This window comes from Streptomyces sp. NPDC088097, from assembly GCF_044741845.1.
Lineage (GTDB): Bacteria > Actinomycetota > Actinomycetes > Streptomycetales > Streptomycetaceae > Streptomyces.
In genome coordinates this window covers 612,387-666,837 of record NZ_JBIUTJ010000003.1, presented here as the reverse complement: position 1 = coordinate 666,837, position 54,451 = coordinate 612,387, and the positions used below count along the sequence as shown (strand labels likewise).

The 54,451-nt window shown below is 71.4% G+C and carries 61 protein-coding genes and 1 pseudogene (2 of these 62 only partly in view); 13 read left to right on the top strand and 49 right to left on the bottom strand.

Features of this window, described 5'->3' with window-relative positions:
- From ACIOD1_RS13235 to ACIOD1_RS13225, 3 genes are all read right to left on the bottom strand, one after another.
- Positions 1-77: the 5' portion of an FAD-dependent monooxygenase gene (locus ACIOD1_RS13235; RefSeq protein ID WP_401902166.1), read on the bottom strand. 1,558 nt of this gene lie to the left of the window's left edge; only the first 77 of its 1,635 coding nucleotides appear in the window; the start codon lies at positions 75-77; its stop codon lies beyond the left edge, outside the window.
- A 51-nt stretch (positions 78-128) separates the two neighbouring features.
- A complete protein-coding gene (locus ACIOD1_RS13230; protein WP_401902164.1) occupies positions 129-2,846 on the bottom strand; it encodes a SpoIIE family protein phosphatase in 2,718 nt (905 codons plus the stop codon).
- A 148-nt stretch (positions 2,847-2,994) separates the two neighbouring features.
- Entirely contained in the window at positions 2,995-4,815 is a 1,821-nt protein-coding gene (locus ACIOD1_RS13225; RefSeq protein WP_365623744.1) for a VanW family protein, read from the bottom strand.
- 452 nt (positions 4,816-5,267) lie between these two features.
- Here ACIOD1_RS13225 and ACIOD1_RS13220 point away from each other — a divergent pair, with 452 nt between their 5' ends.
- The 3 genes from ACIOD1_RS13220 (at position 5,268) to ACIOD1_RS13210 (ending at position 9,305) form a co-directional block, all read left to right on the top strand.
- The gene (locus ACIOD1_RS13220; RefSeq protein WP_365623833.1) at positions 5,268-6,758 is read left to right on the top strand and encodes an FUSC family protein; all 1,491 of its coding nucleotides are present in this window, start codon (positions 5,268-5,270) and stop codon (positions 6,756-6,758) included.
- Positions 6,759-7,041: 283 nt separating this feature from the next.
- The gene (locus tag ACIOD1_RS13215; RefSeq protein WP_365623742.1) at positions 7,042-8,181 is read left to right on the top strand and encodes a nitric oxide synthase oxygenase; all 1,140 of its coding nucleotides are present in this window, start codon (positions 7,042-7,044) and stop codon (positions 8,179-8,181) included.
- Positions 8,182-8,237: 56 nt separating this feature from the next.
- Positions 8,238-9,305 (top strand): lactonase family protein, encoded by a 1,068-nt coding sequence (locus ACIOD1_RS13210; RefSeq protein ID WP_365623740.1) that lies wholly within the window; start codon positions 8,238-8,240, stop codon positions 9,303-9,305.
- Positions 9,306-9,376: 71 nt separating this feature from the next.
- Here the strand turns inward: ACIOD1_RS13210 and ACIOD1_RS13205 are convergent, their stop codons facing one another.
- The gene (locus ACIOD1_RS13205) at positions 9,377-10,297 is read right to left on the bottom strand and encodes a hypothetical protein (RefSeq protein WP_365623738.1); all 921 of its coding nucleotides are present in this window, start codon (positions 10,295-10,297) and stop codon (positions 9,377-9,379) included.
- Between the two features lie 234 nt (positions 10,298-10,531).
- On the opposite strand from ACIOD1_RS13205, the gene ACIOD1_RS13200 reads away from it, so the two are divergent.
- Positions 10,532-11,209 carry a uracil-DNA glycosylase gene (locus ACIOD1_RS13200; protein ID WP_401902161.1) on the top strand — a complete coding sequence of 226 codons (678 nt, stop codon included), beginning with the start codon at positions 10,532-10,534 and terminating at the stop codon, positions 11,207-11,209.
- 33 nt (positions 11,210-11,242) lie between these two features.
- Here ACIOD1_RS13200 and ACIOD1_RS13195 read toward each other — a convergent pair whose 3' ends face one another.
- Positions 11,243-12,331: an exo-alpha-sialidase gene (locus tag ACIOD1_RS13195; protein WP_365623734.1), complete on the bottom strand. Its 1,089-nt coding sequence runs from the start codon at positions 12,329-12,331 to the stop codon at positions 11,243-11,245.
- 203 nt (positions 12,332-12,534) lie between these two features.
- Between ACIOD1_RS13195 and ACIOD1_RS13190 the strand changes: the two genes are divergently transcribed.
- On the top strand, positions 12,535-13,635 hold the full coding sequence (locus tag ACIOD1_RS13190; RefSeq protein ID WP_365623730.1) for an NADH:flavin oxidoreductase/NADH oxidase: 1,101 nt from the start codon (positions 12,535-12,537) through the stop codon (positions 13,633-13,635).
- Positions 13,636-13,761: 126 nt separating this feature from the next.
- Positions 13,762-14,130: an ArsR/SmtB family transcription factor gene (locus ACIOD1_RS13185; protein ID WP_401902158.1), complete on the top strand. Its 369-nt coding sequence runs from the start codon at positions 13,762-13,764 to the stop codon at positions 14,128-14,130.
- Positions 14,131-14,148: 18 nt separating this feature from the next.
- On the opposite strand, the gene ACIOD1_RS13180 is transcribed toward ACIOD1_RS13185, so the two are convergent.
- From ACIOD1_RS13180 to ACIOD1_RS13170, 3 genes are all read right to left on the bottom strand, one after another.
- On the bottom strand, positions 14,149-15,642 hold the full coding sequence (locus ACIOD1_RS13180; protein WP_401902156.1) for a serine/threonine-protein kinase: 1,494 nt from the start codon (positions 15,640-15,642) through the stop codon (positions 14,149-14,151).
- A 187-nt stretch (positions 15,643-15,829) separates the two neighbouring features.
- Positions 15,830-17,185: an FAD-dependent oxidoreductase gene (locus ACIOD1_RS13175; RefSeq protein ID WP_401902153.1), complete on the bottom strand. Its 1,356-nt coding sequence runs from the start codon at positions 17,183-17,185 to the stop codon at positions 15,830-15,832.
- 53 nt (positions 17,186-17,238) lie between these two features.
- On the bottom strand, positions 17,239-17,895 hold the full coding sequence (locus ACIOD1_RS13170) for a DUF305 domain-containing protein (RefSeq protein ID WP_401902151.1): 657 nt from the start codon (positions 17,893-17,895) through the stop codon (positions 17,239-17,241).
- A 75-nt stretch (positions 17,896-17,970) separates the two neighbouring features.
- Here ACIOD1_RS13170 and ACIOD1_RS13165 point away from each other — a divergent pair, with 75 nt between their 5' ends.
- Entirely contained in the window at positions 17,971-19,458 is a 1,488-nt protein-coding gene (locus tag ACIOD1_RS13165; RefSeq protein ID WP_401902150.1) for an LVIVD repeat-containing protein, read from the top strand.
- 3 nt (positions 19,459-19,461) lie between these two features.
- Here ACIOD1_RS13165 and ACIOD1_RS13160 read toward each other — a convergent pair whose 3' ends face one another.
- From ACIOD1_RS13160 to ACIOD1_RS13150, 3 genes are all read right to left on the bottom strand, one after another.
- On the bottom strand, positions 19,462-20,109 hold the full coding sequence (locus ACIOD1_RS13160; RefSeq protein ID WP_365623718.1) for a helix-turn-helix domain-containing protein: 648 nt from the start codon (positions 20,107-20,109) through the stop codon (positions 19,462-19,464).
- Between the two features lie 174 nt (positions 20,110-20,283).
- Positions 20,284-21,225: a M56 family metallopeptidase gene (locus ACIOD1_RS13155; RefSeq protein WP_365623716.1), complete on the bottom strand. Its 942-nt coding sequence runs from the start codon at positions 21,223-21,225 to the stop codon at positions 20,284-20,286.
- Between the two features lie 111 nt (positions 21,226-21,336).
- On the bottom strand, positions 21,337-21,930 hold the full coding sequence (locus tag ACIOD1_RS13150) for a DUF5134 domain-containing protein (RefSeq protein ID WP_365623714.1): 594 nt from the start codon (positions 21,928-21,930) through the stop codon (positions 21,337-21,339).
- 145 nt (positions 21,931-22,075) lie between these two features.
- On the opposite strand from ACIOD1_RS13150, the gene ACIOD1_RS13145 reads away from it, so the two are divergent.
- Positions 22,076-22,615 (top strand): GNAT family N-acetyltransferase, encoded by a 540-nt coding sequence (locus tag ACIOD1_RS13145; protein ID WP_365623712.1) that lies wholly within the window; start codon positions 22,076-22,078, stop codon positions 22,613-22,615.
- Positions 22,616-22,643: 28 nt separating this feature from the next.
- On the opposite strand, the gene ACIOD1_RS13140 is transcribed toward ACIOD1_RS13145, so the two are convergent.
- Positions 22,644-23,336 carry a glycerophosphodiester phosphodiesterase family protein gene (locus ACIOD1_RS13140; RefSeq protein WP_365623710.1) on the bottom strand — a complete coding sequence of 231 codons (693 nt, stop codon included), beginning with the start codon at positions 23,334-23,336 and terminating at the stop codon, positions 22,644-22,646.
- Between the two features lie 179 nt (positions 23,337-23,515).
- Complete coding sequence (locus ACIOD1_RS13135) at positions 23,516-24,208, bottom strand: PadR family transcriptional regulator (RefSeq protein ID WP_401902145.1); 693 nt, start codon at positions 24,206-24,208, stop codon at positions 23,516-23,518.
- 50 nt (positions 24,209-24,258) lie between these two features.
- On the opposite strand from ACIOD1_RS13135, the pseudogene ACIOD1_RS13130 reads away from it, so the two are divergent.
- Positions 24,259-24,462: pseudogene (locus ACIOD1_RS13130) on the top strand (LLM class flavin-dependent oxidoreductase); the annotation flags it as partial.
- Between the two features lie 61 nt (positions 24,463-24,523).
- On the opposite strand, the gene ACIOD1_RS13125 reads toward ACIOD1_RS13130, so the two are convergent.
- Positions 24,524-24,724, bottom strand: a complete 201-nt coding sequence (locus ACIOD1_RS13125) for a hypothetical protein (protein ID WP_401902360.1) — start codon at positions 24,722-24,724, stop codon at positions 24,524-24,526.
- 166 nt (positions 24,725-24,890) lie between these two features.
- Here ACIOD1_RS13125 and ACIOD1_RS13120 point away from each other — a divergent pair, with 166 nt between their 5' ends.
- Entirely contained in the window at positions 24,891-25,127 is a 237-nt protein-coding gene (locus tag ACIOD1_RS13120; RefSeq protein ID WP_401902144.1) for a helix-turn-helix transcriptional regulator, read from the top strand.
- 198 nt (positions 25,128-25,325) lie between these two features.
- On the opposite strand, the gene ACIOD1_RS13115 is transcribed toward ACIOD1_RS13120, so the two are convergent.
- The 3 genes from ACIOD1_RS13115 to ACIOD1_RS13105 all read right to left on the bottom strand — a co-directional run bounded on the left by ACIOD1_RS13115 (position 25,326) and on the right by ACIOD1_RS13105 (position 26,446).
- A complete protein-coding gene (locus ACIOD1_RS13115; protein WP_401902142.1) occupies positions 25,326-25,451 on the bottom strand; it encodes a hypothetical protein in 126 nt (41 codons plus the stop codon).
- Between the two features lie 21 nt (positions 25,452-25,472).
- Entirely contained in the window at positions 25,473-26,000 is a 528-nt protein-coding gene (locus ACIOD1_RS13110) for a hypothetical protein (protein ID WP_401902139.1), read from the bottom strand.
- Positions 26,001-26,212: 212 nt separating this feature from the next.
- Positions 26,213-26,446 (bottom strand): hypothetical protein, encoded by a 234-nt coding sequence (locus tag ACIOD1_RS13105; protein ID WP_401902137.1) that lies wholly within the window; start codon positions 26,444-26,446, stop codon positions 26,213-26,215.
- A 117-nt stretch (positions 26,447-26,563) separates the two neighbouring features.
- Here ACIOD1_RS13105 and ACIOD1_RS13100 point away from each other — a divergent pair, with 117 nt between their 5' ends.
- Both ACIOD1_RS13100 and ACIOD1_RS13095 read left to right on the top strand, forming a co-directional pair.
- Positions 26,564-27,676 carry a helix-turn-helix domain-containing protein gene (locus tag ACIOD1_RS13100; protein WP_401902135.1) on the top strand — a complete coding sequence of 371 codons (1,113 nt, stop codon included), beginning with the start codon at positions 26,564-26,566 and terminating at the stop codon, positions 27,674-27,676.
- 13 nt (positions 27,677-27,689) lie between these two features.
- Complete coding sequence (locus ACIOD1_RS13095) at positions 27,690-28,268, top strand: HD family hydrolase (protein WP_401902133.1); 579 nt, start codon at positions 27,690-27,692, stop codon at positions 28,266-28,268.
- A gap of 64 nt (positions 28,269-28,332) precedes the next feature.
- Here the strand turns inward: ACIOD1_RS13095 and ACIOD1_RS13090 are convergent, their stop codons facing one another.
- From ACIOD1_RS13090 to ACIOD1_RS12985, 22 genes are all read right to left on the bottom strand, one after another.
- Entirely contained in the window at positions 28,333-30,453 is a 2,121-nt protein-coding gene (locus ACIOD1_RS13090) for a hypothetical protein (RefSeq protein ID WP_401902130.1), read from the bottom strand.
- A gap of 653 nt (positions 30,454-31,106) precedes the next feature.
- Complete coding sequence (locus ACIOD1_RS13085) at positions 31,107-31,454, bottom strand: hypothetical protein (RefSeq protein WP_362868307.1); 348 nt, start codon at positions 31,452-31,454, stop codon at positions 31,107-31,109.
- Positions 31,455-31,467: 13 nt separating this feature from the next.
- Positions 31,468-31,722, bottom strand: a complete 255-nt coding sequence (locus tag ACIOD1_RS13080; protein WP_401902128.1) for a holin — start codon at positions 31,720-31,722, stop codon at positions 31,468-31,470.
- Positions 31,723-31,741: 19 nt separating this feature from the next.
- Complete coding sequence (locus tag ACIOD1_RS13075; protein ID WP_401902126.1) at positions 31,742-32,047, bottom strand: hypothetical protein; 306 nt, start codon at positions 32,045-32,047, stop codon at positions 31,742-31,744.
- A complete protein-coding gene (locus ACIOD1_RS13070) occupies positions 32,047-32,901 on the bottom strand; it encodes a hypothetical protein (protein WP_401902123.1) in 855 nt (284 codons plus the stop codon). Before ACIOD1_RS13070 ends, ACIOD1_RS13075 begins: the two co-directional genes overlap by 1 nt.
- Positions 32,901-33,176, bottom strand: coding sequence for a hypothetical protein (locus ACIOD1_RS13065; RefSeq protein ID WP_401902121.1), 276 nt, complete (start codon positions 33,174-33,176; stop codon positions 32,901-32,903). The genes ACIOD1_RS13070 and ACIOD1_RS13065 overlap by 1 nt, the downstream gene beginning before the upstream one ends.
- 409 nt (positions 33,177-33,585) lie before the next feature.
- Complete coding sequence (locus ACIOD1_RS13060) at positions 33,586-34,065, bottom strand: hypothetical protein (RefSeq protein WP_401902118.1); 480 nt, start codon at positions 34,063-34,065, stop codon at positions 33,586-33,588.
- 12 nt (positions 34,066-34,077) lie between these two features.
- Positions 34,078-36,744, bottom strand: a complete 2,667-nt coding sequence (locus tag ACIOD1_RS13055; protein ID WP_401902115.1) for a hypothetical protein — start codon at positions 36,742-36,744, stop codon at positions 34,078-34,080.
- A 14-nt stretch (positions 36,745-36,758) separates the two neighbouring features.
- Positions 36,759-40,001 (bottom strand): hypothetical protein, encoded by a 3,243-nt coding sequence (locus tag ACIOD1_RS13050; protein ID WP_401902113.1) that lies wholly within the window; start codon positions 39,999-40,001, stop codon positions 36,759-36,761.
- Between the two features lie 146 nt (positions 40,002-40,147).
- Complete coding sequence (locus ACIOD1_RS13045; RefSeq protein WP_401902111.1) at positions 40,148-40,654, bottom strand: hypothetical protein; 507 nt, start codon at positions 40,652-40,654, stop codon at positions 40,148-40,150.
- Entirely contained in the window at positions 40,600-41,058 is a 459-nt protein-coding gene (locus ACIOD1_RS13040; protein WP_401902109.1) for a phage tail tube protein, read from the bottom strand. Before ACIOD1_RS13040 ends, ACIOD1_RS13045 begins: the two co-directional genes overlap by 55 nt.
- Positions 41,059-41,131: 73 nt before the next feature.
- Positions 41,132-41,551 (bottom strand): minor capsid protein, encoded by a 420-nt coding sequence (locus ACIOD1_RS13035; protein WP_401902108.1) that lies wholly within the window; start codon positions 41,549-41,551, stop codon positions 41,132-41,134.
- Positions 41,544-41,897, bottom strand: a complete 354-nt coding sequence (locus tag ACIOD1_RS13030) for a minor capsid protein (RefSeq protein WP_401902107.1) — start codon at positions 41,895-41,897, stop codon at positions 41,544-41,546. Before ACIOD1_RS13030 ends, ACIOD1_RS13035 begins: the two co-directional genes overlap by 8 nt.
- Positions 41,894-42,175: a hypothetical protein gene (locus ACIOD1_RS13025; protein WP_401902104.1), complete on the bottom strand. Its 282-nt coding sequence runs from the start codon at positions 42,173-42,175 to the stop codon at positions 41,894-41,896. Before ACIOD1_RS13025 ends, ACIOD1_RS13030 begins: the two co-directional genes overlap by 4 nt.
- Before the next feature lie 26 nt (positions 42,176-42,201).
- The gene (locus ACIOD1_RS13020; protein WP_401902101.1) at positions 42,202-42,627 is read right to left on the bottom strand and encodes a hypothetical protein; all 426 of its coding nucleotides are present in this window, start codon (positions 42,625-42,627) and stop codon (positions 42,202-42,204) included.
- 14 nt (positions 42,628-42,641) lie between these two features.
- Positions 42,642-43,148, bottom strand: a complete 507-nt coding sequence (locus tag ACIOD1_RS13015) for a hypothetical protein (RefSeq protein WP_401902099.1) — start codon at positions 43,146-43,148, stop codon at positions 42,642-42,644.
- A 9-nt stretch (positions 43,149-43,157) separates the two neighbouring features.
- The gene (locus tag ACIOD1_RS13010; protein WP_401902096.1) at positions 43,158-43,499 is read right to left on the bottom strand and encodes a hypothetical protein; all 342 of its coding nucleotides are present in this window, start codon (positions 43,497-43,499) and stop codon (positions 43,158-43,160) included.
- Positions 43,499-44,089 carry a hypothetical protein gene (locus tag ACIOD1_RS13005; RefSeq protein ID WP_401902094.1) on the bottom strand — a complete coding sequence of 197 codons (591 nt, stop codon included), beginning with the start codon at positions 44,087-44,089 and terminating at the stop codon, positions 43,499-43,501. The genes ACIOD1_RS13010 and ACIOD1_RS13005 overlap by 1 nt, the downstream gene beginning before the upstream one ends.
- A complete protein-coding gene (locus tag ACIOD1_RS13000) occupies positions 44,082-44,426 on the bottom strand; it encodes a hypothetical protein (protein WP_401902091.1) in 345 nt (114 codons plus the stop codon). Before ACIOD1_RS13000 ends, ACIOD1_RS13005 begins: the two co-directional genes overlap by 8 nt.
- Entirely contained in the window at positions 44,380-44,877 is a 498-nt protein-coding gene (locus tag ACIOD1_RS12995) for an endonuclease VII domain-containing protein (protein WP_401902089.1), read from the bottom strand. Before ACIOD1_RS12995 ends, ACIOD1_RS13000 begins: the two co-directional genes overlap by 47 nt.
- A gap of 294 nt (positions 44,878-45,171) precedes the next feature.
- Positions 45,172-46,236 carry a major capsid protein gene (locus tag ACIOD1_RS12990; protein ID WP_401902086.1) on the bottom strand — a complete coding sequence of 355 codons (1,065 nt, stop codon included), beginning with the start codon at positions 46,234-46,236 and terminating at the stop codon, positions 45,172-45,174.
- Positions 46,237-46,251: 15 nt separating this feature from the next.
- Complete coding sequence (locus tag ACIOD1_RS12985) at positions 46,252-46,983, bottom strand: hypothetical protein (protein WP_401902083.1); 732 nt, start codon at positions 46,981-46,983, stop codon at positions 46,252-46,254.
- A gap of 93 nt (positions 46,984-47,076) precedes the next feature.
- Between ACIOD1_RS12985 and ACIOD1_RS12980 the strand changes: the two genes are divergently transcribed.
- Complete coding sequence (locus tag ACIOD1_RS12980) at positions 47,077-47,319, top strand: hypothetical protein (protein WP_401902081.1); 243 nt, start codon at positions 47,077-47,079, stop codon at positions 47,317-47,319.
- On the opposite strand, the gene ACIOD1_RS12975 is transcribed toward ACIOD1_RS12980, so the two are convergent.
- The 10 genes from ACIOD1_RS12975 to ACIOD1_RS12930 form a co-directional block, all read right to left on the bottom strand.
- Positions 47,316-48,464, bottom strand: coding sequence for a phage minor capsid protein (locus ACIOD1_RS12975; protein ID WP_401902078.1), 1,149 nt, complete (start codon positions 48,462-48,464; stop codon positions 47,316-47,318). The genes ACIOD1_RS12980 and ACIOD1_RS12975 overlap by 4 nt on opposite strands.
- Before the next feature lie 18 nt (positions 48,465-48,482).
- The gene (locus ACIOD1_RS12970) at positions 48,483-49,997 is read right to left on the bottom strand and encodes a capsid protein (protein ID WP_401902076.1); all 1,515 of its coding nucleotides are present in this window, start codon (positions 49,995-49,997) and stop codon (positions 48,483-48,485) included.
- Positions 49,984-50,202 (bottom strand): hypothetical protein, encoded by a 219-nt coding sequence (locus tag ACIOD1_RS12965; protein ID WP_401902073.1) that lies wholly within the window; start codon positions 50,200-50,202, stop codon positions 49,984-49,986. Before ACIOD1_RS12965 ends, ACIOD1_RS12970 begins: the two co-directional genes overlap by 14 nt.
- Positions 50,202-51,494 carry a PBSX family phage terminase large subunit gene (locus tag ACIOD1_RS12960; protein ID WP_401902070.1) on the bottom strand — a complete coding sequence of 431 codons (1,293 nt, stop codon included), beginning with the start codon at positions 51,492-51,494 and terminating at the stop codon, positions 50,202-50,204. Before ACIOD1_RS12960 ends, ACIOD1_RS12965 begins: the two co-directional genes overlap by 1 nt.
- 21 nt (positions 51,495-51,515) lie before the next feature.
- Complete coding sequence (locus ACIOD1_RS12955; protein ID WP_401902067.1) at positions 51,516-52,010, bottom strand: helix-turn-helix domain-containing protein; 495 nt, start codon at positions 52,008-52,010, stop codon at positions 51,516-51,518.
- 496 nt (positions 52,011-52,506) lie between these two features.
- Positions 52,507-52,974: a hypothetical protein gene (locus tag ACIOD1_RS12950; protein ID WP_401902065.1), complete on the bottom strand. Its 468-nt coding sequence runs from the start codon at positions 52,972-52,974 to the stop codon at positions 52,507-52,509.
- A 202-nt stretch (positions 52,975-53,176) separates the two neighbouring features.
- Positions 53,177-53,395: a hypothetical protein gene (locus tag ACIOD1_RS12945; protein WP_401902062.1), complete on the bottom strand. Its 219-nt coding sequence runs from the start codon at positions 53,393-53,395 to the stop codon at positions 53,177-53,179.
- An 8-nt stretch (positions 53,396-53,403) separates the two neighbouring features.
- Positions 53,404-53,526, bottom strand: coding sequence for a hypothetical protein (locus ACIOD1_RS12940; RefSeq protein WP_401902060.1), 123 nt, complete (start codon positions 53,524-53,526; stop codon positions 53,404-53,406).
- Positions 53,527-53,601: 75 nt separating this feature from the next.
- Positions 53,602-54,195, bottom strand: a complete 594-nt coding sequence (locus tag ACIOD1_RS12935; protein ID WP_401902057.1) for a hypothetical protein — start codon at positions 54,193-54,195, stop codon at positions 53,602-53,604.
- A protein-coding gene (locus ACIOD1_RS12930) for a hypothetical protein (protein ID WP_401902054.1) crosses the window boundary here: on the bottom strand, positions 54,192-54,451 show its 3' portion. The gene runs 241 nt beyond the window's last position; only the last 260 of its 501 coding nucleotides appear in the window; the start codon falls outside the window, past its right edge — the gene reads right to left on this strand; the stop codon is at positions 54,192-54,194. Before ACIOD1_RS12930 ends, ACIOD1_RS12935 begins: the two co-directional genes overlap by 4 nt.

The window sequence follows — 54,451 nt, the reverse complement described above, 5'->3', positions numbered from 1 at the left end:
CGCAGCTCGCCCGCGGCCGTCAGCCCCACCGGGCCGGCGCCGACGACCAGAACGTCCACGTCCACGTTTGCGTCCATGCCCCCATGCTCCTCGCCGACCCCGTGCCCGGCGACCTCAGCAGGCGGGGCTCAGATCGGTTCCACGTCGAGGAAGTCCGCGAGGGAGGGCCCCGCCGGACCGGGGGAGCCGGGCGAGCCGGGGAGGGCCTGCTCGGCCCAGATGACCTTGCCGTAGGGCGTGTAGCGGGTGCCCCAGTGCTCGCTGAGCTGCGCCACGAGGAAGAGACCGCGGCCGCCCTCGTCGGTGGTGGCGGCGTAGCGCAGGTGCGGGGCGATGCTGCTGCCGTCCCACACCTCGCACGTCAGGGTGTGGTCGTGCAGCAGCCGGACGCGGACCGGGGCGCCGCCGTGCCGCAGGGCGTTGGTGATCAGCTCACTGAGGATGAGTTCGGTGGCGAAGGAGAGGTCCGTCAGGCCCCAGGCGTCGAGCTGTTTGGAGGCGGCGTTGCGGATGGCGCCCACCGCGTCCGGCTGGAAGGGGACCTCCCACTGCGCGACCCGGTCCGGGCCGAGGGTCTTGGTCCGGGCGATGAGCAGGGCCACGTCGTCGGTGGGGCGGACCGGCAGCAGGACGTCCAGGACGGCCGCGCAGCTCTCGCGCGGGTCGCGGCCGGGGTGGCTCAACGCGGTGCGCAGCAGTTCCATGCCCTCGCCGATGTCGCGGGTGCGTTCCTCGATCAGCCCGTCCGTGTACAGCACGAGCTGGCTCCCCTCCGCGAGGTACAGCTCGGCGGTCTCGAAGGGCATGCCGCCCAGACCCAGCGGGGGACCGGCCGGCAGTTCCACGAACTCCGTGGTGCCGTCGGGGGCGACCACCAGAGGCGGCAGGTGGCCCGCCCGGGCCATCGTGCAGTGCTGGGACACCGGGTCGTAGACCGCGTACAGGCACGTCGCACCGAGGACACCACCGCCGTCCGAGCCGTCGCCGGCGCCGTCCTCGTCGCCTTGGCGGTCGTGGTCGATGCGCTGCACCAGATCGTCGAGGCGGGCGAGGATCTCGTCGGGCGGCAGGTCGAGGGAGGAGAAGTTGTGCACGGCGGTGCGCAGCCGGCCCATGGTGGCGGCGGCGTGCAGGCCGTGTCCGACGACATCGCCGACGACCAGCGCGACCCTGCTGCCTGGCATGGGGATCACGTCGAACCAGTCCCCGCCGACCCCGGACTGGGCCGGCAGGTAGAAGTGCGCGACCTCCACGGCGCTCTGCTCGGGCAGCGCGCGCGGCAGCAGGCTGCGCTGGAGGGTCTCGGCGAGGGCGTGCTCGCGGGTGTAGCGGCGGGCGTTGTCCATGCTGACGGCAGCCCGAGCGACGAGTTCCTCGGCCAGGGACAGCTCGTCCTCGTCGAACGGCTCGGGCTTCTGCGAACGCCAGAAGTTGACCACGCCCAGCACGACGCCGCGCGCCTTCAGGGGCGCCGTGATCAGGGAGTGGATCCCGTAGTCGACGATGGCCCGGGCGCGCGGCGGGTCCTGGGCGTGCCAGCCGGGGGCGTCGGACAGGTGGGGCACCAGCTCTGCCTTGCCGGTGCCGAACCCGCGCGCCTGCGGGGTGGAGGGCAGGAAGTCGATCAGCCGGCCCCGGGGATAGAGCGGGTGGTCGGAGCGGATGCCGTTGACGGCGGTGCGCCGCATGTCGGCGCCGGGGGTGGGTTCGTCGCCGTCGAGCACCTGGTCGGCGAGGTCGACCGTGACGTAGTCGGCGAACCGCGGGACGACCACGGAAGCGAGTTCCTCGGCCGTGCGGACCACGTCCAGCGTGGTGCCGATGTCGCCGCCCGCGTCGTACAGCAGCTTGAGCCGTTTGCGGGCCGTCTCGGCCCGGCTGGTGAGCACCCGCATCTCGGTGGAGTCGCGGATGGTGACGGCGCAGCCCTCCGGGCGGCCGTGGGCGTGGGTGGGCCGCTGGTTGACCACCAGCAGCCGCTCGCCGCTCTCCACGACCTCGTCGGTGGTCTCGCGCCCGGAGAGGAGCAGGTCCGCCATCCGCCGGTCGAGTTCCGGCACGTCGTCGATGTGCCGTCCGTCGGTGTCCTCGGGCAGCCCGAGAAGCCGTCTGGCCTCGTCGTTCGCCAGCAGGAGCCGGCCGTCGCCGTCGGTGATCAGCACCCCCTCGCGGACGGCGTGGAGCACCGCGTCGTGGTGCTCGTACATCCGGGTCATCTCCTGGGTGCCGAGGCCGTGCGTCTGGCGGCGCAGACGTCGGCTGATCAGCGCCGTGCCGACGGTGGCGAGGGCCAGCCCGGTGGCGATGGCCAGGAGGATGACGGGGAGCTGGCGGTCGATGACCCCGGTGACGTTCTTCACCGTGAGGCCCGCCGACACGAGCCCGACGACCTTGCCGTCGGGCGCGGTGACCGGCACCACCGCCTGGATCTCCTTGCCCAGGGGGCCCTGGACGCTCTCGGTGTGGACCTGACCGGCCAGCGAGGGGCCGATGGTGCCGACGAACCGCTTGCCGATGCGGTCCGGCTGGGGGTGCGTGTAGCGGATGCCGTCGGTGTCCATCACGACGATGAAGTCGACCCCGGCGTCCTTGCGCGTGGCCTCGGCCAGCGGCTGGAGCACGGCGGAGGGGTCGGCCGCCTTGAGCTCGTCCTGGAGGCCGAGGGAGTGCGCGAAGGTCTCGGCGACGGCCACGGAGCGGTTGCGCGCCTCGCGGTCGACGTCGTGCCGCGACTGGAGGAGCAGGGCCAGCAGGGCCCCGGCGGCGAGCAGGACCACGATCGCCACCTGGAGGACGAAGACCTGTCCGGCGACGCTCCTGGTTCTCTTGCCTACGGGTGACCGCACCGAGGTACCCGGCACGGGTGGCGAGGAAGGGTCACGTCCCCATTTGTAGCACCTCCGGGCGCCGCCGGCCCCGGGTCGGAGCCGTGCGCGTCCCGACGATCACACGCGGTCGCCCCGGGCCGGGGTGGCGTTCCGCCCCCTTCGGCCCCTATCGGCGCAGGCCGGCCGCCGTGACGAGGGTGCTCTGCGCGGTCGCGGGGGCGGGGGGAGCCGAGGAACCCGGAGAGGCGGCCGGAGCCGGGGGAGTGGCCGCGGGGGCGCAGGTGACCTCGTCGCGCGGGGTGTAGTGGGTCTTGTACTCCTCGTGCTTGACCTCCTTGCCGCCCTGGACGAACTGGCGGCCGACGGTCACGTCGAAGCCCTCCAGGGGGGTCTGCACCTCGCAGGTCGGCCCGCTGCCCGTGACCTTGGCCGGCGGCGTGATGTTGGTGCGCGGCCCCTTGGTCGCCCGGACCTCGTCGTACTTCTTCGTGCCGAGGAGGGTGATGGTCAGCGAGGTGGGGGTGGACTCGGCCTGCACGTAGAGGGCGTGCCCGGAGTCGTTGAGCCACCGCAGGTCCAGGCTGCCCCAGGCGACCGTGGCCTCGCGGCCCTCCGGGTAACGCTCGATGTAGAAGGAGTGCGCGCCGTGCTCGACGGGCTTGACGCCGGCGAAGAACGCGGCGTTGTACATGGTCGTGGCGACCGCCGAGACCCCGCCGCCGGGCGACTTCACGTACCGGCCGTCATTGATCATGATCCCGTCGACGAAGCCGTTCTCCTTGGTGCGCTCGCCGACGGTGCGGTTGAAGCTCCACTCCTTGCCCGGCATGACCACGGATCCGTTGATCAGCTCGACGGCGCGGCCGATGTTGGTGGTGCGGTACGGGGCGGCCGGGAAGTTCACGGTGAAGGACGAGAGCTTCTCCTTGATCCCGAGGCGCTGCGCCTCGGCGCTCGTCAGGTCCGGCTCGACCTTCACGGTGGCGACCTCGCCGCTGCGGGCCTCGCCCGTACGGGTGAGGAGGGGCAGTACGGCCTTGCCGAGGGCGGCCTCCGTGACCTGGTGTCCGGTGCTGCCGTGGTCCTCCACGACCACGCGACCGGCGTTGTCGAGGCCGAGGTCGGCGTCGCGGGGCGTCCCGGAGGCATCCCGGACGGGGCGGGCGACGGCGGGGTCGGCGAGGAGGCCCTTGGAATCGAGGGCCGGGACCAGGCGGTCCTGCCCGTCGGCCTCCATCCGCAGGTGCTCGCCGAGGACGGCGGGGCTGATGGACATGCGGGAGCCGGCGACGGTGAGCGTGACGGGGGCCGACATGGCGGGCCGCGCGAACTGCCGCAGCGCCCGTCCGGTCTCCTCGGCTCCTATGCGCGGCGCGGTGCGCTCGACCGGCATCACGACGGGGCCGGTCTGCCCGCGTTCGTAGGCGTCGAGCAGGGTGGCGGCGGCGCGGTCCTCGGCCAGGGATATGCCCGGCTGCGGGGTGACGGCCTTGGCCGTGCCCTTGTCGAAGGTGATCAGGCCGTCGCGCACCTGCTGCCGGGTGTTCTCGCCGATCCGGCCGACGGCGGCGCGGGCGGTGTCCTCGTCCATCCGGACCACGGGCTCGACCTGCCGCCGCTCGCCGGAGTCGAAGAGGCGGCCCACGACGGTGACGGGGTCGTATCCCGAGCGGGTGGCGCGGTCGACGGTGGCGGCGGTGTCCAGGGACAGCCCCAGGGCGTCGGGGGCGACCTCCTCGACGCGGTCGCCGATCTTCATGGCCACCGGGGCGGCGGCGGCGGGACCCAGCTCACGGTCCAGCGTGCGGCGGGCCTCGGCCCGGCTCATGCCGCCTATGTCCACGCTCCGGACCCGGGTGCCCGCGGCCACGTCGTCGCCGGCGGCCAGTCCGGTGACGTAGAGGCCGCCCAGGCCGAGTACGACGGCGCCGCCCGCCACCGTGAGGGCGATCCGTCGGTTCCCGGTCCTGCTGCCCGCGCGTCCCATGTCACTCCCTGTGGCGTCGCCCGGGGAGGGCGGCGAGGCCGCGACAGCGGCCCGTAGACGATGTTTCCGAGCATCCATGATTCACCCGAAAGGGGCTAATCCGGCATGAATGTAATGGTTCTCACGTGCGGAATGACTCCGTCCAGCGCGGGCCGGCGTGCGGAACGCGGGGTGGCCGACCGGACGGGGTCCGTTGGTACTCGGTGGACCGGCCCCGGGGACGTGCGGGTGTGCCATTGGCCCGGTCACCGGTCCACGACTTGAGCCAACGGGCCTCCGGATGCTTATCTGTGTCGTATCCATGTAGTTTCGGCGCCGCGCGGCGCCGGACGGCAATGACGCCGGTCCGGAGCGCGGCGCCTTCGCCGTGCCCGTACGCCGCCCACCACCCCCGGGCGGAGACGGGTCGGCGTGCGTCATCGCGAGGGGGGCGGCACACCGCCGTGAAGAGGATGTTCGTGGCTCCGGATCCGGGGCTGATGAGACTGAGGAACTCGGCCCGCGCCGTCGTCGGCGTGGGACTCGCCGTCGCCGTCGCCGAACTGGCGGGGCTCTCGCGCACCGCCTCGATCACCGGAGGCCTCGCGGCCCTCCTCGCGCTCTTCACCGTGCTCGACGCGACCGTGCGCGCGCAGCGCCTCACCACGGCCCTGCTCCCGGTGGCCGGCTTCCCGGTCCTGGCGCTGGCCACGACCCTCCACGGGATGCCGCAGGCGCGGGACGCCGCCTTCCTGGCCGTGGTCTTCGCCGGGGTCTACGCCCGGCGCTTCGGCCCGCGCGGACACGCCCTCGGGATCTTCGCCTTCATGATGTTCTTCGTCACCCAGTTCCTGCACGCCGTGCCCGCCCAGCTCCCGGAGCTGTTCGCCGCCGTCGGACTGGCCCTGCTCGCCGCCGGGGCCGCGCGCTTCCTGCTCTGGCCCATCGAGCGCCGTACCCCGCCCGCCCCCGCGCCGCCGGGGCTGCCCGGCGCCGGGCTGGCCCGGGCCACGACCCGGCAGGCCTTCCAGGCCACCGCGGCCTGCGGCTTCGCCCTGGCCATCGGGCAGGCGCTCTCCGACGACCGCTGGTACTGGGCCGTCGGCACCGCGTGGTGGATCTTCGTCAACACCACCTCGCGCGGCGAGACCCTGGTGCGCGGCTTCCGCCGGGTGCTCGGCACCGTCCTGGGCATCGCCGCCGGGCTGCTGATCGCCGTCCCCCTGCACGGCGCACCCGCCCCCACCGCCGTCCTCGTCGCCGTCTGCGTCTTCGGCATCTTCTACACCGCCGCCCCCTCCTACTCCTGGATGATGTTCTTCGTCACCGTGATGGCCGGTCTGCTCTACGGGCTCCTCGGCGTCCTGCACCCCGGCCTGCTGCTCCTGCGCTTCCAGGAGACCGCCGTCGGGGCGATCGGCGCCGCGCTCGCGGTGCTCCTCGTCCTCCCGGTCACCACCCACGCCACCAACGACGCCTGGATCCAACGCGCGTTGCGGTGCGTGCACGGGGCCACCGCCGAGGCCACCGCCCGGCTCGCCGGCTCCGCCGCCGCGGACCCCGCTCCGCACGCCGCCGAGTTGGTGGTCCTGCTCGCCCGGGTGCGGATGGCCCTCGCCCCCCTCGTCCACCCGCTGAGCCCCTTCCCCGCCCGCAAGGCCCGCGCCCGTCAGGTCATCGCCCTGCTCGACGACTGCTCGCGCGAGGTGCGCGGACTCGTCGCGGTGGCCGCCGACCCGGACGCCTCGCACGACGCCCGACTGGCCGCCGCCTGCCGGCAGGTGGAGGCCGCGGTGGAGGCCCTGACGGCGGGGGAGCGTCTCGCCTCCGGGCCGGCGCCCCAGCCCGCGGCGGCCGGCCCCGCCCTCGCGCACCTGCACCGCCTGGAGCGGACCCTGGCGGAACTCGCGGCCCCGCTGCACAGCTCCCCGAGCGCCCCGCGACTGGCGGCGGCCGCGGGTTGAGGGGGCCGGGCGGTCTGGACGGGCGGGCGGCCTTGGGGGCCGGTCCGCCTTGAGGGTCGGACGGTCTTGAGGGCCGGTCCGCCCCAACGCCCGGACCGCCGGGGATGATACGCCCCGGCCTGCGCCTCCCGCAGTCGTACAAATGAAGATCACTCGGAGGTGTGTTCCCCGGGCCGCGGAGTTCCGCCGGCGACCTGTGGCATGTACAACGGGTGATTGTTCCTTGCACATTCATCCGGCACGTACGGGGTGAATCCGGTCGGACAGGGGGTATCGGCCCGGGATGGAAATACTGCAGCAGCACTCGAACACCGCGCAGGTGTGGGAGGAAGCCGAGGAGTTCATCCGACTCTTCCACCGGGAGAACCCGGAGGCCGGTGATCCGCGCGCCCGACTCGCGGCCGTACGAGCCGAACTGGCGGAGTCCGGAACCTACCGGCACACCCCGCAGGAGCTGGTCCACGGCGCCCGCGTGGCCTGGCGCAACAGCAACCGCTGCATAGGTCGGCTCTACTGGAACTCGCTGCGGGTGCGCGACCGCCGCAACCTGACCGAGGCCGAGGACGTCGCGCGGGAGTGCTTCGAGCACCTGCGCGACGCCACCAACGGGGGCCGGGTCCGGCCCACGATCACGGTCTTCGCCCCGGACGCCCCGAACCGCCCCGGCCCGCTGATCTGGAACGAGCAACTGGTGCGGTACGCCGGGTACGGCGACCACCCCTCCGTCACCGTGGGCGACGCCCGCAACGCCCCGCTCACCGAAGCCCTGCTGGGGCTCGGCTGGTCCGGTGGCGCGGGCACCCCCTTCGACCTCCTCCCGCTCGTGGTCCAGGGGGTGGACGACAAGCCCCGCTGGTTCGAGACCCCGGCGGACGCCGTGCTGGAGGTGCCGATCCGGCACCCGGACGGGGCCGACGACTGGTCGGACTGGGGCCTGCGCTGGCACGCCGTCCCGGCCATCTCCAACATGTGTCTGGAGGTCGGTGGCATCCACTACCCGGCCGCCCCTTTCAACGGCTGGTACATGGGCACCGAGATAGGCGCCCGCAACCTCGCCGACACCGACCGCTACAACCTGCTGCCCGCCGTCGCCCGCAGACTCGGGCTGGACACCTCCAGCGACCGCTCCCTCTGGAAGGACCGGGCGCTGGTCGAACTCAACCGGGCGGTCCTGGAGTCCTTCGACCGGGCCAAGGTCACCATCGCCGACCACCACACCGAGTCCCGGCGCTTCCTCTCCCACCTCGAACGCGAGGAGCGCCGCGGGCGCGAGGTCGGCGCGGACTGGTCCTGGATCGTCCCGCCGATCTCCGGCTCCGCCACCCCCGTGTTCCACCGCACCTACGAGGACCGGCCCAGCGCCACGGCCTACGTCCACCACTCCGGAGCCCAGGATCGGGCCAGAGGGCGGGACTTGGTCTAGACCTTCTGTTACCGTCGGCCCGGTACGGATCCGGCGACGGCGAAGATGAGGGACCTGTGGGCGACGCGGACAGTACCGACCGGAGCGGCGGCCACCGGGTCTATTTCGGCTCGTTCACCTCGGGGGGCGGCCGCGGCGTCACCGTCGCGGCCGTGGATCCGGACACCGGAGCACCCACCGTGCTCGACTCCACCTCCTCCCTGCCCGACCCCTCGTACCTCGCCGTCGCGGCGGACACGGGCGTGCTCTACGCGGTGAGCGAGACGGACCGGGGAGCGGTGGCGGCCTTCCGCCCCACCGGGCACGCTCTGGCCCCGCTGGGCCCGCCCGTACCCGTCGGGGGCGCGGGCCCCACCCACCTCGGCGTCGCCGGCGCCCGGCTCTACACCGCCAACTACACCTCCGGCAGTGTCAGCAGCCTCGCGCTCGACGCCGACGGCGCCCCCGTCGGCCCCGCCGCGGTCCTGGAACACCGGGGCTCCGGGCCCGACGCCGACCGCCAGGAAGGTCCGCACGCCCATCAGGTGCTCCCCGCCCCGGGTGGGCGCTGGGTGCTCAGCGTGGACCTCGGCACCGATTCCGTACGCGTCTGCGAGCCGGACCCCGCCGGCGGCGCCCCCCGGGTGCACGCGGAGACCGCGCTGCGCGCCGGGACCGGCCCGCGCCACCTCGCGTTCCACCCGGCGGGCGAGGTGGTCTACGTACTGCACGAGCTGGAGCCGCAGGTGACCGTCTGCCGGTGGAACGCGGTGTCCGGGCGACTGGAACCGGTGTCGGAGGTTCCGCTCGACTCCGGGGCCGCCCCAGGGGCCGTGCGGGCCTATCCCTCGGCGATCGTCGCCTCGCCCGACGGTCGGTTCCTCTGGGCGGCCGTGCGCGGATCCGACACCCTGGTCACCTTCTCCCTCGCCGGCGGCCCCGAGGAGCCGCGGCTCACGGACACCGTCGACTGCGGCGGACGCTGGCCCCGCGATCTCGCGCACGACCCCGCCGGGGGCCGGCTGTACGCGGCCAACCAGCACTCGGGGGACGTCACGTGGTTCGCCGTGGACCCGCGGACCGGACACCCGCGCCGCGCGGGCTCGATCGCCGTGCCCGCCGTCAGCTGCGTGGTCTTCGGCTGAGACGACGACGGCCCCCACCGACGGACGCGGGGCGTCCGTCGGTGGGGGCCGTCGTGCTCGTCCGCTCGCGGTCAGTGCGTGGAGGCGCCCAGGGTGATCCCGAGGGCGGCGCTGTACTGGGAGACGGCGAGCTTGCCGAGCGCCGGGTAGGAGCCCAGCACCTCGGCGGCGGCGCACTCGGCCTCCTTGCAGGCCGTGTCCAGCAGACCCTCGGCCGCCTCGGGGCCGATCAGGTACGGGGCCAGCGCGAGCTGCGTGGAACCGGAACCGCGCAGCTCGGCGGCGATGGCGGCCACCGAGCCCTCCTGGTCCAGCGCGGCGGCGATCACGGGCACGGCCAGCCGGGCGGCCAGCAGCATCCCGGTGATCCCGGCGGCCTGGACGGCCTCCTCGCCACCGGTGGTGGCCAGGATGATGCCGTCCGCGGCGGTGGCCACGGTGAACAGGCGGGCGCGGTCGGCGCGGGCCAGGCCGGCCTCGGAGAGCCGCACGTGCAGGGCCTCGGCGAGCAGCGGGTGCGGACCGAGCACGTCGGCCAGTTCGGCGGCGGCCGAGGAGTCCATCAGTGCCTGGCGCACCCGGCGCAGCAGGTCCCCGTCGGGACCGGCGAGCAGGGGCACGACCACGGCGTCCGGGCCGGTCGGCGCGGGCACGTCGGCGCCCGTCGACCGGGCGAACTCGGCGCGCGCGTTGCGCTCGTTCGCCACGGCGGTCAGCACGCCGGAGAGGGAGGGGAACTCGGCGCCCTCGGTGTCGTCGCCGTCGAGGTAGCCGATCCGGGCGTCGAGGCCGGGCAGCTCGGAGCGGCCGATGCTGATGATCTCTTCCGCCAGCCCACGCGAGGCGGCCGAAGGGGCACCGGGCACGGCGAGCACCAGCGCGGGCGCGCCCTCGGGCGCCACCGCGGGCTCGGGCCGGCGGTGCCGTCCGGTCTGGCGGGGTCGCGGCATTCGTACGGGCAGGCCATTTGCGGGCCCAGTGGGGGAGCTCATGGCGCCGCATGCTACTGGCTTGTCGGAACCAGGTGTTCGGGCAGGGCCTTATCGGGCGGCATCTGTCCGTATTTATCCGTTGAATGTCATACACGTTTCAACTGACTGACCGCGAGCCCCAGTCGACGCGCCGTGCGCGCCCACCGGCTGCCCCGCGATGGGCCCGAGGTGGGCCCGTGCTCGGCCGGCCTCCCTGGTGAGGGAAGGTCCACTACGCCAGTAGAGTGATCGATTGTGGCAGCTCAACCGTTGAACGAACTCGTCGAGCCCGGCTGGGCGAACGCCCTCGCCCTGGTGGCCGGGCACATCGCGGCCTGCGGGGACTTCCTCCGCGCGGAGGTGGCCGCGGGCAGAACCTACCTGCCCGCCGGGCCGAACATCCTGCGCGCCTTCCAGCAGCCCTTCGACGAGGTCAGGGTGCTGATCGTCGGACAGGACCCCTATCCGACCCCGGGCATGGCCAACGGGCACAGCTTCTCCGTCGCCCCGGACGTCCGCCAGGTCCCCGGCAGCCTGGAGAACATCTTCCGGGAGATGCACACGGACCTCGGCCTGCCCCGCCCCTCGAACGGCGACCTGACCCCGTGGACCCGTCAGGGCGTCCTGCTCCTCAACCGGGCGTTGACCACGGCGCCCCGCAAGCCCGGCTCGCACCGGGGCAAGGGTTGGGAAGAGGTCACCGAGCAGGCGATCCGCGCCCTCGCCGCCCGGGGGAAGCCGATGGTGTCGATCCTGTGGGGACGTGACGCCCGCAACGCGCGCCCGCTCCTGGGGAGCCTGCCCGCCATCGAGTCGGCGCACCCGTCCCCGATGTCCGCGGACCGGGGCTTCTTCGGCTCACGGCCCTTCAGTCGGACGAACGAGGCCCTGGCCTCCCTCGGGGCGCAGCCCGTCGACTGGCGCCTGCCCTGACGTCCTGACGCCGAGGCGATCGGGGCGCGCCGCTCAACGCAGGACGGCGGCCCGTACGCACAGGACGTCCGGCAGGTGTTCGGCCAGCAGCTCCCAGGAGTCGCCGTCGTCGCGGCCGACGTACAGCTCGCCGTTGCGGTTGCCGAAGTAGAGGCCCGCCGGGTCCGCGTCGTCCGTGCACAGGGCGTCGCGCAGCACCGTGCCGTAGTGGTCCCCGTCCGGGAGGCCCTTGGTGAGCGGCTCCCAGGTGGCGCCCGCGTCCCGGGTGCGGAAGACCCGGCAGCGGTGCTCGGCCGGGACCCGGTCGGAGTCGGCGTTGAGCGGGAACACGTAGGCGGTGTCGGGGCGGTGGGGGTGTGCGGCGACGGCGAAGCCGAAGTCGGAGGGCAGTCCGGCGCCGATGTCGACCCACTCGGTGCCCGCGTCGTCGCTGCGGTAGACGCCCCAGTGGTTCTGCAGGTACAGCCGGCCGGAGTCCCCGGCGTCCTGGGCGATCTTGTGCACGCACTGGCCGAACTCCGGGTTCGGGTCGGGCAGGAACACCGCCGAGACCCCGTGGTTGGAGGGGGCCCAGCTCGCGCCCCCGTCGCGGGTGCGGAACACCCCGGCGGTGGACACCGCCACCGTCACCGCGTCCGGGTCGCGCGGGTAGGTGATCACCGTGTGGAGCCCCTCGCCGCCCCCGCCCGGCACCCAGCCGCCGCGCGTCGGGTGCTCCCACAGGGGGCGGACCAGCTCGAAGGACTCGCCCCGGTCGGTGGAGCGGAACAGCGCGGCCGGCTCCGTCCCCGCGTAGACCACGTCCGGGGCCTCAGGTCCGGCCGGATGCAGCTGCCAGACCCGTTCCAGTGAGGCGCCGGTGTCGTGGGGGAAGCGCACGGCGGGCTCGGACGGCTCGTCCCAGGTGGCCCCGAGGTCGTCGGACCTGAAGACGGAGGGGCCCCAGTGGGAGCTGTCCCCGGCGACCAGCAGCCGGGGGGCCGGGCCCCGCGTGTCGATGGCGACCGCCGAGACGGCCTGGGCGTTGAAGTGCGGCCCGTCGAACTTCCAGGGGGCGGATCCCCGGCGGCGGCCGATGAACAACCCCTTGCGGGTCCCCGCGAGCAGCAGCACGTCGGTCATGGCCGACACCTCCGGACGTCCTCGTCCCACACGGCAGTTCCGTCCCAGTCTGCACCGCCGCACCGACAGCGAGCCGTGTGACGGCTCCGTGAACTCCGCGCAGTCTTGTACGGGATCTCTCGTACTACGAGAGATTTCGTAGTACGATGGTTCTCGTACTTAGCGCCGATCCCCGGTGCGCGCCCGGTCGTCTGGAGAGCCTGATGAGTGCTGCCCCCGCCGCTTTCGCCGCCCTGTTCCAGCCCTACACCCTGCGTTCGGTCACCGTGCCGAACCGCGTGTGGATGGCCGCGATGTGCCAGTACAGCGCCGAGCCCTCCGGCCCGAACGCCGGAGTGGCCGGGGACTGGCACTTCGCCCACTACGCGGCCCGCGCCACCGGCGGCACCGGCCTGATCGTCCAGGAGGCCACCGCGGTCTCCCCGGAGGGCCGCATCAGCCCCTACGACCTCGGCATCTGGAACGACACCCAGGTCGAGGCGCTGCGCCGGATCACCTCCTTCGTCAAGTCCCAGGGCGCGGTCCCGGCGATCCAGATCGCCCACGCCGGTCGGAAGGCGTCCACCGACCGCACCTGGAAGGGCGGCCGCCCCCTCGGCCCCGAGGCGCACGGCTGGCGCCCCAGCGCCCCCAGCGCCCTGCCCTTCGCCGAGGGCCACCCCGAACCGCACGCCCTCACCGTCGAGGAGATCGAGGAGATCACGGGCCAGTTCGCGGCCGCCGCCCGCCGCGCCCTCGACGCGGGCTACGAGGTCGTCGAGATCCACGGCGCCCACGGCTACCTCATCGGGGAGTTCCTCTCCCCGCACAGCAACCGGCGCACCGACTCCTACGGCGGCTCCTTCGAGAACCGCACCCGCTTCGCCCTCGAAGTCGTAGACGCCGTACGGGAGGTGTGGCCCGAGGCACTCCCGCTCTTCTTCCGGATCTCCGCCACCGACTGGCTGGAGGAGGACGGCTGGACCGCCGACGAGACGGTCCGGCTGGCCGACCTGCTCCTCGCGCACGGGGTGGACCTCCTCGACGTCTCCACCGGCGGCCTCGCCCCCGGGGTCACCATCCCCCTCGGCCCCGGCTACCAGGTGCCCTTCGCGGCCCGCGTCAAGGCCGAGAGCGCCCTCCCCGTCGCCGCCGTCGGCCTGATCACCGAGCCCGAGCACGCCGAGAAGATCCTGGCCAACGGCGAGGCGGACGCCGTCCTCCTCGGCCGGGAGCTGCTGCGGGACCCGTACTGGGCCCGCCGCGCCGCCGCCGAACTGGGCGCGGAGATCCGTACGCCCGCCCCGTACCACCGCTCCTGGTGAACCGGGTGCGGCGCGGGCCCGCCCCACGGCCCGCGCCGCTCCCACCCCTCCCGTCCTACGACCGTTCTCGTACGATGGACCCCGCAGAACGCCGCGCCCCGGCGGGCCCGACGAGTGGAGCAGGACATGACGGAACGTGACACGGCCCGTGCGCTCGTCCACCCCGATCCGGCCGCGATCCGGCTCGAAGGCGTGCTGCACGCGCTCTCCGACCCCCTGCGGCTGTCCATCGTCCGGGAACTGGCCGGCTCGGACACCGAACTGGCCTGCTCCCGTTTCGTGTTGCCGGTCACCAAGTCGACGACCACCCACCACTTCCGCGTACTGCGCGAGAGCGGAGTGGTCCGGCAGACCTACCGGGGCACCGCCAAGATGAACGGCCTGCGCCGCGAGGAGTTGGACGCTCTCTTCCCGGGGCTGCTGGACGCCGTCCTCACGGCCGCGACCGCCGAGGAGGCCCGGCTGCCGGTGTCGGGTGCCCCCGGCCCGGCCTGAGGTGCCCGGGGCGTCCGCTCAGCGCCCGTTGAGCCAGCCGCAGACCCAGTAGTCGCCGCCCGCGTCGCGTTCGACGATCCACTGGTAGTCGATGTCCCCGGCCAACCCGCCCGTCTCCGGATCCTGTTGGGTGATCCGCGCCTCGATGCTGAGCTGGTCCATCGAGGCGGGGACCTCGTACGGCCGCAGTTCCCAGCGGGCCACGTAGTAGCCGTTGAGCGCGAACCCGAGCAGGGTGGAGCGCAACCGGGGGCAGGTGCCCCGGCGCAGGGCCGTCATGTCCTGATCGGCCAGGCCGTTCATGTACGTCGTGACGACCCGGTCGATCGCCGCCCGGTCGAGCGGGGTGTGCGCCGGGCGCCCCGGCACGGCCGCCGGGGACGTGCCGGGCGGGGACGAGGAAGGCGAGGACGAGGAAGGCGGCGTGGCCGAGGGCGTGGCCGAAGCCGGCGGCGACGGGGACGGTGAGGCCGAGGGGCCGGACCGCGCCGAGGAGCCGGCGCCGGGGGAGTCCGCGAGGCCGTCGTGCCCGGACTCCCGCCACGGCGCCCAGGCCAGCACACCGACGAGGACGAGGGCGAGCGCGAGTACGGCGACGACCCCCGGCCTGCCGGGGCGCCGGGCGTTCCCCGCGTTCCGCGCCGCCGCCCCGGATTCGGCCTCGGGGCGCGCGCCGGGACCACCCTCACCCACCTCGCCTGCCCCGCCGGACCCTCCGGTCCCGGTGAACGCGAGGGTGGGCGACGGCGGAGGGGGCGCCGGAGCGTCCGCGAGCGCGCGGAGCAGTCGGTGGGCGGCCTCGGCGGTCAGGCGCTCGGCCGGATCCTTGCGCAGCAGGCCCGCCAGTACGGGGGCGAGCGGCCCGGCGAGGACGGCCGGGGCCGGTTCCTCGGTCGCGACGGCGACGAACACCGCCACGGCGCCGGAGCCCGCGAAGGGCGGGCGCCCCTCCACGGCCGTGAACAGCGTCGCGCCCAGGGACCACAGGTCGGACTCGGCGGTGGCCGCGAGCCCGTGCACCTGCTCGGGGGCCATGAAGACCGGGGTTCCCAGGAGGGCGCCCGAACGCGTCAGCGTCACATCGCCTTCGAGCGCCGCGATCCCGAAGTCGGTCAGCACCACCCGCTCGCCTTCGAGCAGCACGTTGGCGGGCTTGATGTCGCGGTGCGTGATGCCCATGCCGTGTACGGCGCGCAACGCGTCCAGGACCTGGAGGCCGATCCGCGCGACCCGCTCGGGCGGCAGCGGCCCCTCGGCTTTGACCAGGTCGTCCAGGGAAGGCCCGTGGACCAGTTCCATGACGATCCAGGGGCGTCCGTCCTCATCGGTGACCCGGTCGTGGACGGTGATGACCCCGGGGTGCTTCAACCGCGCCGCCGCGCGCGCCTCGCGGTCCAGGCGGGCCGTCCAGGACTCCCGGCGCACGGGGTCGAGGTCCTCGGGGAGGCGCAGTTCCTTGACGGCCACCTCCCGGTCCAGGTGCTCGTCGTGGGCACGCCACACCGTCCCCATGCCGCCCCGGCCCAGTAACCCCGACAGTCGGTACCGTCCGGCCAGCACTCGCCCAAGATCCTCGGTCACGTCACGGAACCTAGCCCATCGTGCGCACGCCACGGAAGGAGGGCCGGACGGGACGGCGACGGCCCAGGGGAGGCCCCGCGGACACCGCCCGCCGGCCGGGGTTTCGCGGACGCGTCCCCTACGTCAGCCCCGCCGCGCCCCGCAGGCCCGCCCAGTCGGGGATCTTCACCGAGCGGCGGCCCAGCGAGCGGCCCAGTTCCCCCTCGGCCGCCTCGATGGCCAGCCAGCCCGGCCACTCCACCGGGCGCAGCCCCGCCGCGCGCAGCGCTTCGAGGGGATCGCCCGGCAGCTCCCGGCGGGCCAGCGCGCCCGCGTCCTGGAGCAGCGAGGAGGCCGTCTCCTTCGCGCAGGGCCGGTTGGTGCCGATCACCCCGGTCGGCCCCCGCTTGATCCACCCCGCCACGTACTCGCCGACCGAGGCCCGGCCCGCGCGCAGCACCCGGCCCGCCGCGTGCGGGACCGTGCCCCGGACGGGGTCGAAGGGGAGCCCCTCCAACGGAACCCCCAGGTAGCCCACCGAACGCAGCACCAGCTGCGCGTCGAGGTCCTCGTACACGCCCGTCCCGAACACCCCGCCCGCGCCGTCCGGGGCGGTCCGCTCGAAGCGCACCGCGCGGACCCGGCCGTCCGGGCCGCCCAGCACCTCCACCGGCCGCAGGTAGAACCGCAGGGTGACGCGGCGCGCGGCCCCGGGGTCGGGCGCGGCCTGAGCCCAACCGCGCAGCACCTCGACGTTGCGCCGGGCGACCGCCGGCAGGGCGGCGGCCGCGCCCCCGTCCGCGTACGCCGGGTCCGTGGCGAGTTCGGCCGGGACCACCAAGGCCTCCACCCCCGCCAGGGCGCCCAGTTCGCGGAGTTCCTTCGTGGTGAACCTGGCCTGCGAGGGCCCGCGCCGGGCCACCATCGACACCGTCCGTACGCCGCTGCCGGACAGCGCGCCCAGCGCCGCGTCGGGCATGTCGGTCGGCTCCAGCTCCGGCGCGCCCCGTGCGAGGATCCGGGTCACGTCCACGGCCACGTTCCCGGCCCCGACCACCACCGCCGCGCGCACCCCGGTCAGGTCGAAGGCCCCGGCGTCGGGGTGCCCGCTGTACCAGGACACGAAGGCCGTCGCCGAGTGCACCCCGTCCAGTTCCTCGCCGGGGATGCCGAGCGGCCGGTCCCGGGCCGCGCCCACGCAGTACACGACCGCGTGGTACAGCTCCAGCAACCGGGCCGTGGACAGCGCCGGACCGCCGACCTCGACGTTCCCGAGGAAGCGGATCCGGTCGTCCTCCAGCACCGAGCGCAGGCTTCCGGACAGCGATTTGATCTTCTCGTGGTCGGGCGCCACCCCGTACCGGACGAGTCCGTACGGGGCCGGCAGCCGGTCCAGCACGTCGACCCGCACGCCCGGCACCTCGCGCTGCTGCACGAGGGTCTGCGCGGCGTAGACCCCGCTGGGGCCCGAACCGACGACGGCGACACGAAGCACGGCGGAGCTCCTCCCGCAGGTGCCTCCCAGCATGACACCGGGCCCCGCACCCGTCAGCCCATGGCGCGCATCCGGTGTATCTCGGTGGTCTGGGTGGCGACCAGTTCGGTGGCCATCTCCTCCACGGCGACGTTGTTGCCGCCGGCCAGGGCCTCGCCCGCCATCTTCACGGCGCCCTCGTGGTGGGCGGTCATCAGCTTCAGGAAGAGCCGGTCGAAGTCCGGCCCCTGGGCCCGCCCCAGCTCTTCGAGCTGCTGTTCCGTGGCCATGCCGGGCATCGCGGCGTGGTCGGAGTGGTCCTGGGGGCTCGCGGCGCCCGTGGGCAGCGGGTGGCGCGCGAGCCACTTCTCCATGGCCCCGATCTCCGGCGCCTGCGCGGCCGCGATGCGTTCGGCGAGCCGTTTCACCCCGTCCGCCGAGGCCCGGTCGGGGGCCAGCGCGCTCATGGTCAGGGCCTGTCGGTGGTGCTCGATCATGTGGCGTACGTAGGCCCGGTCGGCGGCGTTGGGGGTGTCGTCGGGGCGCTCCCGGGCGGCCTGTTCGGGGGACAGGACGCGAGCCTCCTCGCCCGGTCTGCCCGGGGCGACGACCACGGATCCGTCGCCCGAGGCTTTCGCCCCGCCGTCCTCGCAGCCGGTGAGGGCGAGGAGGAGTCCGGCGGTCAGGGCCGCCGCCAGGAATCGGCCGAGTAATGCATTTGCCATGTCCATGGAAAGGAACATACTGCCGTGGTCCAGGTTCCGTTCCCCAGAGGAGCGAAACGCACGGGCCCCACGGGAGGCACAGTGACCTCGTCGCACACCGCCAGAGCGCACCACCGCAGTCTGGGGGCGGCCCTGGCCGCGGCCGGACTCCTCGCCACGATGCTGGCCGCCGCCGGACCGGCGTCGGCCACACCCGACCCCGGGGACTTATCACCCGGGTCCGGATCCCGGCAGAGCGCCGGCTCAGCACAGGAGCGCGAGCTCGCACCGGGGGAGATCCCCGGCCGGGACGAGATCGTGCACAGCCGCAACCTCAAGCCCTTGGCCAACATCCCCAGCGCGAATCCCGACGGCATCAACTCCGACATCGCCTTCCAGGGCCGGTACGCCTACGCCGGCAACTACGACGGCTTCGTCATCTACGACATCGGCAATCCCAAGACCCCGAAGGTGGTCACGCGGGTCCTCTGCCCGGGCGGCCAGAACGACATCTCGGTCTCCGGCGACCTGCTGTTCCTCTCCACCGACTCCTCCCGCAGCGACGACTCCTGCAACAGCGTCTCGCAGCCGGCCACGGAGAAGTCCTCGTGGGAGGGCATCAAGATCTTCGACATCAAGGACAAGAAGAACCCGAAGTACATCAAGTCGGTGGAGACGGCGTGCGGTTCCCACACCCACACCCTGGTGCCGGGCTCCCGTGACATCTACCTCTACGTCGCCTCCTACTCGCCCAACGAGGCCTTCCCGGACTGCAAGCCGCCGCACGACGGCATCTCGGTCGTGAAGGTCCCGAAGAAGGCCCCCACCCAGGCCTCGGTGGTCGGCTTCCCGGTGCTCTTCCCGGACGGCGGCAACCCGGGCGCGCCCACCAACCCCGGGGTCTCCAAGACCACCGGTTGCCACGACATCACCGTGCTGCCGTCGAAGGACCTGGCCGCCGGCGCGTGCATGGGCGACGGCATCCTCTTCGACATCAGCGAGCCCGAGCGGCCCCGGGTCATCGACCGGGTGCAGGACAACGTCAACTTCGCCTTCTGGCACTCGGCCACCTTCAACGAGCGCGCCGACAAGGTGGTGTTCACCGACGAGCTGGGCGGTGGGTCCAGCGCCACCTGCAACGAGGCCACCGGGCCGAACCGCGGCGCCGACGGGATCTACGAGATCACCGGCCGCGGGGACCAGCGCAAGCTGGTCTTCAAGAGCTACTACAAGATCCCGAGGCACCAGGCCGACACCGAGAACTGCGTGGCCCACAACGGCTCGCTGGTCCCGGTCGGAGGAGGCCGCGACATCATGGTGCAGGCCTGGTACCAGGGCGGTGTCTCCGTGTGGGACTTCACCGACTCCACCCGCCCCCGGGAGATCGCCTACTTCGAGCGCGGCCCGCTGACCACCGACGCCCTCGGCCTCGGCGGCTCCTGGTCCGCGTACTACTACAACGGGCACATCTACTCGAACGACATCGTCAAGGGCCTCGACGTGCTGAAGCTCGACGACCGGCGGACCGACAGCGCCGCGTGGGTGCGGATGGACCGGCTCAACGTGCAGACCCAGCCCGACTACCGCTGACGCTCAATGCGGAAACGTTCCGCCGGGCGGTCCGCCGTCCGGCGGGACACCCAGCTCCCACTCCAGCCCGAACCGTTGGAACAGCTCCGCCCGCAGGCGGGCCGGCGGCATCGGCGCCCCCGGCAGCAGCACCGCCACCACGGCCCCCATCAGCAGCGCGCGCAACAGCGGGTAGTCCGTGTCCACGTCCGCCGATCCGTACCGCACCACCGTGTCCCGCAGTAGCTGCGCGAGCCGCTGCTGCTCCGGGCACTGGATGAACCCCTCCGCCTGGAGGATGCCGGCCATGTGCGTGCGCATCAGCCGGGGGTGGTCGCGGGCCAGCCCGAGGATCGCGTCGATCGCCCGGGCCATGCGCTCGCGCCCGTCGTCCTCGGGGGAGGGACCGCCGTGCTCCCGGGAGGGCTCCCGCTCCAAGGCCGCTTCCAGGGTCAGGTGCATCAGCCGGTGCACGGCCGACTGGAGGAGCTGCCGCTTGCCGGGGAAGTAGTACGAGATGAGTCCGCGGGCGGCGCCCGCCCGGTCGGCGATGTCGCCGAGCTTCGTCGCCTCGTACCCCCGTTCGGAGACCAGCTCGACCGTGGCGCGCAGCAGCCGCTCCCGGGAACGTCTGCGCAATTCTTCATTGACCGTTGCGCTGCGCGGGGACATGCTTACTCCTGCGTTGACTGGCTCCGAGCCAATATACTCAGCGCGCGGGGCGTTCCGCCCGGGGGCGACGCGGGGGATCGTCCCCGGAGGGACGCCCCGTTTTCCGTGCCCGGAGCCGCTCCGGTGCCCGATCCCTTCCCGGCCGGCGTCCCCGTTCCCGGTTCCGGCCCGTCCTCACGCCAGCGCGCTCAGCCCCGGGACGAAGGCCACCAGCAGCGGCACCGCCGGGACCAGGGTGGCCAGCGCCGTCAGGCGCAGCCGCCGTCCCGGGGAGAGGCGGGGAGCGGCCGACAGCAGGCGCCGGACCCGCTGGGGCACGTCGTGCGCCCCGGGATCCGGGGAGGGGCCGAAGACCCCCTTGTCCTCGTTGAGGCCGACCAGGGCCAGTGCGACCGTGAGGCGCCCGTAGCGCCGCGAGGCGACGTCGTCGGCGGCCAGTTCGACCAGGCGGTGCATCTCCGCCTCGAACGCGGCGAACACCGGCACCTGCGGGAAGCCCCGCGACAGCGCCCGCGAGCAGTGCAGGAGCCAGTCGTGCCGGGCGGCCACGTGCCCCTGCTCGTGCGCCAGCACCGCGTCCAGCTGGCTTCCCTTGAGCCGGCCCAGCGCCGCCGTGGTCACCACCAGGCGCGGCGCCGGTCCCGACTGCCACCAGGCCTCGGGGCGCGGTCCCTCCAACACCACCAGTCGGGTCGCCTCCGCGTCCTCTCCGGGCAACAGCGGCGCGCGCAGGCGCAGTTCGGCGCCCCGGTTGCGCCGCCCGGTCCGGGCCCGCAGCACCTCCCGGGTCAGCATCCAGCCCGTCCACAGGCCCCCGCCGGCCAGGGCCAGGGCGGTGCCGGTGGCCCAGGGCCCGCCGGCCGCGCCCAAGGCGTACGCGTCGACCACCCCGTGCGGGGCGGCGGCGAAGAGCCGGCCCCGTACCGCCTCCCAGGCCGCGGCGGAGCTGAGCAGCATCGACAGGGCCAGGCACAGCAGCGTCGCGGCGACCACGCACTGCCACACCCACAGCGCCACGACCGGTTCGCGCTCGGGCCACCGGGCCCGCGCCAGCAGGCGGGGCGCGAGCACCGCGGTCAGTGCGCCGAGCAGGAGGAGGGCGGCGGAGACCATCATGGGCGCCAGCCTATGAGGCCCGACTACCTACGGGTGCGGTCCCGCCGCATTGGTGACGCAGCACACGTTCCGCCCGGGTTTCCCGCCTCCGCGCGTGATCGGCGCGCGGCCTCACATGATCAGCAACATGGCCAACATGCCGGTTCCCATGGCCAGTCGGCAGGCCCGGGTCAGTTCCCCGTAGCCCGTTGCGACGTCGCTCCCGCCGCCCGCGGTCCCCACCCCGGGCAGCGCCACCCGCCCCGCGGGGCCGGCCGCGGCGCCCATCAGCCGGGCCCCGCCCAGCAGGACGTACGCGGAGAAGTAGACGAGCAGCGCCCCGGTCACCGCCGGCGGCCCCATGGGGCCGTGCCCGTGCCCCGAGGCCATCGACAACCCGGCGTACGCCATGTAGGCCATCGCCAGCGAGCCCACCAGGTGGTGCACGTGGTGCGCGTGGCGGGGGCCGCCGCGCAGCAGCCACAGCGCGTGCGCGGTGGCCCCGCAGAAGACGGCCAACAGGATCGGCGGCCCCCAGCGTCCCGTCCCGGACGGGACCGCCATCACGGCCATCCCGAGGCCCATGACCGCCTCGCCCGCCGCGGCCCCGCGGACGGCGCCGTCCGCTCTGCGCGCCCGCAGCAGGCAGTACGTACCGCTCGCGGCGCAGACCAGCACCACCAGCCAGGCGCAGACCGCCGGGGCGGAGAGGAGGGAGAGGGACATGGCGGATCCGTGCACGGCGGAACCTCCCGGTTCGTCGGCGTCACCGGAAGAGATGCCCCCTTCACGCCGCCCGCACGCCGACGCGCGTTAGGCTCTGCCTGCCACGGCGGCATGCGCATATGCCGCCCCACCGAACGGAGCCCCGATGTCCACCGCGCAGCCCACCTCCCTGAGTTTCCGCAGTGCCGTGGAGGCGGATGTCCCGGAGCTGGTGGCCCTGGTCGAGTCCGCCTACCGGGGCGACGCCAGCCGTGCCGGATGGACCACCGAGGCCGACTACCTCGACGGGCAGCGGACCAGCGCGGAAGGCGTCCGAGCGGTCATCGGCCACGAGGACGGGGTGCTGATGGTCGTCGAGCGCGCGGGCGAGATCGTCGCCTGCTGCCAGCTCGAACACCGGGCGGACCACGTCTACTTCGGCATGTTCGCGGTCCGCCCCGGCCTCCAGGGCGGCGGTCTCGGCCGGGAGATCCTGGCCGAGGCCGAACGCCGCGCCCGCGACACCTGGGGCGCCAAGGAGATGCGGATGACGGTGGTGAACGTACGGGAGGAGCTCATCGCCTACTACGTGCGCCGCGGTTACGAGCGCACCGGCGAGATGAGCCCCTTCCCCTACGGCGACGAGCGTTTCGGCGTCCCGCGCCGCGACGACCTCGCCTTCGAGCTGCTCGTCAAGGCCCTCTGACGGAACCTCGCGCGGGCCCGCCCGCCGCTCAGGCGGTGAACCGGCCCGTGCTGCGGATCTCCGGGAAGTCGGTGGCCGCGCCGTCCAATTGGAGGGCGCGCGCCAGCCGTAGCAGTTCCAGGGTGTTGACCGTCCAGCCCGTCACGCGGAGCCCGGCCCCGTGGGCCGCCTCCACGGTGTCCAGGCTGATCCCGCGGATGTCCAAGGCCAGGGTCTCCGCCGCCGCCTGCCGGGCCCGCGCCAGGAGTTCCTCGGGCCGGTCGGGCCGGCCGTCGACGCGCAGCGCGGTGCGGAGCCCGGGCACCCGCCGGGCGAGCGAGGCGAGCAGTTCCCCGTCGTGGGAGGCCACCTCCACCCGGGAGGTCAGGTCCCGGCGCAGCAGCAGGTCCGCGAGGGCTCCGGCGCTCGCCGGATCCCGGACTTCGGCCAGGAGCGGTGTGCGGACCGCCTCCAGCACCTCGTCCAGGACCGGTACGCGTTCGCCCTGGCCGGCGTCCAGTTCGCGCAGTTCCGCGAGGGTCAGGTCGGCGACGGCGCCCGCGCCGTCTGTGGTGCGGTCCACCGCGGCGTCGTGCAGGACGGCCAGCGAGCCGTCCTTGCTGAGGCGGACGTCCAGGGCGATGACGTCCATTCCGGCACGTTCCGCGCGGACGAACGACCGGAGGGTGTTCTCCGGTTCCACGCCCATGACCCCGCGGTGACCGATGGTGAGGAAAGTCAAGGTTCTCTCGCTTCCGTCGACGGCGGCTCCCGCGCGGTCGCGGTGTCCCGACCGGCCGCGCGCGGTGAGGACGCATGCTAGTGCGCCCGCCCCGCGAGGGGACCGGCCGTGCGGAGGTCGCCCGGCCGCTTCCCGCCGGGGTCCGCGGCCCCGCGGCGGCCCGTCGCCGCCCTGTCGCGTCACCCGGGCGTGGGCGCGTCCCCGTCGGCTTGACGTTCGCGCTCCGCCGGCTCGGCGAGGGTCGCCTCCCCGGCCTGCGCCGTTGCCCGCGTCCCGTCCCCGGCCCGCGTCCCGGCCCGCGCCCCGGCCTGCTCCAGGTCGGCGAGGAGGGCCTCGGCCAGTTCCAGTTCCGCCAGGTGCTGCCGCTCGCTCCAACGCAGCGCGAGGGTGGGGAAGGCCCACTCGCGGACGTCCGCCGCGTGCTCCATGGCCTCCCGGACGGCGGCCAGTTCGTCGCGGGTGCGCTCCAGGTGCTCGGTGACCATCGCGCGCAGCTCCCGCGGCTCCGAGAGGTGTCCGAGCCAGATCCGCAGCAGCAGCCCGTGCTTGAGCACCGGGGGGCCGGCCTCCGCGGTGTCCCCGGCCCAGCCCGCGAGGGCCTCGCGGCCCGCATCGGTGATGACGTAGCGGCGCTTGGCGCGAGCCTCCTCGGGTCCCGAGCGGGTGGAGGCCGCGTAGCCCAGCTCTTCCAGTCGGCGCAGTTCGGCGTAGATCTGGCTGATCGCGGGGGACCAGTAGAAGAAGCGCAGGGAGGAGTCGGCCCACTTCTTCAGCTCGTAGCCGGTGCGCTCGCCGGGGAAGGACAGCAGACCGAGCACCGCCCACGCGGTCGGCGGAAGGTCTTGCTTCTTCGAGGTCTGACTACTAGTCATATTTCGAATTGAAGTGAGACCGGGCACGGGACGCAACCCTGGAGGCATAAGTGAAGTTCTCCGTCATCTTCGAAGCGCAGCTGGCCGACCCGACCGTGGAGCGCGAGCACCAGGTCATCCGTGACTGCGTCGAGCAGGCGGTGCTCGCCGAACAGATGGGGTTCGACCGGATCTGGGCGGTGGAGCACCACTCCTTGAAGTGGTACGCGCACATGAGCGCCCCCGAGAGATTTCTACTGCGCATGGGTGTTCGGGGGCAAGGGAAACCCCCTGGGCTGCGGAGGCCCAGGGGGATGGTCGGGCAGGCGGTGGAGTCTACTCGGCGTGTGTCTCCAGGAGCCGGAGGGTGTCGTCGAGGGCGCTGCGGAGCGCCTCGATCATGAGGATGGAGCCAGCGGCGCCCAGGGCGGCCAGGTCCGTTATCCGTGAAGCGGCGAGGGTGCGGGCGGCGTTGTCGCGACGCATGCGCTCGGTCGGGTCGAGTCTGGCGCGGTGAGGGTCGGGCAAATCGTGCACGTGGTATCACCCTGGGCTGTCGTTCGGTGCGGATGTGTAAGCACCTTGAGTGCTTTGAGCCACTGACGCAATGGGTTTCGGTCAACCGATTGGCCCGTACACCTGATCGTTAGATGTACCTGGCCAGGTACAGACAAATCGTCAAGATCGTTAAAGCGTTGGGCGAGTGTCTACCGATCCGCCGCCCACCTGGGCAGTCGCCCGCCGCCGGGCCATCGGGGCACGCCTCCGAGACGCCCGCACTGACGCCCACCTCTCACAAGAACAGCTCGCCGAGCTGGCCGGGATCGACCGCAAAACGGTCGTACGCCTGGAGGGTGGGACGAGCGACGCCAGGTTGACGGTCTGGCTGCGCCTCGCGCGGGCCGTAAAGGTCCCGCTCGCGCACCTCGTGCGGGAGTAGGTCAGGCTAAGCGGAAGATGTGCCTCACATCTGGCATGAGCACATCGTACTGACTGAAAGGCATATCCGGATGTGGTGCATCCCGGCCAAAGCGGCGGCTCAAGTCAGCCTCTAGTGAGACTCGACCCGCAGCGCTCGCTCTGGGAGTAGCCCCGGCCGGCGGGGGGAGTGCCGGCCGGGGCGGTTCACGGGTCAGCCCTAGGCGCGCGGCACGATGAAGCCGCGCACGGGCCGAGGTTCGTCCGGGTCACGCGAGTCCGGTTGCTGGGCCGCGTCCCACTCGGCAACCAGCTCCGCGTACCTGGGGTCGATCCATTCCGTCATTGCAACCTCCCTGTGAGGGCGTCAGGCTACCGGCCACTCGGGCTTCGGCATCGGACGGATGGCGCAGTTCGGGGCGTGCTGGCACTTCGCCGAGACGGAGACGAGGTCGTCCTCCGGGCCCGCCCACAGCTGGGGGTCCGGCTCGTACCCAGCCGCGCGGATCGCCTCAGCGGTGCGGGCGTGGACCTCCGGGTCGTAGCGGCCGGTGTCCGGCCGCTCCGGGTAGTGGTGGACGAAGTTGCCGCCGAGGCGTGCGCACAGCGACTGGTACAGGGCCGTGTGCAGGATGAGCGCATGCCAGCCCTCATCGACCACGCGGGACGGGGCGACGCCGAACGTCGTCCGAGTGCCGGCCACCACGAACTTGAGGGCCTCGATGACGATTCGCGACCCCATGCTGATGTCCATGCCGGGGTTGGCGTCGAGGACGGTCGCGAGGACGCCGGAGAACTCGGCGTCGGACAGGAGCGCCCGGACGGGCGTGACGGACGGCGGGATCGGGTTGTCCGGGTGCTTGGTCGAGCAGGGGGGCGGGACGGGGTGCGACATGCGGGTCTCCTTAGGTCTGGGTCAGGAGGTGCGGGCCGGGTGCTGGCGGCGGAACGCTCAGTGCTGCTGGGTACGGGCCAGGGCCGCATTGCACACGGCGAGGCTGGCGTGGACGAGTGAGTTCGGTCGGGCGCCCGAGGACGAGTGCCGAACGATCTCCCGACCGTCAGCACCGACCGGCTGGTGACAACGGGCGCAGACTCTGCCCGCGGTCACGTCAACTCCAGGGTCATCGGCGACGCGGTGAACTCGATGCCGTCGTCGGCCCGGACGTATGCGGTCCGGGTCTCGCGCTGCTCGCCGCCCGCGAGATTGAGCGGCTCACGAACCACGGCCATGAGGACGCCTTCGCGCAGGCTCGCGGGGTCGCGTACCCGCTGGCGCAGCAGGGGGTGATTCTCGTGCCCGAACGCCGCCGTGCTCGTGCCGGTCTCCCGGACTTTCATGGCCGTACTCCCTGCCTCGTCAGCGGGTGGTAAGACGAGCCTAGGTATTCCGTCATCCCTCACGAAGTGACCCGGAGTACGGGTAGTTTGGACCTGCGAGCTGGCAGAGGAGACGCCTTGAGCAGCGACGGCACCACGACCCTGACCCGCAGTCAGGGAAACCCTCGACGCGGCCACGGCGGCATAGTGTCCGGCTACGTCTTCCGGATGATCCGCGAGCAACTTGCACACACGCAGGACTCACTCGCCGAGGCATTCGGAGTGTCGACGGACACGGTCGCCGGATGGGAGTCCGGGCGCCGCCCCCTGACCGCCCTTGCCGTGGGCCAGATGCTCGTGCACCGACACCGCCTCATGCGTATGGGCATCAGCCCCGCTCTGCTCCTCGCCCTCGACAAGGGGCTCGAAGCGGACGTCCTCCTCGCCAGCGCCCTCACGGACGACGGTCCCACCAGCGACAGCCCGCTGGGCGCGTGGGTGATGCAGCGCGACCTCGTCGAAGTGCTGGCCTGGCCGCTGAACGGCGTCACTCCTGAGCCGATGCGTGGACTCGATGTGCCCGCACGGCCCCGCCGAGGACCCGCCCCCACACGCCCCGAGCTGGCCCCCGACGACCGGCGGCGGTTCTTCCGGCGGATGCGACGCACGGCAGAGGAGGCGCGCGGCGGTGACTTTCTCCTCCGACGCCAAGCCCTGTACCTCGCAGGCTACGACGATGCCCCCGATACCCCGAGCTGGCTGAGCCAACAGCAGCGCGCGGAACGGCCGGACGACTGGCTGACCCGCTGGCTTACAGCGCGATCAGTCGCGGCCGTTGCTGCGAGGCAGGGGGACCGGGACCGGATGCAGCACTTCATCACCACGACCCTGGACGATGACGACGCAGGCGAGGCCGCCAACCTGGCTTACTGGGCGTACTGGATCGGGGAGAGCACGCACGTTCAGCTCTCGGACGACTTCATCGCTACCCGCGGTACGCCCACCTGGCACGGGCACAAGCTGCTCCAGCATCTCGTCACCGGCCTCGCCCCTGACCGCGGGTTCTTCGACCTCAACGTCCACACCCTCTGGGCGCTGCTCGCTGCCCGTCCCGGGCTCCTGCGCACGTCCCCTGCCGGAGGCGCCCTGCGTGACCTACTGCCCGTGCTGTTGGATGGCACTGAGCCGTCGACGCGCGCGCGTCGTGAGCTTGAGGGCATTCGGTACGCGATCCGCCTTGCTGAGGCGTGAGAAGGAGACAGACGTGGCTGACGACCTGTCCGCGGTGGCGCGCTTCCTCTATGAGGCGGGCACCCTGAAGAACGCGGCCCGGACGGGCTGGTGGATGGCCGGCGTCAAGCAGCCCGAGAGCGTCGCCGAACACTCCTGGCGGACCTCTCTCATCGCGTCGATTATCGCGAAGCTGGAGGGCGCCGACCCCGCGCGGGCCGCGTTCCTCGCCGTGTGGCACGACACCCAGGAGACCCGCACCGGGGACGTCAACCATCTGGGTAAGAAGTACTCGACCGGCGCCGACCCCGAGGCGGTGACGGCCGACCAGACAGCAGGCATGCCGGAACTGCTGGCCGCCACGATTCAAGAGCTGGTCGCCGAGTACGAGGGGAAGGATTCGGCGGAGGCCATCTGTGCGCGCGATGCCGACAAGCTGGAGTGCCTGCTCCAGGGCATCGAGTACCGAGCCCAGGGCTACGAAGCGGCCCAACGGTGGATCGACAACAGCCGGGCCCGCCTGACGACCGAGACCGGGCAGAGACTCGCCGACGAGCTACTCGGTCAGGGTCCGCTCGACTGGCTGCGGGCGGCCATCGGTGAGAAGAGCTGACCCGGACGCACGAAAGCGCCCCCTCCCGCCCGAAGGCGAGAGGGGGCGCTGTGCTGTGCTGGGGTCAAGATACGCCGTACCACTGCGACGCCCAGCCAGTGTTGATGATCGTCGTCGTCTGCTGAGTGAGGTCGAGGGTGCCAGGGAGGCTGGTCTGCCCCGAGAGCATGTTCGAGTACCGCAGCCGCGGCGCCGCCAAGGTGCCCGAGTTGACCGTGATCCCGGCGCCGGTCGCCTTGAAAGTGAGGACGTTGGTGGACCACGTGCCGTTGAGGAGCATCGCCACGAAGTACTCGCCGGGGCTGGCGGTGAACGGGCTCATCAGGTCCACGGACTTGCCGGTCGCACCGGACATCAAGTTCGAGGAGATGTCTGCGGTCACGCCGACGAGCGTGCCCGAGCTGTTGTAGACGCCGAGGTAGCAGTTCGCGAGCGTCGCGCCCGAATCGACACCAGCGAGCCCGAACCAAATCTTCGACCACGTGATCGACTTCCTGATCTGCATCTTCACCAACGTCACCCGGCCCGCGACACCACCGTTCGACTGCGCGGTGACGTGCCCGGCGTCGTTCGGGTCCCCTGTCCACGCCAGGAGCCCCTGGTCCGACGGCAACGGGTACGCCTGCGCCAGATCGATCCCGGACGCGGCCGGGCCGCTGCCGGACACCTTAATGACCTGGAGGACGGATCCCGCCTTCAGGTTCACGGCCGTCGCGTTGGACGTCTGCTGCGCCCACCGCAGCCGCAGCAGCCCCGGGGTACCTCCGGTCGCCACGATGCCGGTGGGCATGGCCATGATCCCCGCCAGGGTCGCCGAGGACGCCATGACGCCGATGTCCGAGTTGCTGCCGAACTGGCGGGCAGCCACCTTCAGCTGCGCGGAGCCGTCCGGGACAGTCGTGCCGAGCGTGCCCGCGAGCGGGGTCCAGCCTCCGGTCGCTCCGGACGGCACGGTGAACGTGATGGTCGCGTCTGCGGCTTCTGGGCCGTCGAACAGCAAGGTCGCGTTGAACTTGTAGACCGAGTTGGCCTCCAGCGACGCGAACAGATGCCCGTCGTCGGACACCGTCGTGACCGCTGTGCGCGGCTCGTCGACCGCCTTCGAGACCGTCTGGGTCAGGGCGGACAGAGCCGCCACCGCGCTTGTCGCGAAGGCCCGGTCAGCATGAGGATCGCTCGCGCCCACGTGCGCGGTAACCTTCCCGGCTGCGCCGGTAGTGGTCTCCAGCGCGGCCGTGTCTGGGATGCCGTGCACACTGGTGCTCGCCCCGGTGTGAGTGGTCAGCGCCGAGGCGGTCGCGGCGCCGATCGCCGCCGGGGTGACCGGGTCCGAGCCGCCCGTACCGTGCGATGTCGCGTGCGAGGTGGGCATCCGGGCATCGGTCAGCCGGCTGTCGTCACCCGCCGCCACCGTGCCCGCTGAGGCTCCGACGTTGCGGGTGGCACTCGAACCGAGCCCCAGGCTCGTGCGGGAGGTCGCGGGGTTGGCGACGTCGGACAGGTTCGCCGCCTTGGCCAGCAGGTTGGTGTCCGCGTACGCCCGGTCGGCGTGCGGGTCGGAGGCGCCAGCGTGCGCAGAGACCTTTGCCGCGGCCCCCGCCGTGGTCTCCAGGAGACCCGTATCAGCGATGCCGTGAACACTTGTTGTCGCAGCGGTGTGCGTGGACAGCGCGGACATAGTGGCGGCGCCGATGGACGCCGGAGACACGGGGTCGGAGCCGCCGGAGCTGTGCGTCCCGGCATGCGCGCCCGGCGTGCCACTGGATCCGGCCGGTCCCTCTGGTCCCTCTGGTCCCTCTGGTCCCTGCGGGCCGGTCGCACCGCGTACGTACCCCGGGAGGCCCGGATCGTCCACCAGCAGGGCCAGGATGCTGATCGGCGTCATGTCTCCCGTGGGCACCTCGAACGTCCGGGCCCGACGGGGTACCCCGCTGATCACTTCCTGGATCCGGTAGTAGCGACCCGTCACCGGCTCGATCCCGGCCGCATCGGTCGGTACCAACGCGATCGACCAGGTGCCGCTCGTGACCGGGACGGTGTGGTCCGGGCTGACGAGGAGCTGGTCGCCGGTCTCGTCCGTCCAGCGTCTCGGGAGCGCGGTTATGGTGATGCTCGTGGTCGGTTCGGCGCCGGTGAACAGATCGGCGACCGTCCCGTGGACGGTGCGCTGCGCGGGCAGCGGCATGACGGCCTCCTGTCAGGGGTACTTCCGCCGGTTCGGGTCCAGGGCGGCGGATGTGGATGTCGGGGACGGCGCTGGCGGGGTGTCTCGGCGGCAGACCAGCGCGTCCGGGTCTCCCGGTGGCGGCTGGAGCCTGTAGCCCGACGGGCACGGTGACCCGGCCGGCCCCGGCTCGCCCGCAGGCCCCCGTTCACCCTGAGGGCCCTGTTCTCCCTGTGGACCGGCAGGGCCTGCGGGGCCTTGCGATCCGGGCTGCCCTGCCGGACCTGCGGCTCCCGCCGCGCCCGGCGCTCCGGTCAGGCCCACCCCAGGCGCACCCGGGGTACCGCTGGGACCCGGCGCTCCCGAAGCACCGGGAGGACCGGACGGTCCAGGAGGCCCGGACGGGCCGACGTCCCCAGCCTCGCCCGCACGCCCAGGTGACCCCGACGGGCCGACGTCCCCGCGTGAGCCTGGCGCCCCGGCCACCGGTGTGGCGCCGAGGTCGAGGACCTGTCGCGCCAGGGCATCGCGCGCCCCGTTCGCGTCCCGTAGGTCATGGGTCAGGGTGACGACCTGCACGGCCAGCCAGGCCAGAAACGCCAGCATCAGTAGAGCGGTGAGCGCACCCAGCCACTCCGCGCGCGGCAGCCGCAACGGTGTACGCCGTGCCCGAGTCACGACACCACCGCCCAGATAGCGACCGCCGCGGACAAGAGCGCCAGGAGCATCGGCACGATCAACTGGTAGAGCCGAGCCTGCCTCTCCCGCTCCCGCCGATCCCGCTCCGTCAGCTGGTACTGCTCGAAAGCTGTCTCCAGCGCGTCCCGCTGATCGTGCACCTTCTGTAGATCTTGGGACAGGGCCGTGATCCGCTGGTCGGTGTACGCCGATTGCAGGGAGTACACCTCAGTGGACACGACCCGGTCCAAGCGGGCGTTGATGCCCTGGCCCAGGGCCTGAATCTCATGCCGCAAGGCATCCACGGTGCGCCCGAGTTCACCGACGCTCAGCTCTTCGGGCACGTGGCTGCTCCGATCAGACGGCGGTCGGCCGGGACGGGCGCGCGGGTTCCGCGACGGTCTCGGTGATGCCGGGGCCCTCGGTGCCGCCCGAGGTTGCGATGGCGGTCAGGATGGCCAGGACGGCGGCGAGGCCGCCGATGGATGCCGCCTGTCCCCAGTCGACGTCCAGGACGCCGAGCTGGTCGGCGCTGATCGCACCGATCGTGCCCTGGGCGAAGGTGCGGACGCTCCGCTCCGCGGTGGCCTTCCAAAAGGCGAGGGTGAACATGGTTCGGTCTCCAATCAGTTCAGGCGTCGGTCCATTGCCCGGCACGCACGAAGCCGTGCAGGCCGCAGCAGGACCACAGCAGGGAAGGTTCGAGGTGCAGGGGGTCACGGGAGATGAGGGCGTGTGTGCTGGTGCCAGCGGCCACCCAGCGCCCGCTGGCCGTGTGGCTGTCGGCCACGTCTGCCAGCGCGGCACACCAGTGCCAGAACAGCGGAGTGTTCTCGATGGCTGTCCACCCGTAGTAGATGTCGGCGGTCAACCTGGTGACGCCGGTCATCTCCAGTCCGGGCCAGTCCGTGGGAGGCGTGCTGTGGGTGTAGCCCATCAGTCGATGACGGTGAACGAGTACTTCTTGCCGAGCGCGGTAAGCGACGTGCGGCCGGGCCGGCCGTTGCAGTCGGTCGCGCTCCAGCCGAGGCTCTTGGCGTCGGAGTAGCGGCGCTGCCACTTCCCCATGCCGGTCCAGGTGAGGGAGCCGTAGCTCCCGTCGTGGGCGTAGGCGTCGGCGAGGAGCCCTTCGCGGGCCAGAGCGACCTCAACGACGTTGACGTCCGCCGGGCTGGTGGTCCCGCCCTGCCGGAGCCCGGGATCCCGGTCGGCGGCGGCCTGGAGACGGGACAGGGACACCTGGACCTGAGGCGGCGCCGGGACCGGCACGGATGCTGCCCTGGTGCCGCCGAGCTTGGGGTCGGCGGACACGGTGCCCTCGGTGAAGTCCGGGACGCCGTACCCGTACGGCGAGCCAGCACCGCGGCGGGGCCGGACGCGCTGATACACCCCGTCGCCCTGGAACGCGCCTCCCGCGTTGGTGTTCCCCTCCACGGTGTAGATGCTGGTCTCGTCGTACGCGTAGACCACGCCGACGTGGTCCTCGCCGACCCGGCCCAGGTAGAACGGGCCGCCGAGGACGGGGTACTCCGTCCAGCGGCCGGCCTTCTTCCACCAGTCGACGGCGTAGTAGCAGGACGCGGTGATCGGCCACAGGTTGCGGGCGCCGAGTTCGTCGGCGCCCCACGCGGTGAATGTGGCGCACCAGGCCTGGGCCTGGCTCCACTCCAGGCCGGGCGTTTCGGGGGAGAAGCGCTGGATGTTGTTCCAGTTGCCGTTCTTGTCGCGGCCCTCGTGATAGCCGGTCTGGGCTCTGAGGAGGTTGACGTAGGCGTCTCGGGAGAAGGGCATCACACACGCTCCGGCCAGTGCCAGGTGCCGCCGCGCTGCTCCTCGGAGTGCTGGGCGTCACGGTTGAAGAAGAAGCCCTCGGGGTTGAGGACGGCCAGGCCCGCGATCCACTGACCCTCGGTGCCGTTGGGGCACCCGTCGAAGGGCTCGGCGGTCAGATGGTCGGGGACCTCGGTGATCACAGCGGCCCGGCAGACGGACGGGTACTCGCCGCCGGGGGTGCCGTAGCTGACGTAGTGGACGATCCGTCCGACGGACGGCTCTGGCTGAGACATCGATGCCTCCAGGGCATGAAGAACGCCCCGGCCAACGGCGGGGGCGTGAGATTCAGGGGAGTGGGCTACCAGCCGGGTGGGAGCGGCCGGGCGGGCTGCTCCCCGTCCGGCTCGAACGGGAACTCCGGGTCGGCCTCCGTGCAGGCGCACGAGCCGGACTTTCCGGGGCCCGTGCACTTCGCGTCGTGGACCCGCGCCGCAGCCTCCGGCGCCAGGGCGTGAGCCACGCAGGCGAACACGGGCACCGTCGCATCGGCCCCGGCCTCCGGCGCCTCGGGGCTTACCACCTGGCCGCGACCCTCAGCGGTCGCCCGCCGGGCTGACTCGGCCTCGACGATCCGCTCCAACTCAGCCTTCGCCGGGCGCCGTCGCCACTGCACCACGGCGGGCTCGCCACACGCGCAAAGGCTCATGACCGGAGCCAGTCGACGTACATCATTGAGGCGGCCTCGCCCGCGAAACTGGTGCTGAGTGAGCCGCCGCTGTTCTGGCCGCCGGCGACCTCGACGTAATCGGATACGGCCAGGTAGAGCACGTGACTCACCTCCGAGATCCCGTTCAGAGTGCCCGCGCCAGCCAAGCTTGCCGCGCCCTGAATGAAGCTGCCGTTTTTGTGGATCCGGGATCCGCGGCTGCCGGTCGAGTTGGTGGCGAAAGCGGCCCGGCCGGTGATGCGGTACCAGCCCGCGTACTGGCAGACGTAGCGGCTCGTATTGCTGCTGGTCGAGTGCCCGTTGTACGGGTCGGTGATCTCGCTATCCATCGTGAGCACCGCCCAGGCTCCGTTGGCAACTGACTGCGTGACCGTCTGCTGCAGCACGGCGATCGGTTTCGCGTCGAGCATCTGCAACGCGGCGGCGGTGATGGTGCCTCCAGCCGGAATCGGCATCGAATCTCCTCTCTACAGGGCGGCCACCGCGGGCTGCGCCAGGGTGACGGGGTCGAGTACGAGGTGCGCCGCCTGGTAGCCGTTGACCCCACGGACGACGGTCATCGTCTGGGGGCTGCTGCTACCGGAGATCGCGGTGACGGTCATAACCTCGCTGGCGATCTCGATGCTGATCGGCATGTCGCCGGCGCTGGTCGCCCACAGTGGGCCGCTGACCGTCGCCACGGACAAGCTCGTTGCTGTCGAGGAGATCGCAGACGCGAGATACGACCCGCTCGTCTCGGCTTTGGCCAGGTCAGCTACGGCGATCGTCCAGGGGCTGGCCGGGCTGCATACCAGGGTGAGGTCCCAGGACTCGGACCGGACGTCGTCCGTGAAGCCCTCGACTAGCAAGTCCAGCGGCCCGGGCGGGAGATGGGCAGGCAGGTTGGTGACGCGGACGACCGAGCCGACCTCCAGGCGGGTGGCAGCGTCGATGTACTGCGGGTATTTGTGCAGATAGATCTTGATCTGCGGGTATCGGGCCTCATCGACGGTGCCGAGGTGGACGAGCCACTGCGCGATCGGCTCACACTGGGCGTCGTCGGACAGGTTGAGGGTGGTCTCGTCGTCGTAGACACCGACACCGAACGGGTGCTGCTGGGTCGAGAGGGCGCCGCTGGTCTCCGTCCAGCGCCCGTAGTTGCCGTCTTGGCGGCGGACGGTGCGGTCGTTGCGAATCCTGCTGTCGTCGTCCCGGGGCGGCCCGAATTCGACGAGGTGCGCGTAGGGGATCGTGAGGATGGGGTTCTGGGTGTAGAGGCTGCTTCGGGTCCGGTAGACGAGGCCGAGGCGGTCGCGGTCCTCCAGCAGGATTCCGCCGTCGGCGGCCTCACTCTCGGCGAGGACGTCCAACAGTTTGCCGGGGCGCTGGTAGCCCATGGCCTGCTGGCCGTCGGTGATGCCCCACACGTCCACCGGTACGGCCTCTTCCGAGCAGAGGCGGGAGACGCGGGCGCCAGCGGCTTCGCCGTGCCAGGCGGAGTCGTAGGACGTGTAGTTGTAGATCTGGTCGTTGAAGATCGCGATGTGGCCGAAGCTGACCTTCCCGTCGAGGGCGGCGTAGTAGTCGGTGGCGACGTCGGTGATCCGGCCCATAGTGGTGCTGGTCAGGCTGTTCGAGCCGAGATTCCCGACGACAAAGATGTCGGAGCCGGAGGGAATTACCTGAATGATCATGCGGCGCCAGGTGCCGTCGAACAGGCCCGTCATGCTGGTGCTCGTCACGAGGGTGGTCGCGCCCGCGCCGTCCTCGACGCTGAGGTAGGCGGTGTTGTTGCCGAAGTAGATCGTCCAGATTTTCCATGGTGACCCGGTGGTGATCCACCGCAGGATCGGCCCCGACGTGGACGGCACCGACGACACCCGGTACAGGAAATGAACCGTCCACGCCGACGGCGTGTGCACCGGAACCGGCCCCACCATCGACGCACCCGTCGCCACGGTGGGCAGGGCGTCGGACGCCGGGTTGGTGGTGTCCGCACCCATACGCAGGCCAGTGACCGCGAGGGGGGCCACGCCGGGGATCGGGCTGTAGGCGAGGGTGGCGTCCGTGCCGCCCTCCATCGGCCAGTACGCGACCGGGAGGAGCGTCGGCATGCCCCGAGCCAGGGAGGACGGCAACGGTTTGCGGCCCTGGTTGAGGCGGTGCATGACCCCCGAGGCCACCAACGGGGCGCGCACGTCGTTGCCCGAGATGTGCCAGCGCGGCGCCCACTCGGACACCTCGGCGATCGCACGGTACCGACGGGACGTGATGACCGCCGCGCCCTCCGTGCTCCAGAGACGCCCGGCCGAGTCCGTGAACGAGGTCGCCCCGCTGACCTGCGAGTTGAACACAGGGTTGGCGACGATCGTCCCGTTGATGTTGTTGCGGACCTGCACCGCATGCACCAGGCGCCCGATGGCCTGGGTGCTGATGTCAGGCAGGTCGCCGACCCGCAGCGGCGACGACCCGGCCCAGACGGCGGTGGTGGTGGCCTGAACGATCGGGTCGCCGAGCTGGGTCCAGGTCCCGGAGATCGACGTCGAGGTGTAGAAGACGATCGTCCGCCCCGAGGCGCCGTTGTTGACGTCCAGCGTGGCTCGGATCGCGGCCCGTTCTCCGGGCGCGAAACGAACCGCAGCGTTGCTGGTCGCAGTCCTGAGCGTCGACCCGTCCGCCGACCAGGTCAGAGACAGGCTTCCGTCGTCGTTGACGAGGAGGTACCAGCTGGCGTCTCCGAAGACGTAGCGACCGCAGACCTCCCACGCCTGGTTGGTCCGGACGCCGGTCCAGGCGACGGGGGTGACCTCGGCGCGGACGTCGAGGTCGGTGACCGCGAAAGAGGCGTGGTTGGCGGCGTAGGCCCGGCCGACCGCGCCCGGCGGGATGGACAGCGCGACCGCCGCGCCGTCCACCGAGTACCGCAGCGGGATGTTCCGACCGAGCTGCCCGTAGTACTGCGACCGAGGGTTCCGGCTGTTGAATTTGCCGGTCGGGTCGTTCAGGGTCAGCGTGATCTGCGAGGCGTCGACGCGGGCGCCCTCCGAGCCGCGCCCGCGCCGGTGACGGATCCCGTCCTCCAGGCGGACGGGCGCGGTGACGTCCGTCCACGAGCTTGAAATCTGAAGCTCGACCTTCGGGTTGTGAACTCCCACCAGGCCCCTCCTCTCTAACTCACTCGCCCCAGTACCTGCTGAACGTCGCCGCCGTCGGACGCGACGATGCGCCGGATGAACTGCTTCATGGCGTCGGGTCCTTCGACCTCGACGATGACGCGCGGTACGGACCGAGCCGACGGTCCGCCCGGGCCGCCCATCGCACCGGCGGGGGCGAGCGCCATTCCCGGGAGGCTGCCGGTGAGCCCGGCGAGCTGGTCCTGGAGGCCCGGAGTGGCGAGGCTGATGCCCCGCTGGAAGCCTTCGATCAGGCTGCGGCCGGCGGGGGTGAGGATCCGTGCGTCGGTCTCCGGCGGCCCCTTCCAGCTCGGCATCATGTTGGTGATCCACGACAGGTGTTCCTTCAAGCTGGGCACCATCGCGCGGAGTCCGTCGATCAGGCCACCGATCAGGCGCGCGCCTGCATTCCAGAGCACCCAGCCCAGGTCACCTAGGGCCTCGGAGGCCATGGCCGGGATCCTCGCGAGCGTGGTGAGGATGACGCCGCGCTTCTCGATGAGCACTGCGGCGGCCCGGTCGCCGGCGTCGCGCAGGCGCTCGGCGAGTTTGTCGCCGAGTTTCGACAGGGCGTCCCAGATTCGGGTGGGGAGATTCTCGAACAAGTTGAGCCAGGTAACCATCATTCCCATGATCATTCGCTTTGCCGCATCCCACGCGCCGGAGAAATCACCTTGCAAAAGCTTGGTGATCATCTCGATTGCGGGAATGACGACGGAAATGATGATCCCCGCGAGCTGATCCGCAAAAATCGTGGCGAGATCGCCGATCAGCTGAATCAGCGGGATCAAGAACGGCATCAGCTCGACCATCATTTTGGCGATCAGTTCGCCCCAGACCTGAATCAGCGGACCCAGTGCGATCATCAATTTGCCGATGGTCTCACCCAGGATCTTGAACGAGGGCGCCAGGGTGGTCAGCAGTTCGCCCACCAGCTTGAGGCCCCAACCGAGCTGACCAGCCAAAAGCGTAGCGATCGGCCCGATAATTCCCGGCAGTTGCGCGAAAATGGGGCCTAGGGTTTCCTTCAGGATTCCCGCCACGATCTTAATTACCGGGGCCAATTCTTTAAAAACGACGCCCAGTCCATCGAAAAGCGGAGTCAAAGCGGGGAGCAGAGCGGCAATCAATTCACCCGCTACTGGCAAAAGCGGGGATATTGCCGTAATCAATTCCCCGAATGCCTTTGCTGCGCTTTCCAAAACTGGACCCAAGGCTTTAATGACGGGCCCTAGGGCCTCACCGAAGGCCTTTATTAGCGTCTGGATGGGCGGGCCGAGCGCCACGAAAATTGGCGCTATGGCCTGGAGCGCATCCGCGAGCAGCGGACCGACGGTCTTTCCGAGAACCGACATCGTCTCGTAGATCGCCTTCAGCCCGGCCTGCACCGCAGGCGTCGCGAAGGCGTCCGCCATCGACCGCGTGATGTCCTGGAGGATCCCGATGAACCCGCCGCCGGATGTCTCCATCGGCCCCAGGACGCTCGCGAAGATGTCGCCGACGTTCGCGAAGACATCGAACAACTGGCCAATCAGACCGATGGCCTGGTCGATGGCCGTCTGCATGCGGCCGCTCTCGAACGCGGACGCCATCCGCGCGGCCACACCGTCGAGGCCCTTGGCCGCAGCCGCGGTGAGCCGCTCGAAAGCCGGGCCCGCCGCCGCAGCGACCTGGCCCAGTCCGGTGACGACCTGCCCCGGAGCCCGGGACAGGTTCTTCAGCCCGGCCGACGCCGAGGACATCGCGCGCCCGAGCGTCCCGGAGTCGGCCAGCTCGCGCGCCGCGTCTAGGACCCCACGACCCATGAGGTTCAGGGCGCCAGCGGAGTCGACCAGCCCCTTACGCAGGACCGGCAGGACACTGCCCGCGGTCCGGGTCATCTCCCCGGCCAGGCCCTGCATCAGGGTCTGCTGCACGTCCAGCCGCAGCGACTCCCACGCGGGCTTCAGTGCCATCAGCGCGGTGACGAACTCACGCGCCGCAGGCGCGAGCTTGGCCATGGCCTCCGCGAACGGATCAGCCCCGCCGCTGGACGCGCCCGCCTCGGCGAGGGCCTCCTGAGCGCGCCGCACCTGCTCGATCCCGTCGGCTGCGGTACGGGCGGCGTCCTGGCGGGCGTCCGCTAGGGTCTGCTCGCTGTCGGCGACGGTCCGCTGCGTGTCGGCGATCCGCTCCTGGGCCTGCCGGACCGCGTTCGACCCCTCCACGCCAGCCGTGTTGGCCTTCGCGGTCTCGGCGCGCAACCTGGCTGTTTCGGTCGTCTGTTCCTTCAGGCGCTGGACGGCACGGTCGTACGCCAGCTGCGCCCGCGCGATGTCCTTCGGATCCCCGGACTGCCTCGCCTTCGCCAGTTCGGCCTCGGCGTCGGCAATGTCCAGGACGGCGTCTCGCTGCGACAGTTCGGCGTCCGCGAGCCGGTTGTTGATGTCCTCCAGGTCGCGGGCGCCCTGCTCCCTGGCATCGTTGAGGGCCATCTGCGCGGCACGGGACTCGCGTTGCGCGTCGGCCAAGCCCCGCTCGGCGGTGGCAACCTGCTTGGCTGCCTGCTCGTTGGCGCGGGCCGCAGACTTCACCGCGTCCGTGAGGCTCTGCTGTGCCGAGGCCGCCGCCTTGGCCTGCCCGGACGCGACGCCCGCTGACTTTCCGGCTGCGCCGACTGCCTCCGAGATCCCCGACGTACCGATCTTGAATGCTGCCGTGGCCTGCGCCAACGCGAACACGGCCGTGGCACCCACGCCCGCGGCAGGTGCGATGTTCGCCAGCGTCGCCGCGAGGCCGGCCGCGATCGGGACGACGGCGCCGAGGCCCGCCGCCATCGTCCCGGCCGTCGCAGCCACCGAGCCGAGGGCCCCCGCCGCCGAGCCCAGGCCCCGCAGCGTCCCGGAGAAGCGGTGCCCCTCGCGGTCCCCGGACCGCATGCTGGTCACGACCCGCTCGACGGCGTGCTCCACGCCGCTGCTGTCGGCTTCCATCTCGACGTGTACAGGTCGGTTCAGCTCTGCGAACTGGCCGGTCAGGGTTCGTAGAGAGCCGTCCGCATGCTGTACGAAGCCGTTCAGGCGCAGCTCTGCCGCGCGCAGGTCGCCAAGCTGAGCAAATTCCCAGTCGAGGGTGCGAAGGCCCCCGGTGATCTCCCGCTGGAACCCACGCATTTCCAGCTCGGCGTCCGACAGACCCCGCAGGAACGCGGAGTCGTCGGCGTCGATCCGGGCAACGAGTTCACCGATGGTCAGCGACATTGCGGCCTCCTGTCAGGTGGCGAGAGAGGCCAGAGCCGCCTTGATCTGGGAGGCGTCGTCCACGACAGAGATCTCGTCGCCCGCCATCCGCCGCCACATCGCGTCAGCGGACAGACCGGCGAGGAGGACGTAGAACCTGCGGCGAGTCAGCTGCGCGATGTCTTGCGGGCCGAGCCGGTACTCGCGTTGGAGGTCCGCTTCGAGGGCCCACCAGTAGCGGCGGATTGCGATCTCCGTGCGGCTCGGTTCGGTCCTTTTCCCGCCGGTGCGCCCTGCTCGACGAGGGCGAGGGCCTCGGCGAACGTGGTGTCGCGGCCGGACGCGCGCGCGAGCCCCCACGTGAGGACCGTCTGGAACTCCTTGAGACCCATGCGCGCCTCGCGCCATTGCGCGATGCAGTCGGTCCCGAAGAGCAGCGACACCAGCTCGGCGACGTCCTCCAGCTCGGTAGAGTCCTGGAGTTCCTGGATCCGCTGCTCGACGCCCATGGGCATGTCCGTGGGGACCTGCACCATGACGCCGCGGATCTCAACCTCTGCGTGGGGTGCGGCTTCGGCCCAGAAGGCGTCCCATGACTGGGACTTGCTGACGCGGGCCGTCACGGCTTGGCCGCCGTGGTCGACGGGCCAGACCGGGTGAACGTCGCCGACCACGACACCTCGTCGTTGTTGCCGCCGCCCTGGTCACCGAGGCTGACGCGGGTCTGGGCCCACACGGTCCAGGTGGTGTCGGTGGTGTGAGCCCACCGGAACCCGGTCAACGAGGACGTGCCGAGGCGGTCGTTCATCGCCTCGACGATGGCCTGGCCGGGGTCGAGGGCGCCGGTCGCGGAGTCGCGGAGCCGGAAGCCCTCCAACTGGAGGCTCTTGCCGATCTGCATCTTCATGGACTCGGCCTGACCGGCGGACCCGAAGGTGGTCGTGTCGGTGGTCTCTTCGTCCTCGGACTTGGTGAAGGTGTTGACCGCGAGCGGCGAGATCGCCACCCACGTCCCGGGGCTGGCGTAGTTCTCGATCTGGAACACGACGTCGCGCGCGTTGTACTTCGTGGCGGGCATGGTGATCTCCTCAGGGCATGGCGAGGAGCCCGTCGGCAACGCCGTGCGGGCTGAGGGGAGAGAGGGGGGAGGGTCAGACGCGGTGCGCGGTCACCGACCGGACCTGCATCAACGCATTGAAAACGTGCTCATGGCGGCGGTTCTCGTCCGTGCCGAGACCGGCCACATTCCGGGCGACCGACAGCAGCAACTCGGTACCGTCCGGCAGGGTGACCTGGCCGAGGCCGTGCAGCTCGGAGCGGATCGCGAGCGCGCGCTGGCGGCTCACGCGCGGGTCAGTCGTCCCGCGCACGCGGACCTGCACGGCGACGGTGTCGTAGCCGATGCGGGAGTCCTGGACGGTCCCGTCGTCGTAGATGCCGAGGACGACACACGCCCCCGGGGTGGACGGCAGTGCCTCGATGTAGAGGTCCCCGCTCGCGCCGGTCTTGTCGTAGGTGCCGTGGCCGCGCGCGGCCAGGTGGCGGGCGAGCCCGTCGAGGAGGTCAGCCACTAAGCCACCTCCGTAGCGAGACCTGCATCAGCCGCAGCATCACGTCCCGCTCCCGGTTAAGGGGAAGCTCCAAGTACTTGGCGCTACGCCCGGGCAAGTGCTTCCAGGTCAACTCTTCGTGCTGGCGCTTCGCGTACACGGTGTCGTAGGTGACGGCCCCGACGAGACCGTCGCGGACGACACGGCCGGAGCGCTCCAGGGTGCCCTCACGCAAGGGCACGATTTTGCGGGATTCGGCGAGGAGATGTTCGAGGGCCTTCTGGAGGCCCTCCTCGGCGCCGCGGCGGCCCCGGCGGGTTGCGCCGAGCCGTCCACCCTCCCACCGCAGGCCGGTGTGCTGCCTCATGTGAGGGTCACCTCCCGATGATCAGGTGTCGGTAGGCCCCCGCCGTCGTGGAGGGCGGAGGTGATGACGGACGCCGTCCGGCCTGACGGCGTGGTGACGAGGGATTCGGGGGGGCAGTCCTGCGTGGGGAGGAGATAGACAGTGGTGGACGCCACGACCTCCTCACCGCGCTTATCCCGGACAGTCCGCACCTTCTCCGTGACGAACGCGCGGACGGTCACCGCCGGCCCGTACTGCGGGCCGTACGCCGAGTCCCCGGCATAGGGCTCGATCGTCACCTGATGCCGCAGCAGGAACCCGGGAATCACCCCCATACGCTCACCGCCCCCAGCCGGAACCCGACCGCGGCCAGGTCGGGGGATTGCAGGGCGTCCCACACGGCGGGGGCGACCTGCCGGGCTGCGGATGCGTCGCCCGACACGGAGGTGACGGACCGGCCGAGGCGTACGTCGCCGATCTCGACCGTGCCCCACCCGGCAGCAGCCGCACCGGTGACGTCGCCGACCTCAACGCCCCACTCGACCTGCGCACACACCGCGCTCGCGAGCGCCTCGGCGACCGCGCTGTCGGCGGGGAGGCCGGTGGCCGTGTCCACGGAGTACGAGCACATGCGGAACACGTTCGCGTCGAGGAACCGGGAGGCCCGGGCGATACGGGCCTCGATGTCGACGGGCGCCGCCGTTCCGGTGTGGGCCTCGTACTGGTCGGCGGAGGCGTAGATACGGGCCACGGCCGGACCCCCTTCTATGCGGAGCAGCCGACGATGACGACGTCGTACGTCACCGACGTCGAACCCGCCGAGTTGGTGACCTTGAGGATGTCGCCGGTGGCCGCTGTGACCGGCCAGCCGATGGCGTCGCCGGCGCCTGCGCCGAAGCCGCACCATCCGCCGGGCTTGAGGGTCACAGTCCCGGTCGCCGAGAAGAGGGTGGCCCACGGGTTCGTACCCGCCCCGATCACCACGTTGTTGGTATTCGCGCTGGACGCGGCGATGAACAGGCCCTTGATCCGCGCGAACGTGATCGCGGCGCCGTAGACGTCGGTCAGGATGCCTGCGAGGTCGAGATCCTCAGTCGCGCTGGCGGCGAGGGTCCGCTGGTCGTGGAACGCGCGGTCTGCCTGCCCGGCACCAGTGCCGGACTCCAGGTGGGTGGCCCAGATCCGGGCGAGCGGGTCCGTCGTGACGGTGAAGTCCTGGCTCTTGGTCTGGGCCACGCTGGCGGTCATGGAAAAGTCGCTGATCACGGGCATGGCTGCCCCCTACTTTCGTCGTCGGACTGGGGCCGCCGAGGCGCTGTCCTCGGAGGGCTCGCCCTCGACCGGCGCCTCGACTGGGGACGGAGCGTCCTCAGGCTCGGCCGCCGGTTCGGGGCTAGAATCGGGCAGGTCGACGGGCTGAACGTGGTAGCCGGGCTCAGCCTGGAACCAGACCAGCGCCCCCTCGTGCTGGGTCGCGTCCTCGATGAGCGCCTGACCGTTGGCGAAGGCCACGCCCATGACGCCGCCGGTCACCGGCCCGGGCGCGCTGACGCGGTACCGGGCCGGGGGCGCAGGCGGCGGCGCGGCTTCCTGCTCCTCGACGGAAGGCGTACCGCTGTCCATCAGGTGAGGACGACGTACGGCACGAAGCTTTTGGCCGTGACGCTCGCGATCGTGGTCGGGGCCGTCGCGGTCAGCGACGACCCCGACGACTGGGAGAGGTTCCGCTCGCCGGTAACGACCGCCGGAGCCGCGCACGCGCCGAGGAGCGTGGGCGGGGTCGTGGCCGTGACCATGATGCCCACCCAGTAGATCCCCGACCGCGTGATCGTCACCGTGCTGGCCAGCGCCAACGTCTTGGTGGTGTTCGCGGCCCACGCGGTCGACGTCTGGTCGGCGGACTGCGCCAGCAGGGCCGGCGTGGCCGAGCTGTCGTAGAGCGCCACCCAGTAGTTCGTCGGGGTGCCCGCCGCGGTCGCGCCCGAGCGCACCGAGACGTTGGTGATGACGTCGCCCGAGCGCAGATGGATCGGCACCGACGTCATAACCCCGGTGGCGAGGGCGACCTGGCCGGTGTCGCTGGCCGAGTCGTACAGGCCGATGCGGGGCATGTTGCGGCGGAAGAAGGTATCCGGCGACGCGGGGTCGGCGGCGTTGATGTGCGCGATGGCGTCACGGACGTTGCGGGTGTACCCGCCAAGCTGCTCACTCACCGGAAGGTCCCTTCTTGAGGATGGTGGCGCGGGCCTGGCCCGCTTCTTCTGCGGCGAGCACGCGGGCCCGCTCGTCCTCGTCGGCGTCGGCGAGGTAGGCGAGGACATCGACCACGTTGTGGTCGGCCGGGTCGAAGACGTCCGCAGGGGCGTCCTGGACAGTCGGTTCGGCCGGGGCCTCGTCGGTGACGCGGTAGCCGCTACGCCGGAAGTAGGCCAGGGCCGCACGGTGCTGGGGAAGGTCACCGGATACGAGAGCGGCGCCGTCTCGGAAGACGACGCCGCTGATCTCACCGCTGAATCCCCCCTCGGGGGAATGAACTTGGAACTGAGTCATCTCGACTTCTTTCGAGGTAGTCGATGGCGCTGCGGAGCCGCGCCACGTCGTCGGCAGCCATGCCCAGAAGCGCGTTGCAGTTGTTGCAGAGCAGACCACGCACAGTGCCGGTCGAGTGGCAGTGGTCGACCACCAGCCCTCGTTGATCGGACGGTGGCGGATTGAGACAGATACGGCAGAGCCCGTTCTGAGCGGCGACTAGAGCGTCGTACTCGGCGGCCGTGATGCCGTACTTGCGGCGCAGCGTTCGGTTCCGGTGGCCCAGGCTGGCGCATGCCTTGCACTGGGAGGACCGGCCATCACCGTTGCGGGGCTCCTTGTGGAATGCCGACTTCGGCTTCTCGTTCCGGCAGGACGAGCAGAGCTTCGCCTCCGCCTCGGGCTTGCTCCTCTGATAGAGCCTGGATGCAGGACCAGGATCTCCGGTCAGGCGCCAGCGGTTGTAGTGCATGGCACACCACCCCCGTGCGATCGGAGGCCTGTCGCATCCGAACGTGCAGTGCTCCCCTTGGGGCGCCTTGCGCTGGAAAGGAACATCAGCTCTGACGTCGCCATACCGCTTCCACCGGTCGTAGTGCGACTTGCACCACTCCCGCTGGTGATATGCCGGTCGTTCGCACGAGTCCACTACACAGCTACGCTGAGACATGTCGATCTGCTCTCGTCAGGTCGGCCACGCCCCGGGGGTGTTACCAGCACCCGCCGGGGTCTCCTCTGCCCATTATCGCAGGTCAGAGGGGACCGACTAGGCGATTTTGATGTTCCGGAGTACCCCACACGACCGGGTGTTGCGGAGCACGGCCGCGACCGGGCCCATTTCGATCTCACCGGTCTTGACCGCGCCGGGCTGGGTGAAGTCCGGCATGTAGGCGTTGACCAGCGGCTGACCGGCCACGGCCGCGCCGTGGAGGGCGTCGAGACCAAAGGACACGGCGTACAGGTCGGTGAGGCTGGTGATGTTCCCACCTGCGCCCACGCCGTCGGGGTCGCGGGTCTCGACCGGGATGATCGGGGCCGAGCCGAGAGCGTTGTCGCCGAGGTCGACGAGGACCCACTGCCCGTACATCTCGATCTGACGGCCGAGGTCGTCCTTGATCGCGGTGTAGATCGTCGCCCAGCGGGCCAGGGCCCGCATCCGGGTGATGCTCTTAGTGTTGCCGAGGATGGCCTTCACCCCGGGCGGGAGCGCGCCAGCCGCGCCCGCGTCGCCGCCGCCCGTGTGGGAGGGCACGATCCGCGACAGGAAGTCGTCGACGATGTCCAGCTGGGCCATGGCTTCGGGCTGGGTGTCGATGGTGCCGCGCGTCCAGTCCAGGTAGCCGGTGGGGACGCCCTCGTTGACGGGCAGGTACTCGGTGGACTGCCCCGTCAAGCTCTTGTCGAGGCCGTCGAATCCGTCGGCGTTGACGGCCGTGTCGCCCCGGATCAGCTCGTACTGGAAGGACGTGCGGACGCCCGTCAGGAGCTGCTGCATCTGGAAGCTGATCTCGTTGGTCTGCGAGGCGCCGAGCCGGGAGAGGACCCGGTCGATGGTGAACGCGCCGCCGAGGGGCTTGAGGTCCACGCTGTACCGCTGCCGGTTGGCCTGCGCCGGGGTGTACTCCGAGTTCATGGCACGGAATTGGGCGCCGCGGCCGGCGGTGAGGCGGGTGTAGCCGTAGGTGAGGCTGCCTCCTCCGGTACCGGGGGTGACCGTGTCGTCGAAGGCGATCTGGTCGAGGAGCCACGAGTAGCGGCGCAGGTTGTCGATGACGGCGTAGTCGATGTCGGCCTGGCTGTTGATCTGAGCCTGGGCGAGGGTCACGGGCACGGGGTGCTCCTAGGGTTAGGTGCCGAGGCTGCTGCGCACGGCGGCGTGGAGTGAGGTGGGGCGCTGCCGGGTGTTGCCTTCTCCGGTCCCGCCGGAGAGGTCGCCGCCGGACGCGGTGGCGGCCGGGGACGCGGCGAGCGCGGGGTTGTCCTTTACGGCGGCCTTGATGGCCGTCTCGATGGCCGTGCTGAATCCCTTGTCGGAGGGGTTGAGGTCGGCAACGGCCTTCAGGAAGCTGCGGGAGTCGAGGAGCGCACTGGGCTTCGCGCCTGCCTTGTCGGCGTGGTCGCGGACGGCCAGCTCAACAGCCTGCTCGCGGATCCGGGCGTCCCGCTCGGCGAGGGCCTGGTCCCGTTCGGCAGCGGCTTCGGTGCGGCCCTTCTTCTCGGCCGCCGCGACCGCCTTCTCCTGGTCGGTCATGGACTGCTCGCGCAGCTTGGTGAGTTCCTCGGCCGCCGTCTTGCCCTGCTCGGCAGCGGTCTTGTTCTCCTTGGCTCGCTGTTCCCACTTGCGGGCTTCGGCCTTCCAGTCCGTTCCGTCACCGCTCGGTGCGGGGGCGGCCGGAGGCGTGGCCGGGGGCGTCGCGGGCGGGGTCGAGGGTTCACCCGCGGGCGGGGTGCCACCGGCGTCGGCGGCGCCCTCGTTGCTGCCACCCGCGATGACGTAGATCGGTCGGCCGTCCGTGCGGTGGCCGAGGATCGTGCCAGCGGGGTGCGAGGCGAGGGGGTGGCGGAAAGGGGTGTTCATGGTGGGCTCCCGTTTCGGGATCATCCGGCGGTGCCGTGCGGCGGGTGCCGGGAAGCTCTGGTGTGGGTGAGTCGGCGCTCGTAGAGTTCGCGGATGGAGAATCCAGCGATGACGCGGATCATGGCCGCGCTGAACTTGGCTGAGTTGATCCGCAACGACGGCCCTGAGGCCTGGGTCGCGGAATGGCGGCGCCGACCTGACGCGGACGACGTGGCCGTCGTGATGTCGCAGCTCATCAGCTTCCTGATGGAGAACGACGCGGCTCGGCGCGGCATCAGTTGGGACGCCTACGTCGACCAGTTCCGGCAGGAAGCCATCCGTAACCTCGGTACCTAGCGGGCCTGGCCGATCTGCTCGCGCGCGGGCTGGCGGACGATGTGCTCGTGCGCGGCCACGTGCGCGCGGGCCGCGGCCTGCCAGATGCGCACCTTCGCCGCCGCCTTCGCGCGGGCGCCGTCGTCGATTGCGGCGACCTCGCGGCGCTTCCACTCGCGGATGTGCCGCTCGATCGCCCGCAGCCGCTGCGTGTCCGCGTAGGTGGTGCCGGGCGTCGCGTGGTGCGGGGGCCGGGTCGTCACGCCGGGGAGGTAGAGGGCCAGACTGTGACGACAGTTGGGGTGATATAGACCCTTTGCCCTGGCTTCGAGCAGGCTTCCCGCGACGTGGACGGCCACCGTCGTAGGAGGCCGGAAGACGCTGCGGAGGCCCGTCGGCTGGATCGCGTGCTCGACCCGGACCGTGCGCGGCCCCGGCGGGCCCGCCAGCGCGAGGACTTCGCCCTCCCACGGCGCGCATCGCTCGCACTCCAGCGGAGCATCGGACACGATCACCAGGCCCTGGCCGACCTCGGCCATCGCGTCGATGTGCCCGTCGATCGCCGCGCGGGCGGTGACGGAGCGGACGGCCATCTCGGCGTAGGAGGCCAGGTTCCAGCCGTGGCCGCGCGAGTCGACGAATCCGGTGATGCCGCGGCGCGCGAACTCGTCGAGGGCGCGCTGACTCGCGTCGCGGCGGGTGATCCCGGTCAGGAGCTGAGTCCCGGCCGCCCGCGCGGTGACGCCCCGGAAGACATCGAGGACGGCGCGGGTAATGCGCTGGTACAGCGGCCGGGTGTCAGCCGCATACGACGCGGCAAGCCGGTCGACTGCGGGAGCGTTCGGCAGGATCCGGCGGACGTGCAGCTCCCGGCCGATGTCCAGCGCGCCCAGCTCGGCAACCGCGGCCTGACGGCCCCGCCCGTACGCCGTGGCGAGGGCCTCGGCAACGGCGCCTGTTGCATCGGTCTGGAGCGCGTTGGCGACGGTCTCGACGGCTTCGCGGAGGTCGCCGAGCGCCCGGAGCTTCAACTCGGCCCAGCGGGGGGAGTCGATGCCCTCTGCGAGCGCGTCCCGCAGGATTCCGATCAGGGCCAGCTCGGCGTCCTCGTAGAGCATGGTGACGGCGGCGGCGAGATCCTCGGCCATGGCGGGGGAGACGGGCATCGGTTCGCCTCCCCACGGCTACTCGGCGCCGACCGCGGTCGGGTCGGCGACGTCTCGGCCGGATTCGCGCAGGATTCGGCGGGTCTCTTCGGCCTGCCAGTCCGCGTCACGGTCCTTGTTGACCAAGGCCACGATGGTCTCGGTCGACATGGCCTCGGCCTGCCGGTACAGGGCGGCGGACTCGGCCAAGACCTTGACGTCGTCCTGGATCGAGTCCTGGAACTCGACCGTGGGGCGCTCGACCGGTACCGAGTCCAGGCCGGGGAACAGGTCGGATGCCTCCAGGAGGAGGATGATCTCCGCAATGTCGGCGATGCCGACTGCCTCCAGCTCGGCCTTACGCGCGCGCGTGCTCATGCTGCGCGCGTTGCGGGCCTTGATCTCTGTGGCAGTGACGGCCGGGCCGCCCGAGTCGTCGCCCATGGTGCCGCTGCTGTACCCGGCGGTGTGGATGACCCGGGCGAACAAGTCGGCGATGGTCTCACGGTGCTCGACGTGCCGAATCTTGAACTGATTTTCAGTGATCTGATGATCACTCGTCGGCGGAATGTTCATCATGGCGTAGACCTCGCGGTCCTCCCACGCCACTCCCTGCCCCGGCCCATTCGACTGGAGGTAGCCGGACGGTACGAGGATCCGGGACCGGGCGAGACGGACGTCCCGCATCCAGCTCGTGTACGTCTCGTCGATCGCGGCGAGCATCGTTTCCGACCCCTGAAAGTCCGACGTGCCGAGCCCGACGGCGCCCGGAAGATCGTGCCAGTCCGGGGCGGTCATGGTGTTCGGGATGTAGACGCTGGCCAGCCGGTTCCCGATCGGCAGGATCTGCGCGGGGAGATAGCCCTTCGTCTCCTTGAACGCGCCCAGGTCGACGGGCTTGCCCAGGTTGTCCTCGGTGCCCTCGTAGACGCCGTGGAGGATCTTTCCCGGTTCGTGGCGCTCCAGGTGCCGGACGACTTTCTGGCCGTCCACGCCGAGCACGGTCCAGTAGGTGACCGCGGCCAGTCGGCCGTGGACGAAGGTGGGGGCGGCGCCGTCGGCGCGTACGAGGCTGGCCCACGGGCGCGGGCTGACCTTCAGGTCCCAGACGGCCCGCAGGTAGGCCCCGCCGAGTGCTGAGGATGCTTCGCCCTGGGCGATGAGGGTACGGCGGAGGCCGTCCTCCATGAGCTGTTCGAGGCGGTCGCGGGTGGCGGTGTTCTCGGTCACGAGTTTCGGAGGCTCGGAGAACAGGAGGTCGGAGCTGGTGCGCGCGATGTCGCGGGCGAGCGGCATGTGGAGCTTGGCGCGCTTCTCGCCGAGCGGGGTCGGCTCGCCCCAGAAGAAGCGCGCCATGGTCCCGACGAGGCCGCCGCGGTACTGGCTGGGCCGGTTGGCGGGCTGTCCATAGGCGCGGCCGTCGCGGTGCCGGTTGGTGTACCGGTAGGTGAGGCGGTCGGGGCTGGCGGAGTACCAGGCGGCCCAGTCCTCCATGTCGGAGCGGACGGACGGGTCGATCGGCGGCCAGGGGGCGCCCTTCTCAGGCAGTGCCATCGGGGACTTCCCTCCTGTCCGGGTCCATCTGATCGGCGAGGCGCAGAAACTGTGCGGCGTCGTCGGGATCCGCGTCGGTTGCCAAGGCCTGGATGTCGCCCGAGAGGTTGCGGGCGAACGGCTCGCACATGGCGCGCGCCTCGGCGGGACCACGCTGGGCGGTGACTCTGGCCAGGAACGCCTCGTACGTTGTCTCGAACGCCATCAGGCAGCCACCTCCAGCTTCGGGCGGGCCAGGCCCCGCCATTCGTGCGAGGTGGAGTGCAGGGCGTACCGCAGGGCATCGACGCTGTGGTCGTCGACCTTCAGCGGCTTGTCCTCACCTTTCTCGGCGGCCTTCGGGTCCCAGGCGTACGAGGGGAGTTCGGACAGCAGGCCTTTGCACGAGCGGTGCACGGACAGCACGTTGGAGCCGAGCGCCACGGATACGGAGCGGATTCCGTCCTTGACGTCGTTCTGAGCCTTCGCCACGCCGGGGACGCCGTCGGCCCACAACTGGGTCATGAACGATGCGGCCGACGGGTCCACGAAGATCCATTGCGGGCTCACGCCCCGTACCCCGCCGTGTTCGTAGGAGCCGAGCCAGTCGCGGAATGCCTCGCTGTAGGCGGCGTCCGTGAGCTGCCGGCGCGCGGTGCGGGAGTCGTGCCGGTACTCGCTGGCCACGTACAGGCGGCCATCGGCACCGGCGCCGACGAGCAGCGCGGACAGGGGGTTGATGGTGCCGTAGTCGATGCCCACGCACATCCACCGGTCGATCACCGGTACGACGTCAACGACGTGTCGGGCCTCGCTGAACATGTCGTAGACGACACCTTCAGCCAGGCACCACTCGCCGAGGACGTACCGCCGGTAGAACAAACCCTGGTACTCGATCTTGAGGTCGGCGACGTACTTCGTGGGCAGGTACGGGTTGTCGTCGAGGCTGAACGAGAAACGGTGCAGGTCGATGGCGTCGTCGGCCTGCGACTCGACGACCGTGCCGTCGCGCCGGAGGTGGAAGCGGGCCCGGTCCAGGAACTTCTTCTTCAACCAGTGGTTGGGGCCTTCGGGGTTGGTCGTTCCGAACCACTGCGCGCCTTCGATGCTGAGGCGGGTGCCGAGCATGGAGAAGAACGTCTCTGGGAAGGTGGTGACCTCGTCGAGGTAGGCGCCCGCGAGGGTGAGCCCCTTGATCTTTTCGGCCGCGCGTTCGTCGTTCGCGCCTGCGGTGTAGATCTTTCGGCCGAGGAGGACCAGTTCGCCCGCGCCCGCCTTGTACACGCAGCGCTTCGGACCGACCATCTCGATCAGCGGGTCGATGATGTTGCGCTTCAGCGTCCGCTCGGTCTTCCCGACCATCAGCAAGGGGCCAGCGGGGCCGGTGCGGACGTACCGCAGCCACACCATGATCGAAGAGATGGTCTTCGACGAGCGGACCGCGCCCTCCCAGAGGTTCCCGCGGGCGGTCGCCAACTGGGTGGAGCGGAGCTGCTTCCCGACAAGGGCCTTGTACACGGCGGGCCCCCTCCCGGTCGGCTACTCCGGGGCGGGGGCGCCGCCCATCATCCCCCTCAGCCACTGGTCGACGGCGGCCATGCCCTCGGTCTCGGTCTCCGGCGGGACCAGGCGCAGCGACTGCGCGGCGGCGGCCGTCGCGGCGGTCATGAGCGCACGCTTGTCGGCCGCCGGGGGCTCGGGGAGCTGCTGCTCCTCGTAGGTGTTGTCCTTGCCGCCGAAGTTGTAGACGGTGGCCGGCTCCCAGATCTGAGCGGAGAGACGGAGGGCATCGTCGGTCAGAGCGTCGGCGAGGATGGAGCGCTTCTCGGCGAGCTGGGCGTTCCGGGCGGCGGTGGCTGCCTCGGTCGCCGTGTTGGTGAAGATCAGGCCGAGGCGGGCGCAGCACACGGATACGGTGCGGGTGCCGCGGCCGATCTGGCGGGCGATCTCGTTGCGGCCGAGGCCCTCGGCGTGAAGCCGGCGGATCTCGTCGGCCTCCTCGTCACTGAGCGGTATGGGGGCGCCCTTGGGCATGCGGTCACCTCCCGGTGGTGGGCCTGCTGCCCGGTCGCTGGCCAACCGCGCGATGTCCCGAGCGTTCCTCAGGGGCTACGGCCAGGCTCTCTATGCCCGTCGCCGGGCAGCAGGGGTGAGGGCCCGCCGCCGGGGGCTCGACCGCGTTGGGGCGCGGGAGTCCGGCAGGGCGGCGGGGGTCTGGGTATGCGTCAGCCCCGCGCGGTGGCGGGGCTGACGCGATGTTCTGTGTCCGGGCACGCCGGATCTGCGGCCCATGATGCGGTACGCGGGACCGATTGTGCAACTGGATGCAAAAGCCGAGTGCCCCCGCTCCGGAGCGGGGGCACTCTGTTGGTACTCGGGGGCGGCGCCTGCGCCCTTTCCCGTGGCCGGGCCGACTCTTGTACGCCAGTTCGCCGGTTGCCCTGACAGGTCGGGTACGGAGTTTCACCGCTCGCACTGACCCCCGACCGAAGCGTGCAGCCCCAACGGTACCGCCGAGCCGCCGCCAGAGTCAGCAGCCGTCGTACTTCCAGGCGCCGCCCTCGCGCGCCCACGGCTGCTGCGACTGGTTGAGGACGGGCACCGAGTAGGTGTAGCTGACGCGGGCCAGGTCGCCGGCGAGTTGGTCGATGGTGAGGGTCTGGATTTCCTGTCGCCCGTAGGTCTTGGCGGCGCTGTTGACGAGTCCGGCGAACAGCTCGGCGTCTCCGGCCTTGGCCTGGCAGCGCTTCGACAGAGTGGCGTAGGCCGTCTTCCCGTCAGGCTTGAAGTAGGCCGCGGAGTAGGCGCGGACGGTCTTCTCCAGGTTGGCGCGCCCCGGGTCTGCGGAGGGTTGGGCGGTGGCCGGGCTGGTGCCGCTTTCGCGAACCCAGGAGGCTGGCGGCCCTGAGTCGGCGGGGGTGTCGCTGCTGGAGCAGCCGGTGAGGGCTAGAGTCCCGGCGGCGGCGAGTGCGGTGATGACGGTGTGGTGGGTGCGCATCGCGTCATCGTGGCGAAGTTCGGGTGGCTGTGCGTGCGTTGTGACTGGTCTGTGACGTGGGAGAGCCCCGCCGTGGGGGTGGTCACGGCGGGGCTCAGGCGGCATCACACCCGGGGAGATCTGGTGCCGCCCGCTGGCAGACGCTGTGCAGAGCACGCTACGCCCGACACGGCCGAAACGACACCCCTCATGTGTGGCCGGATCACAGCTTGTTGGGCTGGATGTCGAAGGAGATCACGGCGGCCTCGGCGTAGCTCGGATCTTCCGCAAGGACCTGCTGTCGCAGCTTCTCGAACATGTCCAGCCGCGTCGCTCCCGGCGGCGGCGTGATGGCTCCCGACCGTCGCAGCGTCATGAAGCCCTGAGGTGTGGGGACCGTCAAGGACATGAAGATGAAGTGCGTACCCTGCTGCTCGCTCATGCCATCCATCATCCCTCCTGGGGCGTGGGCTGGTTCTGGCGCTCCTGCTCGGCCTGCTGCGCGGCGACGGCCTCCTGATGGCGGCGGATCAACTCGGCCTCGGAGATGGTGGCCTGGAAGGGGTGGTCCATGATGGCGGTCCTGTCTCTCGTGAGGGATGGGGACCCGGGGCGGCCGGTAGCTGCCAGGCGGAGGCCGCCCCGAGGTCAGACGGTGTACGCGCGGCGCTCGGCCGGGTCGCGGATGACGGATCCGGCCTGGCCAATGGCCTCTACACTCAACCCCTCTCGGACCGCGTTCGGCTGGCCTTTGTTGGCGTTGGTGTTGGCCGTTGAGCTGCACAAACAACCCCCGGAAGAGGTGTCACTCTCAGGCGCGGGAAGGGGCGGCACATCGTCGTGGTGGACGCCGGGCCCGTTCTTCCCGCCCGCACGGACCCCGGTTCGGACGGGGATCCCGGCCTCGTCGAGGAGGGCGCGCACCGCCTTGGTGTCGGGCAGGCCCGCGGCCACCTGAAGCTGGGTAAGACGCACGTGCTTACCCCCGGCGGCAAGGTCGCGCAGGACGGCAACCAGGTCGACGGGCTCGGCCTCGTCGGCCGAGTTTCGGCGGGCAATGACCCAGCCGTGGGCCTTGCGGACTCCAGCGGAGGCGAGGAGCCCAGTGACGAAGTAGGCGGCCTCGGGGTGCACAACGGCGACCGCTCCGGCCCCGGCGGTGGCAACGGCGAGGACCACGTAGCCCGCAACCCGGTTGCCCACCTCTACCTCGGTGGCCGGGGGCTGCTCGACGGCGGTCACGACAGGACCCCGGTCAGCCAAACCCCGGTGAAGTTCGCGGCGGAAGCGAGCGGCACGGCGGCATAGCGGGCGACCCCGCCGGAGAGGCCCATGCCGATCCCGGACAACCAGCCCCGCCACTTCGAGGTGGTGGCCCCACGCCGGCGGCGGGCGATGAAGGCACCGAGGACGAGGACAACCATGAACAGGCCGCCTTGGGTCAGGGGCGCTGCGGGCGAGCCGGGCGCGGTGCCGGTCTCCGCGCCGACGCCGTAGA

Bases quoted from the DNA above. Each gene is read 5' to 3' on its own strand.
- ACIOD1_RS13225 (WP_365623744.1), bottom strand. From the start codon at position 4,815: ATGGGACGCGCGGGCAGCAGGACCGGGAACCGACGGATCGCCCTCACG.
- ACIOD1_RS13220 (WP_365623833.1), top strand. From the start codon at position 5,268: ATGTTCGTGGCTCCGGATCCGGGGCTGATGAGACTGAGGAACTCGGCC.
- ACIOD1_RS13215 (WP_365623742.1), top strand. From the start codon at position 7,042: ATGGAAATACTGCAGCAGCACTCGAACACCGCGCAGGTGTGGGAGGAA.
- ACIOD1_RS13205 (WP_365623738.1), bottom strand. From the start codon at position 10,297: ATGAGCTCCCCCACTGGGCCCGCAAATGGCCTGCCCGTACGAATGCCG.
- ACIOD1_RS13195 (WP_365623734.1), bottom strand. From the start codon at position 12,331: ATGACCGACGTGCTGCTGCTCGCGGGGACCCGCAAGGGGTTGTTCATC.
- ACIOD1_RS13190 (WP_365623730.1), top strand. From the start codon at position 12,535: ATGAGTGCTGCCCCCGCCGCTTTCGCCGCCCTGTTCCAGCCCTACACC.
- ACIOD1_RS13185 (WP_401902158.1), top strand. From the start codon at position 13,762: ATGACGGAACGTGACACGGCCCGTGCGCTCGTCCACCCCGATCCGGCC.
- ACIOD1_RS13180 (WP_401902156.1), bottom strand. From the start codon at position 15,642: ATGGGGACGGTGTGGCGTGCCCACGACGAGCACCTGGACCGGGAGGTG.
- ACIOD1_RS13170 (WP_401902151.1), bottom strand. From the start codon at position 17,895: ATGGACATGGCAAATGCATTACTCGGCCGATTCCTGGCGGCGGCCCTG.
- ACIOD1_RS13160 (WP_365623718.1), bottom strand. From the start codon at position 20,109: ATGTCCCCGCGCAGCGCAACGGTCAATGAAGAATTGCGCAGACGTTCC.
- ACIOD1_RS13155 (WP_365623716.1), bottom strand. From the start codon at position 21,225: ATGATGGTCTCCGCCGCCCTCCTCCTGCTCGGCGCACTGACCGCGGTG.
- ACIOD1_RS13150 (WP_365623714.1), bottom strand. From the start codon at position 21,930: ATGTCCCTCTCCCTCCTCTCCGCCCCGGCGGTCTGCGCCTGGCTGGTG.
- ACIOD1_RS13145 (WP_365623712.1), top strand. From the start codon at position 22,076: ATGTCCACCGCGCAGCCCACCTCCCTGAGTTTCCGCAGTGCCGTGGAG.
- ACIOD1_RS13135 (WP_401902145.1), bottom strand. From the start codon at position 24,208: ATGACTAGTAGTCAGACCTCGAAGAAGCAAGACCTTCCGCCGACCGCG.
- ACIOD1_RS13115 (WP_401902142.1), bottom strand. From the start codon at position 25,451: ATGACGGAATGGATCGACCCCAGGTACGCGGAGCTGGTTGCCGAGTGG.
- ACIOD1_RS13110 (WP_401902139.1), bottom strand. From the start codon at position 26,000: ATGTCGCACCCCGTCCCGCCCCCCTGCTCGACCAAGCACCCGGACAAC.
- ACIOD1_RS13105 (WP_401902137.1), bottom strand. From the start codon at position 26,446: ATGAAAGTCCGGGAGACCGGCACGAGCACGGCGGCGTTCGGGCACGAG.
- ACIOD1_RS13090 (WP_401902130.1), bottom strand. From the start codon at position 30,453: ATGCCGCTGCCCGCGCAGCGCACCGTCCACGGGACGGTCGCCGATCTG.
- ACIOD1_RS13080 (WP_401902128.1), bottom strand. From the start codon at position 31,722: ATGTTCACCCTCGCCTTTTGGAAGGCCACCGCGGAGCGGAGCGTCCGC.
- ACIOD1_RS13075 (WP_401902126.1), bottom strand. From the start codon at position 32,047: ATGGGCTACACCCACAGCACGCCTCCCACGGACTGGCCCGGACTGGAG.
- ACIOD1_RS13070 (WP_401902123.1), bottom strand. From the start codon at position 32,901: ATGCCCTTCTCCCGAGACGCCTACGTCAACCTCCTCAGAGCCCAGACC.
- ACIOD1_RS13065 (WP_401902121.1), bottom strand. From the start codon at position 33,176: ATGTCTCAGCCAGAGCCGTCCGTCGGACGGATCGTCCACTACGTCAGC.
- ACIOD1_RS13060 (WP_401902118.1), bottom strand. From the start codon at position 34,065: ATGCCGATTCCGGCTGGAGGCACCATCACCGCCGCCGCGTTGCAGATG.
- ACIOD1_RS13050 (WP_401902113.1), bottom strand. From the start codon at position 40,001: ATGTCGCTGACCATCGGTGAACTCGTTGCCCGGATCGACGCCGACGAC.
- ACIOD1_RS13040 (WP_401902109.1), bottom strand. From the start codon at position 41,058: ATGCCCGCCACGAAGTACAACGCGCGCGACGTCGTGTTCCAGATCGAG.
- ACIOD1_RS13030 (WP_401902107.1), bottom strand. From the start codon at position 41,897: ATGAGGCAGCACACCGGCCTGCGGTGGGAGGGTGGACGGCTCGGCGCA.
- ACIOD1_RS13015 (WP_401902099.1), bottom strand. From the start codon at position 43,148: ATGCCCGTGATCAGCGACTTTTCCATGACCGCCAGCGTGGCCCAGACC.
- ACIOD1_RS13010 (WP_401902096.1), bottom strand. From the start codon at position 43,499: ATGGACAGCGGTACGCCTTCCGTCGAGGAGCAGGAAGCCGCGCCGCCG.
- ACIOD1_RS13000 (WP_401902091.1), bottom strand. From the start codon at position 44,426: ATGACTCAGTTCCAAGTTCATTCCCCCGAGGGGGGATTCAGCGGTGAG.
- ACIOD1_RS12995 (WP_401902089.1), bottom strand. From the start codon at position 44,877: ATGCACTACAACCGCTGGCGCCTGACCGGAGATCCTGGTCCTGCATCC.
- ACIOD1_RS12985 (WP_401902083.1), bottom strand. From the start codon at position 46,983: ATGAACACCCCTTTCCGCCACCCCCTCGCCTCGCACCCCGCTGGCACG.
- ACIOD1_RS12980 (WP_401902081.1), top strand. From the start codon at position 47,077: ATGGAGAATCCAGCGATGACGCGGATCATGGCCGCGCTGAACTTGGCT.
- ACIOD1_RS12975 (WP_401902078.1), bottom strand. From the start codon at position 48,464: ATGCCCGTCTCCCCCGCCATGGCCGAGGATCTCGCCGCCGCCGTCACC.
- ACIOD1_RS12970 (WP_401902076.1), bottom strand. From the start codon at position 49,997: ATGGCACTGCCTGAGAAGGGCGCCCCCTGGCCGCCGATCGACCCGTCC.
- ACIOD1_RS12965 (WP_401902073.1), bottom strand. From the start codon at position 50,202: ATGGCGTTCGAGACAACGTACGAGGCGTTCCTGGCCAGAGTCACCGCC.
- ACIOD1_RS12955 (WP_401902067.1), bottom strand. From the start codon at position 52,010: ATGCCCAAGGGCGCCCCCATACCGCTCAGTGACGAGGAGGCCGACGAG.
- ACIOD1_RS12950 (WP_401902065.1), bottom strand. From the start codon at position 52,974: ATGCGCACCCACCACACCGTCATCACCGCACTCGCCGCCGCCGGGACT.
- ACIOD1_RS12945 (WP_401902062.1), bottom strand. From the start codon at position 53,395: ATGAGCGAGCAGCAGGGTACGCACTTCATCTTCATGTCCTTGACGGTC.
- ACIOD1_RS12940 (WP_401902060.1), bottom strand. From the start codon at position 53,526: ATGGACCACCCCTTCCAGGCCACCATCTCCGAGGCCGAGTTGATCCGC.